At 47.8% G+C, this 57671-nt stretch carries 59 protein-coding genes and 5 tRNA genes (2 of these 64 cut by a window edge); 13 read left to right on the top strand and 51 right to left on the bottom strand.

The annotated features are described in order from the left end of the window. Together NI000_RS21235 and NI000_RS21230 are read right to left on the bottom strand one after the other, a co-directional pair. Positions 1 to 1577, bottom strand: the 5' portion of a protein-coding gene (locus NI000_RS21235) for a sensor domain-containing diguanylate cyclase (RefSeq protein WP_253413410.1). It extends 61 nt beyond the left edge of the window; 1577 of the gene's 1638 nt are visible here — the first part of the coding sequence; the start codon lies at positions 1575 to 1577; its stop codon lies beyond the left edge, outside the window. A gap of 79 nt (positions 1578 to 1656) precedes the next feature. Next, positions 1657 to 2409, bottom strand: a complete 753-nt coding sequence (locus NI000_RS21230; protein WP_253413409.1) for a hypothetical protein — start codon at positions 2407 to 2409, stop codon at positions 1657 to 1659. A gap of 404 nt (positions 2410 to 2813) precedes the next feature. On the opposite strand from NI000_RS21230, the gene NI000_RS21225 reads away from it, so the two are divergent. From NI000_RS21225 to cydS, 3 genes are read left to right on the top strand one after another with little or no spacing between them, the layout of a single operon-like run. Then, positions 2814 to 4160: a cytochrome ubiquinol oxidase subunit I gene (locus NI000_RS21225; protein WP_253413408.1), complete on the top strand. Its 1347-nt coding sequence runs from the start codon at positions 2814 to 2816 to the stop codon at positions 4158 to 4160. Further along, a complete protein-coding gene (locus NI000_RS21220; RefSeq protein WP_253413407.1) occupies positions 4157 to 5176 on the top strand; it encodes a cytochrome d ubiquinol oxidase subunit II in 1020 nt (339 codons plus the stop codon). Before NI000_RS21225 ends, NI000_RS21220 begins: the two co-directional genes overlap by 4 nt. A 6-nt stretch (positions 5177 to 5182) precedes the next feature. Then, a complete protein-coding gene (cydS, locus tag NI000_RS37170) occupies positions 5183 to 5287 on the top strand; it encodes a cytochrome bd oxidase small subunit CydS (RefSeq protein ID WP_010494598.1) in 105 nt (34 codons plus the stop codon). Between the two features lie 83 nt (positions 5288 to 5370). On the opposite strand, the gene NI000_RS21215 is transcribed toward cydS, so the two are convergent. Together NI000_RS21215 and NI000_RS21210 are read right to left on the bottom strand one after the other, a co-directional pair. After that, the gene (locus NI000_RS21215) at positions 5371 to 5664 is read right to left on the bottom strand and encodes a hypothetical protein (RefSeq protein ID WP_253413406.1); all 294 of its coding nucleotides are present in this window, start codon (positions 5662 to 5664) and stop codon (positions 5371 to 5373) included. 170 nt (positions 5665 to 5834) lie between these two features. Then, positions 5835 to 6059, bottom strand: a complete 225-nt coding sequence (locus NI000_RS21210; protein ID WP_025849503.1) for a DUF1128 domain-containing protein — start codon at positions 6057 to 6059, stop codon at positions 5835 to 5837. Positions 6060 to 6185: 126 nt separating this feature from the next. Between NI000_RS21210 and NI000_RS21205 the strand changes: the two genes are divergently transcribed. After that, positions 6186 to 6587: a secondary thiamine-phosphate synthase enzyme YjbQ gene (locus tag NI000_RS21205; protein WP_010494594.1), complete on the top strand. Its 402-nt coding sequence runs from the start codon at positions 6186 to 6188 to the stop codon at positions 6585 to 6587. A 78-nt stretch (positions 6588 to 6665) separates the two neighbouring features. On the opposite strand, the gene NI000_RS21200 is transcribed toward NI000_RS21205, so the two are convergent. The 3 genes from NI000_RS21200 to NI000_RS21190 all read right to left on the bottom strand — a co-directional run bounded on the left by NI000_RS21200 (position 6666) and on the right by NI000_RS21190 (position 9418). After that, positions 6666 to 7253: a TetR/AcrR family transcriptional regulator gene (locus NI000_RS21200; RefSeq protein ID WP_253413405.1), complete on the bottom strand. Its 588-nt coding sequence runs from the start codon at positions 7251 to 7253 to the stop codon at positions 6666 to 6668. Positions 7254 to 7306: 53 nt separating this feature from the next. Then, positions 7307 to 7945, bottom strand: coding sequence for a YigZ family protein (locus NI000_RS21195; RefSeq protein ID WP_054974136.1), 639 nt, complete (start codon positions 7943 to 7945; stop codon positions 7307 to 7309). 117 nt (positions 7946 to 8062) lie between these two features. Then, complete coding sequence (locus NI000_RS21190) at positions 8063 to 9418, bottom strand: glucose-6-phosphate isomerase (protein WP_253413404.1); 1356 nt, start codon at positions 9416 to 9418, stop codon at positions 8063 to 8065. A 203-nt stretch (positions 9419 to 9621) separates the two neighbouring features. Between NI000_RS21190 and NI000_RS21185 the strand changes: the two genes are divergently transcribed. After that, the gene (locus NI000_RS21185; RefSeq protein ID WP_253413403.1) at positions 9622 to 10899 is read left to right on the top strand and encodes an NAD(P)-binding domain-containing protein; all 1278 of its coding nucleotides are present in this window, start codon (positions 9622 to 9624) and stop codon (positions 10897 to 10899) included. Positions 10900 to 10972: 73 nt separating this feature from the next. On the opposite strand, the gene ppnP is transcribed toward NI000_RS21185, so the two are convergent. After that, positions 10973 to 11290: a pyrimidine/purine nucleoside phosphorylase gene (gene ppnP, locus NI000_RS21180; protein WP_025849509.1), complete on the bottom strand. Its 318-nt coding sequence runs from the start codon at positions 11288 to 11290 to the stop codon at positions 10973 to 10975. A gap of 99 nt (positions 11291 to 11389) precedes the next feature. Then, positions 11390 to 13393 carry a transketolase gene (gene tkt / locus NI000_RS21175; RefSeq protein ID WP_253413402.1) on the bottom strand — a complete coding sequence of 668 codons (2004 nt, stop codon included), beginning with the start codon at positions 13391 to 13393 and terminating at the stop codon, positions 11390 to 11392. Positions 13394 to 13752: 359 nt separating this feature from the next. Here tkt and NI000_RS21170 point away from each other — a divergent pair, with 359 nt between their 5' ends. The 3 genes from NI000_RS21170 to NI000_RS21160 all read left to right on the top strand — a co-directional run bounded on the left by NI000_RS21170 (position 13753) and on the right by NI000_RS21160 (position 15642). Beyond that, positions 13753 to 14862: a GGDEF domain-containing protein gene (locus tag NI000_RS21170; RefSeq protein ID WP_253413401.1), complete on the top strand. Its 1110-nt coding sequence runs from the start codon at positions 13753 to 13755 to the stop codon at positions 14860 to 14862. A gap of 156 nt (positions 14863 to 15018) precedes the next feature. Then, positions 15019 to 15234, top strand: coding sequence for a helix-turn-helix transcriptional regulator (locus NI000_RS21165; protein ID WP_253413400.1), 216 nt, complete (start codon positions 15019 to 15021; stop codon positions 15232 to 15234). A gap of 21 nt (positions 15235 to 15255) precedes the next feature. After that, entirely contained in the window at positions 15256 to 15642 is a 387-nt protein-coding gene (locus NI000_RS21160) for a hypothetical protein (protein ID WP_253413399.1), read from the top strand. A 106-nt stretch (positions 15643 to 15748) separates the two neighbouring features. Here NI000_RS21160 and NI000_RS21155 read toward each other — a convergent pair whose 3' ends face one another. From NI000_RS21155 to NI000_RS21145, 3 genes are all read right to left on the bottom strand, one after another. Beyond that, a complete protein-coding gene (locus tag NI000_RS21155; protein WP_253413398.1) occupies positions 15749 to 16144 on the bottom strand; it encodes a VOC family protein in 396 nt (131 codons plus the stop codon). 168 nt (positions 16145 to 16312) lie between these two features. Beyond that, on the bottom strand, positions 16313 to 17206 hold the full coding sequence (gene purU, locus NI000_RS21150; protein ID WP_253413397.1) for a formyltetrahydrofolate deformylase: 894 nt from the start codon (positions 17204 to 17206) through the stop codon (positions 16313 to 16315). Between the two features lie 44 nt (positions 17207 to 17250). Beyond that, positions 17251 to 18378, bottom strand: a complete 1128-nt coding sequence (locus NI000_RS21145) for a deoxyribonuclease IV (RefSeq protein ID WP_253413396.1) — start codon at positions 18376 to 18378, stop codon at positions 17251 to 17253. Positions 18379 to 18523: 145 nt separating this feature from the next. Between NI000_RS21145 and NI000_RS21140 the strand changes: the two genes are divergently transcribed. Next, positions 18524 to 18973, top strand: a complete 450-nt coding sequence (locus tag NI000_RS21140; RefSeq protein ID WP_082420497.1) for a DUF2621 domain-containing protein — start codon at positions 18524 to 18526, stop codon at positions 18971 to 18973. Positions 18974 to 19042: 69 nt separating this feature from the next. On the opposite strand, the gene NI000_RS21135 is transcribed toward NI000_RS21140, so the two are convergent. From NI000_RS21135 to NI000_RS21095, 10 genes are all read right to left on the bottom strand, one after another. Then, a complete protein-coding gene (locus tag NI000_RS21135) occupies positions 19043 to 19219 on the bottom strand; it encodes a hypothetical protein (RefSeq protein WP_193394438.1) in 177 nt (58 codons plus the stop codon). 104 nt (positions 19220 to 19323) lie between these two features. Next, on the bottom strand, positions 19324 to 20757 hold the full coding sequence (locus tag NI000_RS21130) for an S-layer homology domain-containing protein (RefSeq protein ID WP_253413395.1): 1434 nt from the start codon (positions 20755 to 20757) through the stop codon (positions 19324 to 19326). 139 nt (positions 20758 to 20896) lie between these two features. Then, positions 20897 to 21640 (bottom strand): glycerophosphodiester phosphodiesterase, encoded by a 744-nt coding sequence (locus NI000_RS21125; RefSeq protein WP_253413394.1) that lies wholly within the window; start codon positions 21638 to 21640, stop codon positions 20897 to 20899. Between the two features lie 122 nt (positions 21641 to 21762). Then, positions 21763 to 23979, bottom strand: coding sequence for a YhgE/Pip domain-containing protein (locus NI000_RS21120; protein WP_253413393.1), 2217 nt, complete (start codon positions 23977 to 23979; stop codon positions 21763 to 21765). A 195-nt stretch (positions 23980 to 24174) separates the two neighbouring features. Next, entirely contained in the window at positions 24175 to 24354 is a 180-nt protein-coding gene (locus tag NI000_RS21115) for a putative motility protein (RefSeq protein ID WP_253413392.1), read from the bottom strand. Between the two features lie 181 nt (positions 24355 to 24535). Then, entirely contained in the window at positions 24536 to 24664 is a 129-nt protein-coding gene (locus NI000_RS36780) for a hypothetical protein (protein WP_301292611.1), read from the bottom strand. 215 nt (positions 24665 to 24879) lie between these two features. Further along, positions 24880 to 25680, bottom strand: a complete 801-nt coding sequence (locus tag NI000_RS21110; RefSeq protein ID WP_253413391.1) for an anti-sigma factor — start codon at positions 25678 to 25680, stop codon at positions 24880 to 24882. A gap of 5 nt (positions 25681 to 25685) precedes the next feature. Then, positions 25686 to 26282 carry a sigma-70 family RNA polymerase sigma factor gene (locus tag NI000_RS21105; RefSeq protein ID WP_253413390.1) on the bottom strand — a complete coding sequence of 199 codons (597 nt, stop codon included), beginning with the start codon at positions 26280 to 26282 and terminating at the stop codon, positions 25686 to 25688. Between the two features lie 158 nt (positions 26283 to 26440). Beyond that, entirely contained in the window at positions 26441 to 27745 is a 1305-nt protein-coding gene (locus tag NI000_RS21100; RefSeq protein ID WP_253413389.1) for a plastocyanin/azurin family copper-binding protein, read from the bottom strand. A gap of 166 nt (positions 27746 to 27911) precedes the next feature. After that, positions 27912 to 27994: transfer RNA gene (locus NI000_RS21095), tRNA-Leu, on the bottom strand. 370 nt (positions 27995 to 28364) lie between these two features. On the opposite strand from NI000_RS21095, the gene NI000_RS21090 reads away from it, so the two are divergent. Further along, positions 28365 to 28574 (top strand): CsbD family protein, encoded by a 210-nt coding sequence (locus tag NI000_RS21090; protein WP_253413388.1) that lies wholly within the window; start codon positions 28365 to 28367, stop codon positions 28572 to 28574. A gap of 104 nt (positions 28575 to 28678) precedes the next feature. On the opposite strand, the gene NI000_RS21085 is transcribed toward NI000_RS21090, so the two are convergent. Both NI000_RS21085 and NI000_RS21080 read right to left on the bottom strand, forming a co-directional pair. Continuing rightward, a tRNA-Leu gene (locus tag NI000_RS21085) sits at positions 28679 to 28761 on the bottom strand. A gap of 145 nt (positions 28762 to 28906) precedes the next feature. Then, a tRNA-Glu gene (locus tag NI000_RS21080) sits at positions 28907 to 28978 on the bottom strand. A 169-nt stretch (positions 28979 to 29147) separates the two neighbouring features. On the opposite strand from NI000_RS21080, the gene corA reads away from it, so the two are divergent. After that, the gene (gene corA, locus NI000_RS21075; RefSeq protein WP_253413505.1) at positions 29148 to 30080 is read left to right on the top strand and encodes a magnesium/cobalt transporter CorA; all 933 of its coding nucleotides are present in this window, start codon (positions 29148 to 29150) and stop codon (positions 30078 to 30080) included. Positions 30081 to 30306: 226 nt separating this feature from the next. On the opposite strand, the gene NI000_RS21070 is transcribed toward corA, so the two are convergent. The 3 genes from NI000_RS21070 to NI000_RS21060 all read right to left on the bottom strand — a co-directional run bounded on the left by NI000_RS21070 (position 30307) and on the right by NI000_RS21060 (position 30978). Then, a tRNA-Ser gene (locus NI000_RS21070) sits at positions 30307 to 30397 on the bottom strand. A 10-nt stretch (positions 30398 to 30407) separates the two neighbouring features. Continuing rightward, positions 30408 to 30483: transfer RNA gene (locus tag NI000_RS21065), tRNA-Asn, on the bottom strand. Between the two features lie 18 nt (positions 30484 to 30501). Further along, positions 30502 to 30978 carry a SprT family protein gene (locus tag NI000_RS21060; RefSeq protein WP_253413387.1) on the bottom strand — a complete coding sequence of 159 codons (477 nt, stop codon included), beginning with the start codon at positions 30976 to 30978 and terminating at the stop codon, positions 30502 to 30504. A 140-nt stretch (positions 30979 to 31118) separates the two neighbouring features. Between NI000_RS21060 and NI000_RS21055 the strand changes: the two genes are divergently transcribed. Next, positions 31119 to 31481: a hydrolase/acyltransferase gene (locus tag NI000_RS21055; protein WP_253413386.1), complete on the top strand. Its 363-nt coding sequence runs from the start codon at positions 31119 to 31121 to the stop codon at positions 31479 to 31481. A gap of 72 nt (positions 31482 to 31553) precedes the next feature. Next, positions 31554 to 31700: a cortex morphogenetic protein CmpA gene (gene cmpA, locus NI000_RS21050; RefSeq protein WP_010494556.1), complete on the top strand. Its 147-nt coding sequence runs from the start codon at positions 31554 to 31556 to the stop codon at positions 31698 to 31700. 98 nt (positions 31701 to 31798) lie between these two features. Here the strand turns inward: cmpA and NI000_RS21045 are convergent, their stop codons facing one another. The 24 genes from NI000_RS21045 to NI000_RS20930 all read right to left on the bottom strand — a co-directional run. After that, positions 31799 to 33961, bottom strand: coding sequence for a Tex family protein (locus NI000_RS21045; protein WP_253413504.1), 2163 nt, complete (start codon positions 33959 to 33961; stop codon positions 31799 to 31801). A 126-nt stretch (positions 33962 to 34087) separates the two neighbouring features. After that, a complete protein-coding gene (locus NI000_RS21040; protein WP_010494553.1) occupies positions 34088 to 34438 on the bottom strand; it encodes a type II toxin-antitoxin system PemK/MazF family toxin in 351 nt (116 codons plus the stop codon). Positions 34439 to 34441: 3 nt separating this feature from the next. Beyond that, entirely contained in the window at positions 34442 to 34723 is a 282-nt protein-coding gene (locus tag NI000_RS21035) for a CopG family ribbon-helix-helix protein (RefSeq protein WP_010494551.1), read from the bottom strand. 383 nt (positions 34724 to 35106) lie between these two features. Further along, a complete protein-coding gene (gene alr / locus NI000_RS21030) occupies positions 35107 to 36294 on the bottom strand; it encodes an alanine racemase (protein ID WP_253413503.1) in 1188 nt (395 codons plus the stop codon). 227 nt (positions 36295 to 36521) lie between these two features. Beyond that, a complete protein-coding gene (locus NI000_RS21025) occupies positions 36522 to 37895 on the bottom strand; it encodes an outer membrane lipoprotein-sorting protein (protein ID WP_253413385.1) in 1374 nt (457 codons plus the stop codon). 140 nt (positions 37896 to 38035) lie between these two features. After that, a complete protein-coding gene (locus tag NI000_RS21020) occupies positions 38036 to 39115 on the bottom strand; it encodes an acyltransferase family protein (RefSeq protein WP_253413384.1) in 1080 nt (359 codons plus the stop codon). A gap of 176 nt (positions 39116 to 39291) precedes the next feature. Further along, positions 39292 to 40698, bottom strand: a complete 1407-nt coding sequence (locus NI000_RS21015; RefSeq protein WP_253413383.1) for an undecaprenyl-phosphate glucose phosphotransferase — start codon at positions 40696 to 40698, stop codon at positions 39292 to 39294. 4 nt (positions 40699 to 40702) lie between these two features. After that, positions 40703 to 41569, bottom strand: coding sequence for a glycosyltransferase family 2 protein (locus tag NI000_RS21010; protein ID WP_253413502.1), 867 nt, complete (start codon positions 41567 to 41569; stop codon positions 40703 to 40705). Between the two features lie 78 nt (positions 41570 to 41647). Further along, positions 41648 to 42028 carry a glycosyltransferase family 2 protein gene (locus NI000_RS21005; protein ID WP_253413382.1) on the bottom strand — a complete coding sequence of 127 codons (381 nt, stop codon included), beginning with the start codon at positions 42026 to 42028 and terminating at the stop codon, positions 41648 to 41650. Beyond that, a complete protein-coding gene (locus NI000_RS21000; protein ID WP_253413501.1) occupies positions 42004 to 42450 on the bottom strand; it encodes a glycosyltransferase in 447 nt (148 codons plus the stop codon). Before NI000_RS21000 ends, NI000_RS21005 begins: the two co-directional genes overlap by 25 nt. Before the next feature lie 16 nt (positions 42451 to 42466). Then, complete coding sequence (gene rfbD, locus NI000_RS20995; RefSeq protein WP_253413381.1) at positions 42467 to 43318, bottom strand: dTDP-4-dehydrorhamnose reductase; 852 nt, start codon at positions 43316 to 43318, stop codon at positions 42467 to 42469. 2 nt (positions 43319 to 43320) lie between these two features. Next, on the bottom strand, positions 43321 to 44337 hold the full coding sequence (gene rfbB / locus NI000_RS20990) for a dTDP-glucose 4,6-dehydratase (RefSeq protein ID WP_253413380.1): 1017 nt from the start codon (positions 44335 to 44337) through the stop codon (positions 43321 to 43323). Positions 44338 to 44349: 12 nt separating this feature from the next. After that, complete coding sequence (rfbC, locus tag NI000_RS20985; RefSeq protein ID WP_251603644.1) at positions 44350 to 44898, bottom strand: dTDP-4-dehydrorhamnose 3,5-epimerase; 549 nt, start codon at positions 44896 to 44898, stop codon at positions 44350 to 44352. Then, complete coding sequence (locus NI000_RS20980; RefSeq protein WP_253413379.1) at positions 44895 to 45863, bottom strand: glycosyltransferase family 2 protein; 969 nt, start codon at positions 45861 to 45863, stop codon at positions 44895 to 44897. The genes rfbC and NI000_RS20980 overlap by 4 nt, the downstream gene beginning before the upstream one ends. Next, entirely contained in the window at positions 45856 to 46410 is a 555-nt protein-coding gene (locus tag NI000_RS20975) for an acyltransferase (protein ID WP_253413378.1), read from the bottom strand. The genes NI000_RS20980 and NI000_RS20975 overlap by 8 nt, the downstream gene beginning before the upstream one ends. Then, the gene (locus NI000_RS20970) at positions 46403 to 47389 is read right to left on the bottom strand and encodes a dTDP-glucose 4,6-dehydratase (protein ID WP_253413377.1); all 987 of its coding nucleotides are present in this window, start codon (positions 47387 to 47389) and stop codon (positions 46403 to 46405) included. The genes NI000_RS20975 and NI000_RS20970 overlap by 8 nt, the downstream gene beginning before the upstream one ends. Before the next feature lie 14 nt (positions 47390 to 47403). Next, positions 47404 to 48627, bottom strand: coding sequence for a DegT/DnrJ/EryC1/StrS family aminotransferase (locus tag NI000_RS20965; protein ID WP_253413376.1), 1224 nt, complete (start codon positions 48625 to 48627; stop codon positions 47404 to 47406). Then, a complete protein-coding gene (locus tag NI000_RS20960) occupies positions 48624 to 49628 on the bottom strand; it encodes a Gfo/Idh/MocA family protein (protein ID WP_253413375.1) in 1005 nt (334 codons plus the stop codon). The genes NI000_RS20965 and NI000_RS20960 overlap by 4 nt, the downstream gene beginning before the upstream one ends. A 12-nt stretch (positions 49629 to 49640) precedes the next feature. Next, positions 49641 to 50573, bottom strand: coding sequence for a glycosyltransferase family 2 protein (locus NI000_RS20955; RefSeq protein ID WP_301292608.1), 933 nt, complete (start codon positions 50571 to 50573; stop codon positions 49641 to 49643). A 390-nt stretch (positions 50574 to 50963) separates the two neighbouring features. Next, a complete protein-coding gene (locus NI000_RS20950; RefSeq protein ID WP_253413373.1) occupies positions 50964 to 51497 on the bottom strand; it encodes an acyltransferase in 534 nt (177 codons plus the stop codon). A gap of 29 nt (positions 51498 to 51526) precedes the next feature. Further along, positions 51527 to 52612 carry a DegT/DnrJ/EryC1/StrS family aminotransferase gene (locus tag NI000_RS20945; RefSeq protein ID WP_253413372.1) on the bottom strand — a complete coding sequence of 362 codons (1086 nt, stop codon included), beginning with the start codon at positions 52610 to 52612 and terminating at the stop codon, positions 51527 to 51529. 34 nt (positions 52613 to 52646) lie between these two features. Continuing rightward, positions 52647 to 55415 (bottom strand): YfhO family protein, encoded by a 2769-nt coding sequence (locus NI000_RS20940; RefSeq protein ID WP_253413371.1) that lies wholly within the window; start codon positions 55413 to 55415, stop codon positions 52647 to 52649. Positions 55416 to 55458: 43 nt separating this feature from the next. Continuing rightward, positions 55459 to 56325: a glucose-1-phosphate thymidylyltransferase RfbA gene (gene rfbA, locus NI000_RS20935; RefSeq protein WP_253413370.1), complete on the bottom strand. Its 867-nt coding sequence runs from the start codon at positions 56323 to 56325 to the stop codon at positions 55459 to 55461. Positions 56326 to 56364: 39 nt separating this feature from the next. Continuing rightward, a protein-coding gene (locus tag NI000_RS20930; protein ID WP_253413500.1) for a glycosyltransferase crosses the window boundary here: on the bottom strand, positions 56365 to 57671 show its 3' portion. Its footprint extends 637 nt past the window's final position; only the last 1307 of its 1944 coding nucleotides appear in the window; the start codon falls outside the window, past its right edge; its stop codon occupies positions 56365 to 56367.

Raw genomic sequence — 57671 nt, 5'->3', positions numbered from 1 at the left:
GCTCGTTGAAACAGCATTGCGGCGGATTCGGCGTGGGATGGGTAATGAGCGATACCCAATGAAACCGTCAGCGGGATTCCAAGGGGATTCTCCCGTGTTTCAAAGGCTATGCGAACCCGTTCCGCCGTGATCCAGGCATCCGGCGCGGTGGTGAACGGAAGAAGCACGACGAACTCCTCTCCGCCATAACGGCAGCATACGTCATTGGAACGCACGGACGAAGTGAGGATGCGGGCCAGATGCTTCAAAACTTCGTCGCCCGCCTGATGACCGTAAGTATCGTTGATCGACTTGAACCGGTCGATATCCATTAGGATAAGGGCGAAAGGCTGCTGCTTTTCCGTCCATTGCGACATGATGGATTCGAACGTTCTTCGGTTCGTTAGCCCCGTTAAAGAATCGGTCATGGCGGCATGTGTCAATTGATCGGTCTGTTTCTGCAAATCGCTTAACGCAAGCGTAATCGTCTGGGTCAATAAGTCGGCTTCCCGGTTCCAGTGATGCTTGATATCCGGAAGAACGATTTTTTCGCCTCTCCCCAATTTACCTGCCAGATTAGCCAGAGATACGAACGGACGGGCCAAGCGCCGGGCAAGCCATATGGCGGTGATCATCAATACGACAAACGGAGCCAGAGTATAGACGAGGATCGTTCGGATATAATTGTCCAATTCCTCGTATACGACGCTGATGGGGGATTGTACGATGACGCCCCAGCCGTTTTCCGGAACGGGGGAATAACCGGCAAGAAAGGTGATGCCTTGGGAGTTGGTCACCTGGTCATACCCGCTTTCGCCCCGAAGCACCTTCTGGACGACCAGATTTGCGCTGTTATCGACACCGATCCGGGATTTGTCCGGATGGTACAATAAATGACCGCTTGAGCTCACGATATAAAAATACGATCCGTCGCCGTCGATGTTATGCTTGCCAAACATTGTATTCAATATATTATTTTCCTGCAAATAAAGACTGCCTCCGATAAAACCGCGATATACTCCGTCTTTGTCGAATAGCGGCTCGCTCATAAAGACGATACGACGCCCGGTTGACGAGGTGTAAGGCTTGGATATATAGGGCTTTCTTGATGCCAGCGCTTCTTTGGCGGCTTCCGCCGAGATATGCTGTCCCACCGTGCCGACGGAAGACGGAGCTATGCTGCGGACAAGACCCATTTCATCCACGACGGCGATAGAGTTGAAAAAATTGCCGCTGAGGCGCAGCATTTCAAGCTGCTTTTGCAGCTCCTGCTCGTTCGATAAATGGTTTAACGAAATATAGGTGCCGGTATATTTCAATCCGGCCCGCATCGATTTGAATAAGGAATCGATCGACTGGCTCATTTTGGTCGCGGCCGAGTGGTTCAAGGCGAATCTCGTTTTGAATAACGATTGCTTATTGGAATGATAGGACGCCAGAAGCAGAATCGTCAAAGTAAGCGCGACGGAAAGGGAAACCAGCCCTGTTAGAAGGGTAGCAAGACTGATCTTCTTCTTTTTCGTGACGTCAATCCCGCACAGCCCGGAAATGGCATTCGCCTCCTCAATTCCGAAGTAACTTTCCCCATAATTCGACATAATTCGTCATAATCCTTTTCGCCGGCCGGCTTGCATAAAAAAAGAATCCAAGCCATTACGGAGGCTTGGATGTTTTGAACTATCTAACGTATTTTTTAAAATCGATATCGTACTTGTAAGTCGTCTTTTCTTCTTTATTTTGCACGACAAGAACCGCTTTTTTGGTGAAATCAATACTTGCTACATCGAATTGGACGGTCTTTATCGAATAGTCCAAGCTAATTCTTTTATCATTCTTGGAAGAGGCCGCTTCGATTTGCTTATCCTGCTCCAAGTAGACAATAAACTGATTGGCTGCCGAATCCCCTTGAAATTCAACGAGGAATTCCAGCTTATTAAAATTCAAGAGTTCTTTTGCTTTTTCGAATGTAAGCTCCTTATCATTCTTATAATATTCATGGCCTGAGTAAGCAAGTACCTGTTCATAGGGAGTCGCGATCGTTGCTTCCAGCGGATAAAAAACAATCAAAGCCGTCTGCTCCGGGGAACTAATCAAAGGCAAGCTAAACTCGTCACTGCATTTTAAAACACATTGTTTGCCTTTGGATATGGCTTCTTTCGTTTTGTTGTCATCGATGTAATAAATATAAGATGATTTCTTAACTTCTTTAGGGCTCGTCGATACCGCTTGGCTTGGCGTAGGCGTCGATGGCTGCGTTGCTGCCGGTGCCGCATCGGGAGCGGCGGTTTGATTGGCGCTTGTCTTCACCGGCGAAGAGGCCAGCTCCTGCTGCTGTTTGCCTGCTGTAATTTTGTCATACAGAAAATACCCTAGGACGCCATTAACCAAAATAAGAAACAGTACAACTAATCCCATTGCCACTTTTTTCATGAGTATACATTCCCTTTTCGCTAGTAATTATGACCTATTTTATCCTATTGTTGTAGCTATCGGCAATCAATATTTGTTAGATATTGGTGATTTGTGTCAAAGGGTGGACCTCCAACTTGGCCTACCGTATTCCCTCTGCCCCCTTCATCAAGTTGCCATACTTTCTTCAACAGTTCACCATAATTGTGTGAAAAATATCACATGTATTGGGGTAAGATTGAACCAAGAACCATTTTGTTTAATTGCTTCTTGGGAGAGGTGATGATCCGTTGGAGCCTTACAAAAAGCATGAAAAGCGTCTGATGATCCTTATGTTCATCGTCGGGTTCGTCATGCTGCTTGCTTTTCTCAGGAGATTGTTCGCTTAAATCAATCCGGCTATAACTGAAGGAGATGAGCCTCTTATGCAATACGATCCGGTATTTTTCAGCCGAATGCTAACCGAACTGACGCTGTCGTTCCACATCATCTTCGCAACGATCGGCGTCGGCGTTCCGGTCATGATCGCACTTGCCGAATGGCGCGGCATCCGGACGAACGATCCGCACTACTTGCTGCTGGCCCGCCGCTGGACGCGCGGCTTCGTCATCACGGTCGCCGTAGGCGTCGTCACGGGGACCGCCATCGGGCTCCAGCTCAGTCTGCTGTGGCCGAGCTTTATGAAAATCGCCGGGCAGGCGATTGCGCTGCCACTGTTTCTGGAGACGTTCGCCTTTTTTATCGAGGCGATTTTCCTTGGTATCTACCTGTATACGTGGGACCGGTTCAAAAAAAAGACGACCCACCTGCTGCTGATGATCCCGATCGTGATCGGATCGTCCGCTTCCGCCTTCTTCATCACGACGCTGAACGCATTTATGAATACGCCGCGCGGATTTACTCTGGAGAATGGCGTCATCAAGAATCTACAGCCACTGGTTGCGATGTTCAACCCGGCGACGCCGACGAAAGTATCTCACGTGCTCGCTTCGTCTTACACAACGTGCGCCTTGATTCTGGCCGCTATTGCAGCCTGGCAGCTGCTGCGCGGCAAAGATCACGTCTATCATAAAAAAGCGCTGAAGCTGACGATGACCGCCGCGTTCGTCTTTGCGATCAGTACCGCAGCCATCGGCGACTTGTCCGGCAAGTTTCTGGCCAAGTATCAGCCGGAGAAGCTTGCGGCGGCCGAGTGGCATTTCGAGACGGAGACCCATGCGCCGCTTATTCTCGGCGGGGCTTTGGACGAAAATAATGAAGTCAAATACGGCATCTCCATTCCGTATATGCTCAGCGTGCTCGCACATAACGATCCGGCAGGCGAAGTCATCGGCTTAAACGATTTTCCGAAGGACGAATGGCCGCCGCTCGTGATTCATTACCTGTTCAATTTCAAAATCGCCAGCGGCATGTTTCTGGTGCTCGTCGGTCTTCTGTACTTGTTCCGGCGCCGACTCAGCCGAACCTTGGAAGCGCCGCGCTGGCTACTGCGCATGATTGTCGTCGCGGGCCCGCTTGCGATGCTGACGATCGAAGTCGGCTGGTTTTTCGCGGAGCTGGGCCGGCAGCCTTGGATCCTGCGCGGCTTCATGAAAGTATCCGATGCGGCCACCACGTCGGACCATGTCGATATGATGCTCGTCTTGTTCTGTTTCCTGTATCTGCTGCTCGGCTTCACGGTCGTACGCGTGCTCGGCAAGCTGTTCCGCAAGCATGACGTCTTCGAAGAAATGATCACGCTTGGCATCGAGAAAGGAGGCCACCGTCCATGAGCTACGAGCTGCTCGGCATTACCGTCCTGTGGACGTTTCTGTACGGCTATCTCATCGTCGCCTCCATCGATTTCGGCGCCGGATTTTTCAGCTACTACAGCGTCATCACCGGGCAACAAAATAAAATTCACAAGATTATCCAACGCTACCTGTCCCCGGTGTGGGAGGTCACGAACGTTTTCCTGATCTTCTTCGTCGTCGGAATTGTCGGCTTCTTCCCGCACACAGCCTATTACTACGGCACGGCACTGCTGATCCCGGGCAGCGTGGCGGTCATTCTGCTCGCCCTGCGCGGCTCGTATTATGCGTTCAGTACCTACGGCAGCAAAGAAAACCGCGGGTACATGCTGCTGTATGGAGCGACGGGGCTGCTGATCCCCGCTTCGCTCTCGACGGTGCTGACCATCTCGGAAGGCGGCTTCATCGAAGAGCACGGCGGCGAAGTGCTGTTTCTGTGGCCCAAGCTGCTCGCAAGTCCCTATTCGTGGAGCGTCGTGATGCTGGCCATCGTCAGCGTGCTGTACATCTCCGCGATGTTCCTGACGTATTACGCGGCCAAAGCCAGGGACGAGAATGCGCTGGAGGTCGTGCGCAGCTACGCTCTGCTCTGGAGCGGCCCGACCATCCTGTCGAGCTTTCTGGTATTCCTGGGCATTCGAACGCAAAACCCGCGGCATTTTGAGAACATGCTCGACCTGTACTGGATGTTTGCCGCTTCCTTCCTGTGTTTCCTGATTGCCGTCTATTTCATCTGGAAGCGCCGAAATTACGGATGGGCGTTCGTTCTGGTCATGCTGCAATTTGCTTTCGCTTTCTACGGGTACGGAGCGGCGCATCTGCCTTATGTGTTGTACCCGTACATTAACATCTACGGCGGCTTCACGAACGAAACGATGGCTCTTACGCTCGTCATCGCTTTTATCGCCGGCTTGCTCGTGCTGATCCCGTCCATGTGGCTGCTGCTGCGGCTGTTCCTGTTCGATGCCGGCTACGTTCAAGGCCAGAAGAAAGGATGAAGATCCATGGAACATTTCATGATCATGTACCTCCCGCCCCTTATTGTGGCGGCCTCGCTTGCGTTCATGTTCATTTGGAGCGGCAAAGCTCAAGACAAAGGGTTTAAGTAGCTCCCGGACCAAGCCAAAAATCCCGTCCTGCAGCGGAGAACCGCACAGAACGGGATTTTTCACATGGCGTATCTTCAGACGTCTTACCAGAAACCTCCGCCAAATCCAAACGGACCGAAGCCGCCGAAGCCAAACGGGCCGAAACCGCCAAATCCGCCGAAGGCGAATGGAGACGTTCCGATAGCGAGAAGATCGAACAGAACGAGCGGAAGAACCGCCGACGTTTTCACCTGCTTGCCATTGCGGGTGGATACCAGCAATTTGTTACCGCTAATCCGCACCAACTTGCCTTCTACAACCGTTCCGTCTTTCTTGACCGCATAAATCTGCTTGCCTACCAGCTTGGCGACATCCTGCTTGCTGACTGCTTTGGGCATATGCGCACACCTCCGAATAGTAGCGTCGGGCCGTGACCCTAATACCTAATAGATTGGGTATAACGCTATATAGTACGGGATGGACACCGGGGCTGCTTGTATAAATGCCCCGCCGTCCAACCAAGATGTGCCATCGTCCTGTCCTGCATTTGCAGGCGCCGCCGCTCCGGTCAGCCTCTGCGCAGACGGCCAAGCTCCGTTGTAATCGCTTCGATTTCGCTGATGCTGAATTGATTCTTCCCGGCAACCATCTCATAAATGTCGCGCAGCTCTTCGTACTGCTCGTCATTGAGCTGGGAAGCCTTCAGTGCGGCGCCGGAAGCCATCCGCAGCTTTTTCTTAATTTCTTCAATCATAAATTCCGTGTTCTCAAACGTGTTTGTCGTTAAATTCACCGGGGTCACCCTTTCGTGCGCCTTTCGTTCTCCCTCCCATTGTACCATGTTTTGTAGGGGCATGCCCGGTGTAATATAATGGTGACGGACCTGCATCTCCGAACAAAAGCCAAAGGAGGTTTTGTCATGATTCACACGCTCCATTTACATACGAAGCAGCGCGACGAAATGATCGAAATTACCCGTCTGATTCACGATCTGCTGAAGCAGGAACAACTGGAAGAGGGACTTGCCGTCATTTACTGTCCCCATACGACGGCAGGCATCACCATTCAAGAAAATGCGGATCCCGATGTCCGCCACGACGTGCTGATGCGGCTCGATGAAGTATACCCTTGGACGCATCCGAAATACCGTCATGCCGAGGGGAACACCGCCTCGCATCTGAAGGCGATAACGACGGGGTCCTCCCAAACCGTGCTTGTGGCCGGCTCGCGATTGGTGCTGGGCCGCTGGCAGGGCATTTATTTCTGCGAATTTGACGGGCCCCGCGAGCGCTCTTGCCTTGTAAAATTCATTCGGGGGTAAAGAATAAAGCGAGGAAGCGACAACGCATTAGTGTAATGAAGCATAAGGGTGAAAAAAATTTACCTATTCGGTAACGTGTTACCCCTGCAGTCCTTCGCACAAATATTTGACGTGCTGCTCTGCCAGCTTTCGAACATCCTGATACGCTTGGTTGTAATGAATGTTATACGAGATGAAGCCGTGTATGGACATAAACAAACTCCAGGGCAAGCTGTACATTTTCTTCTCGTTCCCCGGCTGGCGGGAGACAACGGCCCGGACAACCGCGGCGAACAGATCGAGGCATTGCGATTGCTCTTCCCGGGAGTACCGCAGCAGCTCCGGATCTTTGATCATGAACATAATCTCGTAATGATGCGGATTGTCCAGCCCGAAGCGAATGAACTCCAGCATCAGCTTCTCAAGCTGCCCAATATCGCCAAGCCGGGACCGGTTCAGCATGTCTTTTTGACGCTCCAGTAGCATTTTGAAATCTTCGTTGACCAGCGCGTAGAACAGCTCTGCTTTTTCGCTAAAGTGGTAATACAACGCTCCGTGGCTGTAACCCATCGACTTTGCGATGCTTCGCATGGTTAAAGCATGATAGCCGTGTTGGATAAAAAGCTGCCGCGCCTCTTCCAAAATGCGCATCCGGCTTAGTTCTTGTGCAACTGCTTTTCTTGCCAAGTGCCTCCCTCATTTCTATGCGTGATTTATACTAAAAGCCGCCGGCTTCCGCTTCACGGAAGCTCGGCATGCTCTACGTAACGTTCTTCTCCGTGGATGATCGTTCCTTGACCCTGGGTCAAATCCGTCATCCATGCGGCAAATGTATCCGCTTCCTCAACTAAAGGCAAGCAGCTCAACGTCACCTTATCGGTGAAAACGGTCTCGCCCATCATCATGCCGCGGTTCCGCAGCTCGTTCTCCAGCTTGCCGAGCCACGTATAATCGACCTCTACCAGCACTTCCCGGTGGAGCACCTTGTACACCTGCTCCGCCGCGGCAAGCCCGGCGACCGCCCCATCGGTATAGGCGCGAATCAAGCCGCCCGCTCCCAGCATGATGCCCCCGAAATAACGGGTCACGACAACGACGACGTTTTTCAGGCCTTGATTTTTGATCACTTCGAGGATCGGCTTCCCCGCCGTCCCGCTCGGCTCCCCGTCGTCGGACGCTTTCTGAATCTCGTCGCGTTCCCCGATCATGTAAGCCGAGCAGTTATGCGTGGCGGACCAATGCTCCTTCTTGATGCTTTCGATGAAAGCAACGGCTTCTTCCTCGGTCTCGACCGGCTTCGCAAACCCGATAAACCGGGACTTCTTAATGACGATCTCCGCCGAGCCGAATCGCTTAACCGTTCTGTACCGCGTTAACATGAACGTTTCCTGGCGCCTCCTTCTCAGGCCGTAGCCTCTGGAACATCCGGCGTCCGGGATGCCTGCAAAAAAAGCAGCCATCCCGGGGGATGAACCGCTTTTTCCGCGCGCTGCGAGTTACTTCGACAATCTGGCCTCGAGCGCAGCCTTTTCTTTCTCGTAGCCCGGTTTGCCGAGCAGTGCGAACATGTTTTTCTTATATGCCTCCACACCCGGTTGATCGAACGGGTTGACGCCCAGCAGGTAACCGCTGATGCCGCAGGCTTTTTCAAAGAAATAAACCATGTAACCGAATGTATATGGCGATAGATCGGGCAGCGTGACGATCAGGTTCGGCACTCCGCCGTCCGTATGCGCAAGCATGGTGCCCTCGAACGCCTTTTTATTGACGAAATCCATCGTTTGTCCGCTCAGGAAGTTCAAGCCGTCCAGATCTTGCGGATCGGTGCCGATCGTGATTTGCTCCGACACCTGCTCGACTTGAATGACGGTCTCGAACAAGTTGCGCGAGCCTTCCTGAATGAATTGACCCATGGAATGTAAATCCGTGGAAAAATCGACCGAAGACGGGTAAATGCCTTTGTTGTCCTTGCCTTCGCTCTCGCCGTACAGCTGCTTCCACCATTCGGAGACGTAATGCAGCGACGGCTCGTAGTTTACGAGAATTTCCGTCGTTTTGCCCTTGCGGTACAGCGCATTGCGAACCGCAGCGTATTGGTACGCTTCGTTCTCCTTCAGGTTCGGGTTCGAATAAACCTCGCGCGCGTCCGCCGCGCCCTGCATCATCGCTTCGATGTCCACGCCCGCGGTAGCGATCGGCAGAAGGCCGACGGCTGTCAGCACGGAATAGCGGCCGCCCACATCGTCCGGGATGACGAACGTTTCGTAGCGTTCCTCGGTCGCGAGCTTTTTCAGCGCGCCCTTCGCTTGGTCCGTCGTCGCATAGATGCGTTCGCGCGCCCCTTCTTTGCCGTACTTGCGCTCAAGCAGCTCGCGGAAAATCCGGAAAGCGATGGCTGGCTCCGTCGTCGTGCCGGATTTGGAGATGACGTTGACGGAAATGTCCTTGCCTTCGAGCAGCTGCAGCAGGTGCGTCACGTAGGTGGAGCTGATGTTCTGACCGACGAAATAAATTTCCGGCGTCTTGCGCTTATCCTTCGGCAGCAGATTGTAGAAGCTGTGGGACAGCATCTCGATCGCCGCTCTAGCCCCCAGGTAGGAGCCCCCGATGCCGATGACGACAAGCGCGTCGGAATTCGATTGAATGCGCTTGGCCGCCTGCTGGATGCGGGCGAATTCTTCTTTATCGTAATTGACCGGGAGATCGATCCAACCGAGATAATCGTTCCCGGCGCCGGTTTTGTCGTGCAATTGATTGTGCGCGGCGGCTACGGCACCCGCCAAATAATCCACCTCGTGCTGTTGAATGAAACCAAGAGCCTTGCTGTAATCAAAACGAAGTTTAGCTCCCATTCCAAATACATCCTCCCGTCCGAATCGTTTTTTTCTCTGTGACATGCGGGTAAGACTTGTCCTTGCTTCGAATCAAAACCTTGGTCGTACGGTAACACATTAAATCCCTATAGTGTATAGAATACTTTACTTTCTAGCCGAAACGCAAGAGAACAATTCACAGCTCTCTGGCAAAATGTTAAAATACAGGCAAGAGGTGATGGATGATCATGAAAACTGTCGGATTTATCGGTCTGGGCACTATGGGCAAACCTATGGCTGCCAATTTGATCCAAAAAGGTTTTCGCGTGAACGTTTACAACCGCACGGCGGACAAAGCCCAGGAGCTTGTCGCCCTCGGCGCCGCACAGGCAGCGAGCCCCGCTGAAGTCGCGAAAGAAGCGGACGTCATCGTCACGATGCTGAGCAACGACCAGGTCGTTCTGGACAGCTTGTTCGGCGAGAACGGACTGGCTCACAGCCTGCGTCCCGGACAAACCGTGATCGATTGCAGCACGGTCTCCCCTGCGACGAGCCGCAAAATTTACGACGAGCTGGCCTTGCATCTGGTCGATTTTCTGGACGCGCCGGTCACCGGCAGCAAGCCTGCGGCCGAAAACGGCACGCTCGTCTTCATGGTCGGCGGGCAGGAAGAGACGCTGGACGCGCAGCGCGACGTCTTCGAAGCGATGGGCAGCAAAATCGTCTACATGGGGCCAAGCGGCTCCGGCTCCTATGCGAAGCTTGCGCATAATACGATGGTCGGCATCAATGCGCTCGGGCTGATGGAGGGCTTATCCATGGTAACCAAAGCCGGTCTCGACCCCGAAAGCTTCCTGAGCATCGTCCTTGCCGGCGGCGCGAACAGCAGACAAGCCGAGCTGAAAGGCTCCAAGATCGTAAGCCGCGACTTCAGCAACCAATTCTCGACCAAGCTGATGCTGAAAGACTTGCTGCTCGCCGGCGACGTGGCCGACGGGTTCCAGATGCCTTCGCCGATGCTTCGCACCGCTACGGGCCTATTCCAGATGGGCCTTGCCAAAGGCCTCGGAGAAGACGATCTATGCTCGGTCATCCAATGCTATGAGGATTGGATGCACATGCAGGTCAGCAGCCGGGACAAGTCTGCCGAAGTCACGACCGAACGCCGCCGCAACGCGCGGATTCAGCTCGACATCAAGCTGCATTTATCCGTCTACCAATGGGAACAGGAAGGCTCCTTCTCCGGGCAACTGATCGAAGGCTCGCTGGTCGACCTGTCGGAGAGCGGCATCCGCATCGTCTCGTCGTTCCCGCTCGCCCGCGATATGTTCATCGTGCTTCATTTTCCGAAGGCAGCGGACCTGCCGCCGATCACGGCGCGCATCATCCGCATCGATCCGGACAACGGGCTGTTCCGCTACGGCTGCATGCTGTCGGGACTGCCGCCGTACGTGCGGCTCAAGCTCGAGGAATACATCCGCGTCCAATCGGAAGAGCAAGAGAAAGCTTCCCAAGCCTGATTCATTTTGCAAAAACCCCGCATCGGCCTATCTGGTTCGTATACCGGATCGGGTGTGCGGGGTTTGCTTTTCGTTATTCGCTAATGTAAGAGCAGCAGTAGTCCGTCACCGTGCGGACGTCCAGCTTGAACTTGGCGCCTGCGGGCACCGTAAATTCGCCTGTTCCGTTAATTTCCAGCCACTCGCTGGCGCCGGGCAGCAGCACCTTCAGCTCCCCCGCTTGAATCTCCATAATTTCCTTCGTATCCGTACCGAACTCATACTCGCCGGGCAGCATGATGCCGAGCGTTTTTTTCGTTCCGTCCGCAAAAATCACCGTGCGGCTGGTCACTTTGCCGTCGAAATAGATGTTCGCTTTCTTCACTGCGGTTACGTTCTCAAATTGCGACATGGACCGATTTCCCTCTTTCTCGTCTGAACCAGCCGCGGACGGTGCGTTCATCCGCCACCGCCCGCTGCCGTTCGTCGTCTATTGTTCGACGCCCAATTCTTATTTCAACAAAGCTTTCACGCGGGCTACCACATTGTCCACCGTGAAGCCGTACTCGCGGATCACAACCGGACCCGGAGCAGATGCGCCGAACTTGTTGATGCCGAGCACGTCGCCCTGCTCGCCGACGTAGCGCTCCCAGCCGAACGGATGACCCATTTCGACCGCCAGACGCGCTTTCACCTCCGGCAAAATGACGGAATCCTTGTACTCCTGCGGCTGCTTGTCGAACAGCTCCCAGCTCGGCATGCTGATCACGCGAACCGCGATGCCTTCTTCGGCAAGCTGCTTTTGCGCGCCCATCGCAAGCTGCACTTCCGTCCCCGTTGCGATAATTTGCGCCTGCGGCTTGCCATTAGCTGCATCGGACAAGACGTACGCGCCGCGGTCGACCGCGCCGTTCGCCGTACCTTCCAGCGTCGGAGCCGCTTGACGGGAGAAGATCAAGGCGACAGGGCCTTTTTTGTTCTCAACGGCATAGCGCCAAGCGGCTGCCGTTTCCGGACCGTCCGCCGGACGAAGAACCGTCACGCCCGGAATGACGCGCAGCGCGGCAAGCTGCTCGATTGGCTCGTGGGTCGGGCCGTCTTCGCCGACGCCGATGCTGTCGTGCGTGAACACGTAGATCGCCGGCACGTTCATGATCGACGCCAGACGGATCGCCGGACGCAAGTAGTCGGAGAAGACGAAGAACGTTCCGCAGAACACTCTCACGCCGCCGTGCAGCAGCATGCCGTTCGTAGCCGCGCCCATGCCGAACTCGCGCACGCCGAAGTAGATATTGCGGCCGCTGTAGTCTTTAGATGTCAGCACGCCGAGATCCTTCATGTGCGTCATGGTCGAAGACTCCAGGTCGGCAGAGCCGCCGACGAGCCACGGCACGTTTTTGGCAATTGCATTCAGCACCGTGCCGGAAGCCGTACGGGTACCCTTGTCCGCCGAAACGTCGGACGGAATGTCCTTGTCCCAGCCTTCCGGCAGATCGTCGCTTGAGGCCGCCTCGAACTGCTTTGCCAGCTCCGGATGCGCCTTGGCATAGTCGGCAACCAGTTGCTTCCAAGCCTCGTACGATTGAATTCCCTTGCTTTTCACGTCGGCGAAATGCTGGCGCACTTCGTCCGGCACGTGGAAGTGCTGCGCTTCGTCCCAGCCGTACACCTTCTTGGTGAGCGCGACTTCGTCCACGCCGAGCGGGGAACCGTGCGGACCTGCATGGCCGCCTTTGCCCGCTTTGTTCGGGCTGCCGTAGCCGATGACCGTCTTCACTTCGATCAGCGTCGGACGGTAATCCGCCTGCGCTTCCAGCACCGCCTTGTGGATCGCCCCCAGATCGTTGCCGTCCTCGACGCGCAGCACCTGCCAGCCGTAGCCTTCAAAGCGCTGGGCGACATTCTCGGAGAACGACAGATTCAGCTCGCCGTCCAGCGAAATATCGTTCGAATCGTACAGCACGATCAGCTTGCCGAGCTTCAAGTGGCCCGCCAGCGAAGCGGACTCCGACGAGATGCCTTCCATCAGGTCGCCGTCGCCGCAAATAGCATATGTATAGTGATCGATGACACGGTATTGTTCACGATTGTAAACGGCTGCGAGATGCGCTTCCGCCATCGCCATCCCCACCGCCATGCCAAGACCTTGGCCGAGCGGCCCCGTCGTCGCGTCGACGCCCGCAGTGTGGCCCACTTCCGGATGTCCCGGCGTCAGGCTGCCCCATTGGCGGAACTGCTTCAGCTCTTCCATCGGCAGATCGTAGCCGGAGAGGTGGAGCAGGCTGTACAGCAGCATCGAACCGTGTCCCGCAGACAGCACGAAACGGTCGCGGTTGATCCACGTCGGCTGATCCGGGTTGTGCTTCATCAGCTTCGCGTAGAGCTCATAGCCCATCGGCGCCGCTCCCATCGGCATCCCGGGATGTCCGGATTTGGCTTTTTCAATCGCGTCGATAGAAAGCGTGCGGATCGTGTCCACGGAAAGTTGTTCGATCGTTTTGTTAGATACCGTCATTGTGATCCTCCTATTGTCGATCTTCTTTTGATCAGCAGTGTGGTAAAGCCCTGGTCCGCCTTCGCGCGAAAGCGCCTGGCTTCACATGAGCCTAGTAAACAAAAGGGTTGTTCACGTGTGCATTATTACCTGTTCGCTTGGAGTGCTTGCCTTATTGTACCACTCTCCGTTTCAGTTTGCCATATCCAACCGGTGAACATGCTTTGAAATCTCATTTCGCACAAAAAAATTAGTTCTGCCGAAGGATTTACAAAAGTTACGTCGAAACAGTATGGTATCACACATTTTTTGGAGCGTTTCACTCTTGTTGGATGAACTAAGGTAAGCGTGGATGTATTATGTGACACGGGAGCAGATGTATGAACCATCTTTTGCTGGAACTGGCCAATACCCGACAAACGTACAGAAAAATGCTCAATCTGTACTGGATCACCATCGTGCTGACAGCCATTCTCGAATATGCCATATTCCTTTTGGAAGCGGATACTTCGCCCTCCGCCTTCTTTCAAGCCCTGCTGTTTCAAGCGATCTGTTTAACCGCCGTCACCGGAGTCGTAGAAACCCTCTACCGCTACCGTAAACTACAAAGCGATTGGTTGCTCATCTTAACCGGCATTTTCTACGCAACCTCCATTATCCTGATGAACCCGTCAATCGGCATCGTACCCGCCATTTACATTTTTCCGATCCTAACGTCCGTTCTGTCTTTTAACAAAAAACGCATTATCGCCGCCTTCGCCCTCGTGCTGCTGTCCTTCGCCGCCCTCTACCTCATCAGCCCCGAGCTTCGGCTCACCATGCAGCCCGTGCATACGATCGGCATCCTATTCCTGTACACCGGTACGGCCGTTATCGCGCTATCCATTACCAGCAGCGGAATCGAGCTGCTCAACAACCTGAATCATGCAACCGAAGCCAAGCAAGAGCTGCTGGTCAAAAACATTATTATGGACAAGCTGTCCAAGCTGGATGCGCTTACGAGTCTGTACAACCATAAGACGTTCCACGAATATCTCGAAAAGCTGATCGACCAGCACGAGCGCAACGAGCTGCCGCTGCAGCTGGCGATCGTCGATATCGACAATTTCAAAAAAATCAACGATACGTTCGGCCACTGGGTCGGCGATATTATTTTGATGCGCGTGGCAAACACAATTAAAGAAACGGTATCTCCCAACGATTTTGTGGCCCGCTACGGCGGCGAAGAATTTGCCGTCATCTTTACCGACAAGACGCCGGAGGAAGCCTACGATTTGGCCGAGCAGATCCGCCACAAGCTGTCGGTCACCCTGCACCCCGAATTGGATTCGCAGGCGGCGACCATCAGTATCGGACTGCAGACCTATACAAAGGGCCACGGTAAGGAAGGCCTGTTCAAAGGAGCAGACGCTTCCCTCTATGCCGCCAAACGGACGGGCAAAAACAAAACGGTCGTGCAGTCAGCGGTCGCCGACCCGGTGGTCGTGTGATGGCTATAATAGACGGAACCGGTTTAACCATAACCGGCGCCGTCTTTTTTATTGTCCTTCAAACAAAAATGTAAAAAGTATTTAACATATCTATCGAGGATTGGTACATTGTTTTTGTAAAACATGTTTTACATTTCGGTGCTAAAAGGTGTGGCCATGGAAAACCGTATCCGAGAAATGAGGAAAGCCAGAGGGCTGTCTCAGGAAGATTTGGCCTCCGGCTGCGACGTCTCCAGACAAACGATCAACGCGATTGAAAACAACAAGTATGATCCAAGCTTGCTCTTGGCTTTCCGTCTGGCGGAGCAGCTTCATTGCAGAGTAGATGAGCTGTTTATATACCGGGACAACTCAGAAAAACAACAAGATTAACATATCGGAGGAATTACTACAATGAAAGTACGTTTAGGAATGTCTATCTTTTTAGCGGCGCTGCTTGTATTACTTGCAGCGATGGCCATTAAGGATTATAAAAACGGAACGATCGGCACGTCGAGCGTAACGTCGGTTGTCATAGCTCTGGCCGTCTGTCTCCAATTTTTGACCTGGGGTACGGACCGCAAAGCGCAGCAGGATGAGATGGGGAAAATTATCGCGGCGAAAAGCGCCAAAATCAGCTATCACATTTTAACGCTGGCTTTGTTCGTATTTTGGATCGCCGACCGGATCGTATTTGTCCGCAAGGACGATTTCGGCAACCTTTCGCTGTTCCTCGCTCTATGCTTTTGCCTGGTGCTGTATCCGGTCGTTCAGCTGTTTTACGTGCGCCGGTTCAAATAACTCGGCTAAACCCGCCGCGGGCGGATCTACACACAAAAAACCGGAAATGCGCTATCCGCATTCCGGTTTTTTCGCGCTTCCGCAGTCCCAGGATTGTTTTGCCGCCTCAATGTTCAGTACGGTCGGTTTCATTGGAGACTTCGATCAAATTGCCGTCGGGGTCCCGAAAATAGACCGACAAGATCGGTCCTTCGGCACCGGTTCGAGCGACCGGTCCCTCCGTGACCGCAACACCGCACGCTTCTAGATGGCTTAGCACCTCGTCCACCGGCACCTTCGTCAGAAAACAAAGATCCGCAGAGCCCGGCACCGGCTTGTCCGCCTTTGGCTCCCACTCCCGGCCGTGGGGGTGAAGATTGATCTTCTGACGGCCGAATCGCAGCGCCTTCCGGCCTTCGCCGAAAGTTACGACTTCCATTCCCAGCACGCGGGAATAGAAAGCGCACGTCGCTTCCACGTCCGCTACCGTCAATACCAAGTGATCCAATCGTTCGACGTTCATCCTCATCGCTCCTCTGCACCGTATTATGCTCCCAGTTCCAATCTACTCTTTTTTGCCGTGGAAATCGACTTTCCGCATCAACTCTCCATCAGTCCATGTAAAAAAGCGAAGACCTCCGCCCTCCCTATTCCGGAAGGCGCGGCTCTTCGCTTCGCATACGATATAAGATTAACTGAACACAACCGTTTTGTTCTGATGCACGATGACCCGGTCCTCGACGTGCCAGTTGACGGCGCGCGCCAGTACGGTACGCTCGATATGGCGGCCGATCCGCTTCAAATCCTCCACGTTGTCGCGGTGGCTTACCCGCTGGACGTCCTGCTCGATAATCGGTCCACCGTCCAGCTCCTCCGTCACGTAGTGCGCGGTAGCGCCGATAATTTTCACGCCGCGGTTGTACGCCTGTGCATACGGCTTGCCGCCCACGAAGGCCGGAAGGAACGAATGATGGATATTGATGATTTTGTTCGGGAAGTGCTCGATAAATTTCGGCGAAATAATCTGCATATAACGGGCCAAAATAACAGCGTCCACCTGGCCGTCGACCAGCTCGAGCTGCCGCTTCTCCGCCTCCGCCTTCGTATCGGACGTGACCGGAATATGGTGGTACGGAATGCCGAGCGGCTCCACCAGCCCGCGCATATCGTCGTGGTTGCTGATGACCATCGCGATATCGGCATCCAGGTCGCCCGACTGCCAGTGCCACAGCAGCTCCAGCAGACAATGGTCCTCTTTCGAGACGAAGATCGCGAGCCTCTTCTTGCGGCTTGCCCGGGTAATGCTCCACTTCATGTTGAATTCGGCGGCGACCGTCGCGAAGTCGGCTTTCAACTGCTCGCGGCGCGCATCCAGATTATCCAAATCGAACTCGATTCGAATGAAGAATAACCCGCCCTCCGGGTCCATCGTATATTGATCGGACTGCACGATGTTGGCGCCGTGCTCGTACAGGAAACGCGATACCGCTGCCACGATACCGGGGCGGTCCGGGCAGGACACGAGCATCCGTGCGCGATTCGTCAAATTCGTACTTTTCGATTTGGAAGTAACGTTCGAAACCATGCGTTGTTGATCTCCTTCGTAGTCAAAACATAGAATGTCTTTGCTTATACCGTGGCGAACAAATGCTCGCCCGCAAACCACGCGGTCAGGCGGTGGTTGATTTGTTCCTCGCTCAGTTCAGGGAACAGGTTATCTGCGACGATCAGGTCGTACAAGCGCTCCATCGGCTCGCGGCCGTCCGCCTTTTTCGCTTTGGCGTCCGTCTTGAGCACTTCCCAGGTTTGCAGCACGTATGCTCTCGGATCAATATCCTGCTTCGTGAAGAAATGGGCCAGACGCTCGACATCCGACAGGAATCCGTCGCCGAAACGCGTTTTGACCGTACCGCCGAGCAGTGCGATTTCCGCTTCGTACATCGGCCGCTGCGAGCTGTCTTCCTTGCCGATCCACGGCGTCTCCAGAATGAACGGCAGATGCTTCAGCTTCTCATGGTGAACGACGTTATGCATCGCTTGGAAGCCGATCCAACCGGCACCGACAGGGGCATGGCGGTCTTTGGACGCGCCTTTCGGGTTTTTGCTATCGTTCAGATGCACGACTGCAATACGGTCCAAACCAACCGTGCGGTCAAACTGCTCCAGCACGCCGTCCAAATCGTTCACGATATCGTAGCCCGCATCGCTCACGTGGCACGTATCGAGGCAGACGGTCAGCTTGCCGTTGTCTTCCACCTTTTCGATGATGGTGGCCAGCTCCTCGAAGCTGCGGCCCATCTCCGTGCCTTTGCCTGCCATCGTCTCCAGCGCGATGTTGACGTTCGTATCCTTCACGCCGCTCAGCACTTCGTTCAATCCCTGCGCGATGCGCGCCAGCCCGTACTCGGCATCCTTGTCCGTATAAGCCCCGGGATGAAGCACGATCTGCTTCACGCCAAGATAATCCGTACGTCGGATTTCGTCCTGCAGGAAGCGGACCGCCAGCTCGTACGTGTCATCCTTGTAGGAGCCCAGATTGATAATATACGGAGCATGGACGATAATCTCACCGATGCCATATTTCTCCATCACGGCTTTGCCTTCTTCGATATATTGATTTTCGATCGGTTTGCGGCGCGTATTCTGCGGCGCCCCCGTATAAATCATAAACGTTCCGGAGCCGTAAGAGACGGCTTCGTTGGCCGCATTCAGCAGCCCTTTATCCGAAAACGAAACGTGCGATCCGATTCTGACCATGACCGGGAATCACTCCTTTGTTCATCTCACTTTCATCTATTTTACTAGGATCGGGACAAGAAATCTAGAATAGGAAATATTCTCTTGTAGGTTCCGTTTTCCTCCAGCGGAAAGTGAGGTATAATGGAAGGGAGGTGAACGTTTCATGTGGTATGCGATGAACGATGCCCCGGCCGAGGGGTTTATGTGGTTTATCATTTTTTGGGTATTCGTGCTGCTGTTCATGATGTCGGTGGGCGGTTACTTTATGTTCCGCAAGTTTTTCAAGGTACTCCCCCGGGAGGACGGCAAATCGAAGCTGGACTGGCAAAATCATTACGTCGAATCGTCCCGCCACCTGTGGACGGAAGACTCCAAAGCGTTCCTCGACATGCTGGTCGAGCCCGTGCCTACTCCGTTCCGCGACATCGCGAAGCATTCCATCGCCGCCCGGATCGGTCAAGTAGCGCTGGAGGCGAAGGCCGACGCGGTCACGCGGGAGCACTGCATCGAGGGATATATCTTGGCAACGCCCAAGCGCGATTACCGCAGTCTGACCTCGTATTTGGACAAAAAGCAGATCGACTACAGCCCGTTCAAGCATCTGCTTCAATAAATTGCATTTTCGAACAAACATAACGAAGCCCGGACCTGTTCGTCCGGGCTTCGTTGTCATACATCAGGATCAGGGTTCGTCGAGAACCTTCTCCTCCTCGTTCTGATATTGGCGCGCAGCTTCGAGCACGTCTAGATCCGTCTCGCTCTGCCCTTGGATGGCGGCCGCTGCGTCCGCCTGGTTGGCGAGCTGCTCCTCCGCTTGTCCTATGCCGTGCGCGCCTTGATGTCCTCTGCTGGATGCCATGGAAAACCTCCGGTTGTCCGTTTTGTCGGGAAGACACCGTTTAGTATGATCCTTGTGGCGATCCTTTATCCCATTATCCCAGCTCAGGAAGCATCCGGCTTAACCTAAGGCTTCGTAGTAGTCGATTTGGTCTTCTCCTTCTTCTTGCTCGGCTCTACGTCCGACAATTGCACCGACAGCGTCGTCAGATCGTCGGTCCGCTTGTTCTTGTCCGGATTGCGCAGCTGTGAGCGGAGGCCGACCGTCGTCACGCCGCTAACTTGTAGCGTTAGCGGAAACTCCTCCTGCTTGACGAAGCCGACGCGGCCGTCAACGATCACATACATATCGACCTTCTCATCAGACTTCAACGTAATGGTCAAATATCTGGCCCCTTTTGGCTGCACGGCGGCCTCGATTTCGCCCTTCTGTTGCAGATTTTTCACAATAACGCCCTTGTCGTCAAAATAGTCGCTGACTCTAACGATCGATTTATCCGACCAATTGATCGAGCCATCCTGCGAGTAGCCGCCGTTCGGAGGCGTAATCGTATTGCTGTTCGAGTTGTTATTGAAGCTGCTGCTGCCGGAAGATCCGTTCAAACCGCCGGTGCCGCTTGTGCTGCCCGAATCCGTCCCTGTTCCGGCAGGATTGAAAGGAAGCGCTAAATCAACCGTCGTGTAATCCCAGAGCCAGCCGTTCTTTTTCAGATACGTGTACACACGGTCCAAAATCGTTACCGCTTCGGCACGGGTCACGTAGTCTTTCGGACGGAAATAGCCCTGATCGTTCGGCGTCATAATGCCGCTTGCTTTGAGGCTGGCCAGCGCTTTGGCCTGCACGTTGGACAGCTCGTCCCCGCCCAGTTTGCAATCTCCGGTGTTTTTGCCGAGAATGAGCGTGACAAACACATCGTTACTTTCTACGTCCATCAAGCCGTCCTCGACGTACCGTCCGTCCGCTTGGGCGACTTGGTACTCCGCTTCCGTTTTGAACATTTTGACCGGAACGTCTTTCAATTCCGAAACGACCGAGCATACGTCATTGTCGCTATAACGCTTTTCCATCAAACGATTGTCGAAATACGCGTACAACAGCTGGGCAAGCTGCAAGCGGGTCAGCTGCATATCGGGGCGAAAAGCCAAATTTCCGTCCCGGCTCAGCCCATACCCTCCGATTTTGAACGAGCCGTCGTAAATCTCCGATATGGGCTTATGCGCCCAATGCAATTCGGGTACGTCGGTAAAATAAGTAATTTTTTGCATCCCGGTGGCCAGTGCGTTCGGACGATACTTATCGAACAATCGATACACCATAGCCGTCCATTCCGCCTTGCTGATCGTCTTGTTCGGACGGAAGTTGCCGTCGGGATACCCCGTCAGCACCTGCTTATTCGCCATGAGTCGGATCGACTCGACAGCCCAAGCATACTGCTTCGCATCGACATCCGGAAACACATTAACTTCCGCCGCTGCGGGTCTGGGCCACAACGACAACAGCACGGACAACGACATCAGAACTGCAAGCTTGCGGTACCATGAAGAATACATCTTGTTCATTGCGAAACCTCCTATCTCTTTCCTTATTATCGGACGAACGGACGCAGAATGTTACCTTTTGGCAAAATTGCCCACAAAAAAAGCGCACAAGCCGCTACCGAACGCTTATCGTCCGTCATGTGCCTACGCGCAATCTTCTTTATGCCTTTTCTTCGTTTAACAGATTTCTAAGACGACCCGGAAAATCCGTAATGATCCCCGAAGCGCCCGCATCGACGACCCGGCGAAGGTCTTGCGGTTCGTTGACGGTCCAAGGGTAGACCCTCAGGCCATAGCCTGTCGCTTCGGCCACGTCCCCGGCATCGATCGTATGATGCTGCGGATGAATCGAATAGACGTCCAGCCCCTCGGCTGCCGCAGCCATCTGACGATGCGATACGAAATTGGCCACATAAAGCAGCCCCGCCCGCAGATTGGGAATCGCCTCATGCAGCTGCTTCAGCACCTTATGGTTAAACGACGAGACGACCACGCTGTCGAGCCGATTGTACTGTGCAAGCAGCTCTGCCAGTCGTTCCGCCAGCCGCGGAGTGTAGGAGCATTTGACCTCGACGTTGATCATGATTTCCGAAGGAACGAGCTGGAATACTTCTTCCAGCAGGGGCAGCCGCTCCCCGGCGAACCGCTCGTCGAACCAGCGTCCGGCGTCCAGCCGCTTCAGCTCCGCCACCGTCATCTCCGCGATTGCGCCAGTGCCGTCCGTCGTACGTCCGACCGTATGGTCATGGCAGACGATCAATTCCCCGTCAGCCGACAGGTGCACGTCCAGCTCAATCGCGTCCGCACCTTGCCGAAGGGCAAGCTCGAACGAGGCCAGCGTATTTTCCGGCGCCTCGCCTGCAGCGCCGCGGTGGCCGATTACGATAGGTTGTTGTATGGTCATATCCGTTTCCTCCCCTAGTTCAACCGCTTGGGTCTATTATCCAACGGAAGGAACGGGGAGGCAAGCCCTGTTAGGTAATTCCGATGTAAAGAAACTGTAAAATCCGGCACGGGAGCCGCGTCCTAGGATTGCACGGACTCCTCCTGAAGCTGATGCATGATTGTCTTCCGCTTGACGAGGTAGAGCAGGACAAGCGCACCGACGCCGTAAGCTGCCAATATCAGCGCATCGTTCGCGATCGTTGCGGCGTCGCCAATCGAAATCAGGTGCCTGAACCCTTCCACCGCGTAAGTCATCGGCAGCGCCGGATGGATGAAATTGAAAAACCTAGCTTCCATCTCGACCGGATACGAGCCGCTGCTGGACGTCAGCTGGAGCATGAGGATGACGATGGCGACGAAACGTCCCACATCGCTGCCGAGGATCGAGATCAGCATGAACAGAATCGCCGCGAACGTCAATCCGAGCAGCAGCGCGAACCCGTATAAATTAATCGCCGGCAGCACCGTCGGAATTCCGAGCCCCGTATGGAGAATGAAGACCGAAAGCACCGATTGAAACACGCTGACGGAAGCCAGCGCAAGATATTTGTTGATCAGGTATGAGATCGGCCGCTTCGGCATCGAGACGACCTTGTTCAGATCGATAACGAAAAAGAGCACCAACGACCCTACCCACAAGGACAACGCAATAAAATAAGGCGCAAACCCCGTGCCGTTGTTCGGCACCGGATGAAGATTATTCTCCGTCACCTTCACCGGGGAGACGATCGTATTGATCCGCTGCTCCGCCTGCCCATCCATCGCCGCCATGCCTGCCGCCTCGCTAAGCTTCGCGGCAAGCTCCTGCTGCCCGGCGTTAATGTCCTTCAGGCCGGTCGAAAGCTGCGTACTGCCGTCGTACAGCCTCGTCACGCCGTCCTGCAGCTGATGAAATCCGCTGCCGAAGGCATTGAGGCCTTCGACCAGCGCCGTGCTGCCCTGCTGCAGCTGATGGACGCCATTGGCAAGTTGGCCGAGGCGTCCGGACAAATCGTCCACCAGCTGCTTACTGCCGATCAGTTGGTCCACGGTGCTACGCACGGTAGTCTGCATCGCCTGCAGCCCGGCCTGCAGCTCGTTCATATGCGCAGAGAGCTGGTCGCGGGCAACATTAATCTGTTCGATCGACTTGGCGGTGGAACTGCGCACCTGATCAAGCGATGCCTTCGTATCGCGCAAGGCCTGCTCTAATTCGAGCCGCTGTGCATTTGCCGTCTTCAGTTTGTCGACCGCACCCTTGAACCGCTCGCTGCCGGTGATTTCGGCGAACTGCTCGCCAAGCGCCAGCAGATCCGCGATGGCGCCGTCAAGCTGATCCTTTTGCTTTTGCAATCGGCCGCCTATGCCCGAATCCCAGACGCGCTGCAGTTCGTCAACCCGGCGATTCGTATCCTGCAGGGAAGCGCCGATCACATCCAACGCGTTAAGCCCGAACTTCAGCGACTGATTGGAAGCGTCGATCACCTTGCTGAGCCGCTCCGCCTCAGCCGTCAGCTGATTGATCGGCTCCCGTATTTTCGATAGCTGCGCATTCAGCTTGTCGATGCCTCCTGCGCCTAATCCGACGGCCGTATCCAGCCTGATGATGCCGTTCTCCAGTTGGTTCGCGCCGTCCAGCAGCTTCGTCAGCCCTTCCGAGAGCGGCTTCATGCCGTCCTGGGCTTGCTTCAGACCATCCTGCAAGGAAGTCGCGCCATCCTGCGCCTTCTTCGTTCCCTCCGCCAGCTTGGCCGCCCCGTCGGCCGCCTTCTTCAGCCCTTCGCCGCCGTTGAGAATCTGGTCGAAGATGGTGCGCACATATTTCTCCGTCATTTGCTGCTCCAGCTCGTGCCCGACCTTATCTATCACGCTGCGCACCACTTTGACTCCGAGCATGTTGGCCCCTTCGTTGACGGCGTACGAAAGCTGACTCGCTCTGGGCTTCGGAGTGCCGGGGCTATAGGCCGTTTCGGTGAAGTCCGGCGGGATCGTCAGCACCATAAAATAGCGCAGCTTCTCGATCCCCTCCGCTCCTTGCTCCGGGCTGACTTCCGTCCAGGACGTCTGTTTGTCGGCAAGCAGCTTGTCCGTAAGCTCCCGGCCCAGATTAACCGGGTTGCCGTTCTGTGACATTCCGCGATCCAGGTTAACAACCGCCAGCGGCAAATGGGGCAAAAAGTCGGTCGGATTCCAAAACGCCCACAAATAAATGAAACTATACATAAGCGGCAGGACCATCAAGCCGAGCACCGAGCGGCGCGCCATGTTGGAGCTCCACATTTGTCGGATATCGTGCCATGCCATTTGAAAACCGTTCATCGATCGATCCACTCGCTTTTGTCCATAGTTTCTCCAGCTTGCATACGATTTCCTTAGGCCGTGTTTTTAGTATTCTTCGATCTGCAAAACCTATCCTAATCGGTAACGCAAAAAACCTGCCCAGGCTTCGGATTACCGAAAGCGCAGGCAGGTTCATGCATACTTCATTATTTAAATATGTAAGGCTGGGGGAGATCAGATGCGAATATCCAAGTTTTTGCCCAGGTTAGGATGCTGTGCCGCTGCAAAATCTTGAAGCAGCGTAGCCGCTTGGGCAGTCTGAGAATCCTTCATCTGACTTAGCAGAGCAATGCCGACCGCCTGTTTCAATGCGTTTCCGCCGCTAACGGCGTTCAATGCTGCGTTAATTTGCACAAGCTCGCCTCATTTCTTCGGAAGATGGAGCAAACGCTGGAAGTCCGTTCGCTAAGGCCAGTATAATCGAAACAAACAAGCCCTTCAATACAAATAAAGGAAATTGTCGTTTTCTGCCGAACCCTATTCGTATCAACACAATCCTGAAGTAACGCGAGGTGGTCCCCCTGGCTATCCTGCCTTACGTCATCGTAATCGCCGGTATCCTGCTTTTGATCTGTCTGGCTGTCGTTTTTCCAAAATTTTTCAGGCGAAACCGATTCGGCCGGCCCGGCTCCAAATCCCGACCTACCGATAAAAGCCAAGCCAAGCAAAGCTGCTCCTTTTGCCGACGGAAGGTTCCTTCGAAGGAGCTGGCCTTTTACGCCACGGCCGGGAAAGTCGTCGGTGTCTGCCGGGCCTGCCGGCCGAAAGCGGAGCGTCAAGACTTCATGCGCTTATGACTGCCCGCTCCTTATGGCGCTTGGGAACGAATTGACTTCCTTTGAAGCAAGCCATCGGCCGGACGAATCTCTTGTTCTGCTCTCAGGTGCCCAGCACTTTTTTTCCGCGCGGCTCCGACCCACGGGAATCGGGCTCCAGCGTAATACCGATGCCGTCGAAGGAAGTATCCTCAAGCCTCATGTCCCAGGTCAGCACTCCTGCTCCTTGAGAGTCGACCTGGAACGTTCCGCAGTTGGAACGCTTGCCGTCACGCAGCAGCCACACTTGATACGCCTGAGCTCCGTCCGTCGGCCGCAAACCGTGAATCTGCAGCACCAGCTGCGCTTTATTGCCTTGGCGCGTCAACCATCCCTGCCCGCCTGCCGACGGAAGCGCTTGATCAAAAGCTTTCAGCCTGTATTGTCCGATCACTTCCACAGGAATGGCCAGCCGGGCTTCCGGCCGCTCGACAGAGGATTTGAACGGGAGGCCAAGGTCCCCGACGATGGCGGTTCCCGCCCCGCCTACGAAGAAGAACAGCGCAGCCGCTGTATACCCGAGCCCTTTCGTCCACCGCTTGCGGCGCCGGGCCGCCCCATCATTAAGACGCCACTCCACGATCGGCCGCTTATCCGTGGGACGTTCTTCGAGGAGCGTCTCCCCGCCAGCAGACGCAGGCTCTCCAAGCACCTTTCCTAGCACCTGCTCTTTTAAGTCTTCGGGCAATTCCACCAGCTCAGCTTCAGCGGGCAGTGCTTGCCACGTCTGCCAAAGCTCCGCAAGCTCTTGAGTACAAGTCCGGCACGTGGACAAATGACGTTCGAACGCCCGTTTCCGTTCCTCCGAAAGCTCATCTAGAAAATAAGAAAAGCATAGCTCGCATACCGATTCTTCTCGAAACATGTCGTTCACTCCTCTCTCCAAGACGTCATGTGCTTGCGCAGCAATTTCAAGCTTTGGTGGAGCCGGCTTTTCACTGTTCCAAGCGGCTCTTCCGACATCTCGGCAATTTCGCTTAAGGTGTAGCCCTCCCAATAAAACAGCCGGATTAGCTTGATCTGTTGCTCTGACATATATCGGTATGCCTCTTCCAGCTGCTGCTTGAACAACTTCCGGGAGACAGGATCTGCAAAAGGATGGACCTCCGCTGAGCCTAATTCCGCTTCAATCCTATGCTCTAGCGGCACCAAGGCGGATTGTTTTCTTAATTTCCGCAGCTGATCAATCGTCAAGTTACGGGTAACGGTTAGCAGCCAATTGACGAATAACCCCCTTGCCGGATCGTATCCGCTCTCCGTCGTCCAAATTCGGGTATACACTAACTGCACAACGTCCCGGGCAAACTCCGGGTCCTTCCTCGCTTTCATAGCGAACGAATAGACCAGCTTGGCATACCGGTCGTACAGTACATGAAGCGCATCGCTTTGTTTGGCTTTGATTAATTCCATCAATTGCTCGTCCGAATAATGCTGCACGTATCGGAACACCCCCGTCTCTGACGCCACGCTCCTTGTATCGGTTAAAAACGAGTAACAGGAAGCGAATTGACTCCATATTCCGACATTTCTTTTCGTTTGGCAACAAGCAATTTTTAGCCGTTCCACATCAAACAACCCGAGGCCCTCCTTGCGGCGGGTACCCCGGGTTAACGTTCAGTAACATTTTACTTGACGATAATCGTCGCTTTCATCTCTGCTTTATGCGGAGCGCAGTAATACGTATACGTACCCGGCTTGGTCAGCGTGATCGTTTCGGATTCTCCTTCTCCCAGCAGCTTCGTTTCGAATACCGGCTTGCCGTCGCCGCCGAGCGTATCCGATACGGCATTATGCTTGACTTTATCTTTATTCGTAAACGTTACTTTCGAACCCGCTTCGACCGTCAATTCTTTGGCGGAGAAAGCGAATCCGGCCATCTGTACCTGATATTCCTTGGAAGCAGCCGGCTGCTTGTCTTCCTGCTTCAGGCCGGCGCCTTCCGGTTTCGCGGCGAACCACACGTTGTTCACGCCTTGTCCGTTTACTTCTCCAGCCTTCGTGTCTTTCAGGAAATAATAGAGCGGGCTTCCCTTGTATGTCGTTTGCTTCGTGCCGTCCTCCCGCGTAATAACGCCAAAATCTTCTATTTTCAAAGATGGCGGGAGCTGCAGCGATTCCGCTTTGAATACCGGCCAGTTGACTGCGCATTGATCCTTGCAAGCGCTCTGGAACGGCGTATCCTTCGTAAACGTGTAGAGCGTTTTGCCGGAACCGTCCGTCAAATAAGTGCCGACCTTATCGTTCGTCGCGAGACGAACGGACGACGCGGCTGCAGCCGCCGCAGCTTCGGCGGTAACAACCTTTTGGCCGACGAGAGTATCCAGCAACGTCTTGTCTCCGGCCTTCAGCTTCGCCCCAAGCGCCTCCACCGTTGCCGTAGCGATCTGCCCGTTATTCAGATTGCCTGCTTCGGCAATTTTTTTCAAGCCCTTGCCTTCCGCGAAGCGAATCGTATCTGCAAAAGCAAAATCGGTATCCTGCTTATAGCCAAGCGATTCCAAAATCACTTTGTAATACTGCTGCGCCGTGATCGAACCCATCGGTTCGAACCGTCCCGAACCGGTCCCCGTCCACCCAAGCTGCGGATTCGCCTTCAAGTACCCCAATATCGCTTGGTTGCTTTCATTGACCGTGCCGGCATCGTCAAAGTTCACGCCCCCTTTGAAGCTCAGAGCCTCGCTCTCCAAGCCCTGCAGCCGCAGGAACAAAATCGCCGCCTGCAAACGGGTCGTCGATTGGGACAAGTAGCTCGCGGTTACACCGCTGCCGTCGCCCTGCAATACTCCCAGCTCTGCAGCGATTTGCGCATCTGTTTTGATAGCGACCGCCGTGGCCTTGGAATTGTCCGCAGCAGTTGCAGCATTTACAGCCGTTGAGAGCATCAGGGCACTTCCCAGCAGCAGGGCTGCACGTTTCCAACGTTTGTTCATCATCAGATTCCTCCCGAATTTTAAAGGTTTTTAGGCCAATCAATAGAGGAAACGCTGCCAAAGCGAAAACGGTTTGCCGCTGACGCAAAAAATTTTTTTATTGTCCGGAAAAAGCAAAAAGCCCTGAAAATTCAGGGCTTTGCACGATCGGCAAGCTATTTAGATATGCGGTTGAGAGGACTCGAACCTCCACGGGCGTACGCCCACTACCCCCTCAAGATAGCGTGTCTGCCATTCCACCACAACCGCGGATGTATTACTCATTGTATAGGTTTCGCAGGAAAAAGTAAAGTGGCATCCTTTAGCAGAGCATTTCCGCCGGAAACGCCGGCAACAGACACAAGAAGCGAATCTGTTCCGAGGGAAACGGAAGCTGCTCATACAACGGCGAACGCGCAGACGTCATTCGCATCCAGCACCTTCTTGATCTGTTCTTCCAGTTGCTCCATCCTTCAACATGGGAACATCTCCTTTCGGTTATGGAAGTCTGACTTCCTTTCTTGATTACCCGAATGGTAATAAGGCCAAACAATGCTTCGGTTCTCTATGGAACTTGTTTCAATAAGCGGACAACCGGGTTAAATGCATAGTACATTTCTTCCAAAAGGAGCTGATTCGAGTGGATACCAACGTTTTAAAAGGAAAGTGGAGGCAATTGAAGGGTGAAGCGCAAAAGCAATGGGGCAAATTAACCGATGACGACCTTGATGTCATTAATGGGGAAAAGCAAAAGCTCCTCGGGAAGCTTCAGGAGAAATACGGGCATACCAAAGAAGCCGCGCAGGAGGAATACAACCGCTGGGAAAGCGGCTGGCGCGACCGGCTTTAATAACCGCAGGATTAACCGCGTTAAAAGTTTGCATCGCAGATGGATTAGGCCAAAAAAAAGAAAGAGCTCGCATCCGCTTAGATGCGAGCTCTTTCTTTTTGTGATGCGGTTGAGAGGACTCGAACCTCCACGAGCGTACGCCCACTACCCCCTCAAGATAGCGTGTCTGCCATTCCACCACAACCGCAGGTTACCGTAGGGATGCACCCGACGGGTTCTCTCCCTACTACTATGACCCGTAGGGGATACTCTCCGTTTCACTCCGAGACTGCGAAGCGGTTCCTGCCGAAGCTTATGCTCCGACGAACCCGAGGGTTCTCTCCCTACTACTATGACCCGTAGGGGATTCGAACCCCTGTTACCTCCGTGAAAGGGAGGTGTCTTAACCCCTTGACCAACGGGCCATGCTTTGTATGATCGCCGCCTTTTTGAGCGACAAGTGTTATTATAGCGGAATGGGATGAGCTTGACAAGCCTTTTTGCAAAAAAAATTTTCGTCTTTTTTGGAGGTAATCCCTCCCTATGTTACAATCAACTGCAAAAGGACCCCATTCCCCTACAGAGGTGTATTCGATGCTGGTATTCAACCATGCTACCGGTCAGGTTACGGAACAGGAGGCCCGAATTCCGGGCGACAATGAGAACGTCTGGCTCCATATGACAGCCCCCGAAGCGAAGCAGGTAGAACACGTGCTTAAACATCAGTTTCACTGCCACCCGCTTGTGGTCGAGGACTGCATCAAGCTGAATCAGCGTCCTAAAGTGGACCGATACAAAGACCATGTCTTCATGACGTTTTTTGCAGTGGTGGACAAGCAGCTTACTACGGCCGAAATCGCTATCGTGGTCGGTGCGAATTTTGTCATTACCATTTGTAAAGAGCCCCTTCCTTTTATCACCGAGCTCCAAAAGCATTTCTTGCAGGTCGAAGGCAGCATGGAACACAGCGGGCGCATCTTATATTTACTATTAGACCGCTGTGTCGACGACTATACCGACATCATTGATCAGATTGAGGACCGCGTCGACCGCTTGGAGCAAATGATTTACCGTAATCCTTACGTCCATGTATCCCGAGAAATATTTAAATCCAAACGAAAGATGCACCACCTCCGCCGCATTATCACGGAAGAGAAGACGTTACTGGGCACGATAACGCATCAGAGCTTCCCGTATATTCGCCAGGAAGCGGATGTTTATTTTATCGATATCTACGATCACATTTCTCGCGTTGTCGATTCCTTGGACGTATTTCGGGAATCGCTCACCGGCTTGCTTGAGCTGCAAATGAGTATTAAATCCGATCGTATGAACGTGATCATGAAGACATTGACCATTATCAGCTCGATTTTTCTTCCGCTGACCTTTATCGTCGGATTGTATGGTATGAATTTCAAGAATATCCCTGAACTCAACTGGAGCTTCGGGTACGCATACGTTTGGATCGTCATGATTGTTGTCACGATCTCGATGTGGGCTATTTTCAAATGGAAAAATTGGATTTAGCCCGGGCGCACAAACACCGCCGACGCCCCCTCTTAACCTCTCCGTAGATAATAAAAAAACCGCCTTTCGGCGGTTTCGTTTATTATCTACGGAGAGAGAGGGATACTCGCGCTGCGCCCGCGAGACTTCGCGGCGCATGGCTGCCGCTCCGACGAACCTCCGGTTCTCATCCCTCCACGCCATACATAAAAAGGCTACCTTTTCAGGTAGCCGGTCTTTTTATGTATGGCGGAGAGAGAGGGATTCGAACCCTCGCACCACTTACGCAGTCTAACCCCTTAGCAGAGGGTCCCCTTGAGCCACTTGGGTATCTCTCCAAGAAAGAAATGGCTCCCCGAACAGGACTCGAACCTGTGACAACTCGATTAACAGTCGAGTGCTCTACCAACTGAGCTATCAGGGAAAGACAATTTTTAATTTATCATGAATGCGGCTGTAAGTCAAGGGCAAGCAGCTTTAATTTGCCTTTGCAGAAACCGCAGACGTATTTCTTCGGATCGGTCTTGCGTTTACGCATATACTCCGCACTGCAGCTTGTACAAACGAGCTTGTACCGGTAAGGCTCGGTGCGCTTCAACTCCTGCGGGAGCGACCGGCAATAGCGCGTCCCTCCGACCTTGGCCAGCAGCCGCTTGAAATCGTCATCCCGGTGCCGGTACCCTCCGCCCAGCAAATGCAGGTGGTAATGGCACAATTCATGCTTAATAATTTTCTCCACGTCGGCGGCTCCGAACTGTTCATACTGCAGCCAGCTGATCTCGATATCGTGCGTCCGGGTGAAATATCGCCCTCCCGTCGATGTTAATCTCCGGTTGAACCTCGCCCGATGCAAAAAAGGACACCCGAACGACGACAGCGATATTTGCTCTACCCACAGCTGCAGCTGTCGGTCATCCATCGTTTTCCCACCCTTACTCTCTGGTTTCTCTTCGTTTCTCTCTTGAATTGTAACCGCAGGTTAGGCTAAACTGTCAAGTAGGAATCTGGAATTGCTTCGGACAAATCATCCCTTTGACCCATAGAGAGGAGTTTAACCCGATGTTCAAAAAGAAATGCGCCCTGCTTAAGCTGGAGGACCAGATCGAATTCGTGGAAATGCCCGCTACCCATATGTACCAACTGGCCGCACTTAATCAACGTCTGCATAAGGAGCTGGACAAGCTGACCGCGCCTAACGTCCCTGGACTGCCGGTATTTATCGCAGAATTCGACGGGCTTGAGCTTGTGCACCCGGGCTATACGCTCCAGCACGGCCTGGAATACATCAATCGACTGGAACAGACCTTCAGCGCAATCCAAGCGCAAGAAAAAGAGTATCCGCTCATCTCCCTCTTGACCGAGATTCGCGCGCTTCAAGCACAGCTTGAGCAGTGGTACGAAGACGAAGAAGACTTCGCGTAAAAAGGACCTGCACCCGAAACGGCTCCCGCCCATATGCTGTATAGTGTACGGCAGCTAGACGGGAAGGGACTGATGGTGTTGCCACAATGGCTTTGCAACCAGCTGATGCGGGCATTTTACAACAAAAACCGACGGCAAATCCGTTTGCTGAACGATTGCTGGTTTTTTTACCGCACCCGCAAAAGCGAGACGGACCCCACGACATCCCAGCTTCAATAAAGATGAGCTCACGCTCAAAAACAAATAGAGCATACGCCAGAGCGAAGGACGCGGCTTCCGCTACATCCCTTTTCTCCGGCTTATGCTCTATTTTATGCTTAAGAAGGCTTTTTCATCGTCAGACCGACGCGGCCCTTTTTCAGGTCGACGTTGAGCACCCATACCGTCACGACATCCCCTACGGACACGACGTCCATCGGATGCTTCACGTAGGAATTGCTTAACTGCGAAATATGAACGAGCCCGTCGTTTTTGATGCCGATATCAACAAAAGCACCGAAATCAATCACGTTGCGTACGGTTCCCTGCAGCTCCATGCCCGGCTTCAAATCTTCGATCTGCAGCACGTCCGTGCGGAAAATCGGCGCCGGCAGCTCCTCCCGCGGATCGCGTCCCGGCCGCTGCAGCGAATCGAGAATATCGCGCAGCGTCGGCACCCCGACGCCAAGCTTCGTAGCGAGCTCTTCCGGCTCTAAGCTTTGCAGCATCGCTTTCAGCTCGGCACTGCCAAGCTGCGACAGCTCCAGCTTCAGCTCACGGAACAGCTTGTCCACCACGTCATACGACTCCGGATGAATCGGCGTGTTATCCAGCGGATTGCCGCCTCCTGCGATCCGCAAAAAGCCGACGCACTGCTCGAACGCCTTCGCTCCGAGCCGCGGAACCTTTTGCAGCTGCGCTCGGCTCGTAAATTTCCCATTGTCGTCTCGGTATTTTACAATATTTTTGGCAAGCGTGCTGTTGACGCCCGACACATAGGACAGCAGCGACGGAGACGCCGTGTTCACGTCCACGCCCACATGGTTCACCGCCGACTCGACGACGAACTTCAGGCTCTCTTCGAGCCTTTTTTGCGTGACGTCATGCTGGTATTGGCCGACGCCGATCGCTTTCGGCTCGATTTTGACCAGCTCCGCCAGCGGGTCCTGCAGCCGCCGCGCGATGGAGATCGCGCTCCGCTCCGCCACGTCCAAGTCCGGGAACTCCGTCTGTGCCAGCTTGGAAGCCGAATAGACGCTCGCCCCCGCTTCGTTGACGATCAGATACTGGAGCTTTCGTGCCTTTATCTCACCGATCAGCTCGGCCACGAACTGCTCCGTCTCGCGGGACGCCGTCCCGTTGCCGACGACGATCAATTCGACGCGGTAAGCGTCGATCAGACGCTTGAACGTCGCTTTCGCTTCCGCTATTTTGTTATTCGGCGGCGTCGGGTACGTGACGGCGATCTCCAGCATTTTGCCCGTATCGTCGACGACGGCAAGCTTGCAGCCTGTCCGGTACGCGGGATCGACGCCAAGCACCACCTTGCCCTTGACCGGCGGCTGGAGCAGCAGATTGCGCAGATTTTCAGCGAATACCTCAATCGCTTTTTTCTCGGCCTTCTCCGTCATTTCATTGCGCACTTCCCGCTCAATGGACGAGGCGATCAGCCGTTTGTACGCATCTTCAATGACAGCCGTCAACGTGTCGCGCACGATGGAAGGCCCCTTGATCACTTGCTTCGCGATATACTCGTGAATCCGTTCGACCGGAACGTCCAGCGCCACCTTCAGCACTTCTTCCCGCTCTCCGCGGTTAATCGCAAGAATCCTGTGCGGCGGCAGCTTGCGGACCGGCTCCTGGTAGCTGTAATACATTTCGTAGACTGATTCCTGCTCGGCGTCCCTGGCTTCGGTCCGCAGGATGCCCTGCTCGAACGTGTGACGGCGCACCCACGCCCTGATTTTCGCATCGTCGGCGATTTGCTCCGCAATGATATCCATCGCGCCTTGTACGGCTTCCTCGGCCGTCTGGACGCCTTTCTCCTCGTTTATATACTTACCCGCTTCGGCAAGCAGATCGCCCTGCTTGGGCTGCGTCAGAATCCAGAGCGCCAAAGGCTCAAGACCCTTCTCCTTCGCCACGCTCGCGCGCGTCTTGCGCTTCTGCCGGTACGGGCGGTACAAGTCCTCGACTTCCTGCAGCTTAACCGACTGCTCGATTGCCGTACGCAGCTCGGCCGTCAGCTTGCCCTGCTCGTCGATCAGACGGATGACCTCCAGCTTCCGGTCCTCCAAATTGCGCAGATACGTCAGCCGCTCTTCAATGTCCCGCAGCTGATTTTCGTCGAGCTCTCCGGTCATTTCCTTCCGGTACCGGGCGATAAAAGGAATCGTATTCCCCTCATCCAGCAGGCCGACCGTCGTCTTTACACGCCCCGCCGCGATTTGCAGCTCGGACGCGATCTGCTTCAGAATGCACTCCTGAATCGCCGTTTTCATCTCTTCCGTCAGTTCCACAACCGCCCGAACTTCTTCTGTCAGTCCCGTTTGCTCTTTTGCCATCCGACTTTTCTCCTCCCAGACATAAAAAAGCGAGGGTACCCGCACCCCCGCCTCGTCAGCATGTTAAAACTCAATCAGACCTACGCTTATTTGCAAAGCTTCATCGACCTTGCGCATGGTTTCCTCATCCAAGTGCGTGATTTTGTCCGTCAGGCGCTGCTTATCGATGGTCCGAATCTGCTCCAGCAGGATGACCGAATCCCTGTCAAAACCGTGCGCTTCCGCGTCAATCTCCACATGCGTCGGCAGCTTGGCTTTTTGAATCTGCGCCGTAATCGCCGCTACGATCACCGTAGGACTGAAGCGATTGCCGATATCATTCTGAATGATCAGTACGGGCCGAATGCCGCCCTGCTCCGAACCGACGACCGGTGAAAGATCCGCGAAAAAAACATCGCCACGTTTGACAATCAAGCGTCACACCCCGCTTACCAGGCGGTCCAGCGTGTTGTCCGCTTCTTCCTCCGCCTGAAACGCTTCCGAGGCCATGTTCAGGTTGATCTTAGCCATTTCCATATAGCCACGCTGCATCGATTCGCGCAAATGCCGTTTCTTACGCTCCAACAAGTAAAGCTTCATCGCCTGACGGATAAACTCGCTGCGGTTGGAATTTTCCTTCTCCACCAGATGATCGACCTCCTGCAGCAAATAATCCGGCAAGCTGATCATGATTCGCTTCGTGTTATGCGCACCCGCCACCTATACATGCACCCCCAAAAACATACAAGAACCTATTTCCATTATGGCAAACTTCCAGATAAAATATACAAAATCAATATATGCCGAAGGTATAGCAATTATGTTATACCTTGACGCGCTCCGCAGCATTTTGCCTCTATACTTATTCGCGGCAAACCAAGAAAATCCTCTCATGTTAGGAGAAAAAATTCAATGGCAAATGCGCCCAGTTCTTTTTTTGGACAAAAAGTATGGCTTCCCGCGAAGAGATTGCACAGGCGGCGGAGCCTTGGGACGGGCATTTGGCTCTGCTATAGTCGGCTTCTTCCGCCCGACGCTTGTCGGTAAGCACAACGCCGGGACTGTCGGACGCCGGAGGACTGTTTTGAATGCAGGAGCCTTTGTTATGCCTCCGGCTCCCATACGTGCCGCAGCAGCGGATTCACTGACCGGGCTGCGCAGCCTTCCTTCATATACACGCGAGGTACCCGGTGCGAAATCATGCAGACGACCTCATAATTGATCGTTCCGAGCCATGCTGCGTGCTCTTCCGCCGTAATCCGGTCTTCGCCCTGGCTTCCCAGAATTACCACTTCTTCGCCCATTTGGATATCTGGCATTTCGGATACATTCAGCATGCATTGGTCCATACAAATTCTTCCTACCACAGGGACGCGCCGCCCCCGAATCAACACTTGCGCCTTGCCGGTCAGCATCCGGGAAAAGCCGTCCGCATACCCGATCGGCAGCGTCGCAATCGTCTCCTCGCCCTGCGTCCGGTAGACGATGCCATAGCTGATCCCTGAACCCTTGGGCACTTGCTTCACCATGACGACGCTGGATTTGATGCTCAAGACCGGCTGCAGATCAATCTGCTGCTTATTCACTTCTTCAGACGGATACAGTCCGTACATCCCGATCCCAAGCCGTACCATATTAAAAGATAAATTCGGCGTATCAATCCCCGCAGCGCTGTTCCCGGCGTGAACGTACGGAAATTGAATTCCTTTTTGCGTAAAATAATCGACGACCCGCTCGAATCGGCCGTACTGCTCAAGCGTATAGCTCTTGTCGGTTTCGTCCGCGCAAGCGAAATGGGTAAACAACCCTTCCACTCGAATCCCCGGCGTCCGCATCGCCCGTTCAATCAGCGCGATCGCTTCTTCCGCATCCGTTAAGCCGAGCCGGTTCATCCCGGAGTCGATCTTAATATGAATATTCAACGGGCGCTGTTTAGCCCCTAAACGTTCCCACGCATCCAGCAGCTCATGGGTATATATATTGAGCGTAATCCCATTGGCCCATGCAGTTTCCAGCCCTTCCGGGGGCGTATAGCCCAATACGAGGATCGGAGCTGTAATACCTGCTTGCCGAAGCTCCAAACCCTCATCCAAAAAAGCGACCGCAATATATTCCACGCCGCATTGCAGCGCCTCCCGACATACCTCCACCGCTCCGTGTCCGTAGGCGTCCGCCTTGACGACTGCCATCATGCTTACATGTTCCGGAAGCACCCGCCGAAACTCGCCCAAATTATGGCGCAATGCATCCAATGAAATTTCCACCCGGGTCGGCCGGTAAAACGAATCCACCTGATCCACCTTCTTCGGTCTCATAAAATCAAGGGAAGCCGCTTACGAGGCCACAGCTTGCACCTGTAAAGAAGCTTCCCGTTAAAAAATTCATATGATCATGGTAATGCGTACCGCCGACCCTGTCAACGAACAAAATAGTAATATCGCGCCCGTCAGTTTTTGATGATTAGGCGTTCGTTGCGTGTTACGGAACCGAATCACAGTCATCGGATTGCTGCTTTCAACTATTTACCGATTTCCCCCTGCACCGCTTGCGCTACCTTAATCATCTCCGTCGCCGGCAAGTCCCCTGTAGATAAGCGGAATTCTATGCCGTCGTAGGTCCAGGTCAATGTTTTCTTCGCATCTCCGGTTACAACGCCGAGCGTAAAGCCCAGATCTAAGATATCCCCTGGTAAGATCGATACCGTCTGTACCTGCGGACGCGATTCCACTAACGTATAGTTATATTTTCCGGAGTAGCGGAGCATGACCGCTTGTTCTTCGCCCAGCTTAAGCTCCGTCACGTCTTGTTTCTTCACGCCGCTCGGCATGTAGCGCGGTTCGATGATGCCGAACGACTGCTGCTTGGAAGTGTCTTTTTTGGCGCCTGCAGCTGTCGCTTGCGCTCCGTTGGCCGCTGCCCCCTTGTCGCTTCCGGCTTCTGCCGCCGTGCCTTGGTTGCCGCTGGCACTGCTCGTCTTCGAGCTGTCGCTGGTTCCGGGTGTGGCAGCACCCTTGCTGTCACCTGTAGCTGTGCCTGCGCCTGCTGCATTGCCTTTGTTCGTGCCCGCTGCTTCGCCTTTTGCATCAGATCCCGCCCCTTGTCCTGTAGCGGTTCCGTTTGTTCCTGTCCCTGTACCGTTACCAACCGCCGTTCCTTTGCCGCTAGCCGCCCCCGTACCGGCCTTAGAATCGGTCGTTCCCGATTTCTCACCGGCTTTCGAATCCCCTTGCATCATCGTCGGCAGTGTCTTTAGGTTCCAGCCCGTCATATTGCGCTGCATGTCAAATTGATCCTTCTCAAACTTCGTACCAAACTCAAATTGATCGAATTTTACAATGACCATCACATTGGAGTTGGCATCTGACACTTCCACATGCTGTGGAGCGTAGTTTCTCTTGTCCAGCCACACCTTCTGCCGCGCCAAAGAACCGTTCTGGTAATTCGCCACTACATCGAATACATAGGCCTTCTCGTCCGACGTAAAATGCCGTTCATTGTCCATCAGAATGCTTTGGACGAGCGACTGGTATAAGTAAACTTGGCCTTGATTCTCAGGCCAATCGCTTTGGAAGCGGAAGCTTTTGTTCAAATGCGGTGTCAGCACGAATACCCCGTCATCGTTGCGCAGCACAATTTGCGTAATATCCTTCTTCGCATTCGTCAGCGAGATCCGATAGAACGAAGGGGCCTGAAAACTAACCTCCACGTCGTATTCCTGAGGATCCTGCCCCGTACGCAGCGTCATCTGCCCTTTCCCGTGATAGCTCTGCAGCTTGCTCATCACACCGTCCAATTCCTTTACTACCGATCCTGCATCCTTTTTGCCGCACCCGGATACCACCAGGCTTAAACAAACCATCACAAGGGCCACCACCCACGTGAACCGCCGCATCGTCTCATCCCCTCCACCACATAATCAATCCAGATTGATATCATGTCTATGTAGGGACTTGGCCAATTATGCAGACAAGGTTTGGCGAGGAAATAAAAACTCCTATAACGGGTTGGTTATAGGAGTTATCCAAATTAATTTTATGATGAAACCGAAGATATCACTTTGTCTCCCCTCTTCTTCATCAATAACTTTTTAACATAGCCGGTTGCTTTTATTTCAATGAATTTATAAGACAAGTCTGAAATAATTATTGATAAAACAATAGATAGAAAAGCGTAGATCATAAATGAAAAAGATGAGGAAACCTTAAAGAAGAAACTTATTTTAGGTACAAGGATTTTTAAAGGGAACATAACGAAAGTGTGCCACATATATAAACTATAACTTATTTTCCCAAAATATCTTAATAGTTTTGTATTAAGAAATTTAGAAAATAAGCCATGCTCGAAAATAACTGTCTGAAAAAAAAGAAAACTTAACAGTACGGGTACAATAATTTTGAAGTTTTCAGTATGATAAGAAAAAAACATTAATCCTAAAAAAATAATACCATTAAAGTAAAATACTTTACGAGATTCGTACCATTTTTTCAACTTGTTCTCACACAAAAACAAAGCAACACCTACAATGAAAAATAACATGTTGGGATGAAATGAGGTTATAATTATACAAGTAAGAACCAGAAGTATGTAACAAATATATTTTAAAACATTATGTATCAGGTTTTTTCTAATGATAAAAACAACAATTCCCGAGATTATGTAAAATAAAAATTCATAGCTTAAGGACCATGCTACAATTTGAGCTATAGGAAGTGGAAAGATGCCTGGTAATAGAAATAAATTCGAAAAGAAGTGTACGATATACTTTACAAGATCGATATCTTTCATCCATTTATATCCTATTATGGGTCCAATTGAAAAAATGAATAAATGTAATGTTAGAAAAACTGGATAAATTCGTAATATTCTGTTGAGAAAAAAATGTCCGATCGTCTTACTGTTTATTAAGCTGCCAATAATCAAGTATCCGCTGATAATGAAAAAAATATTTACTGATATTGGACCTGCATAATTAATAAGGTAAAACAAATTTTCTTTAGGTATTTCCACTATATATTTTTCCAATACTGCAGATCCATAAATATGAAATAACAACACTGAGACAGCAAGGAATCCTCGCAGTCCCTCCATAGTCCCATTAATCTTTTTACTCATTATTAAAACCTCCTCAACTCCCCCCTCCTGCTAGTTTAACATCGGCTGTTTAAGGGTAAGCCACTAAATTCATATCTTTAAAACACGAATGAAGCACCAGCTCAAAGGATGCCAGTGCCTCAAACAGTAAACTCCAAAATACAAGATACAATTTTTTGAAGATGTTGCTCTATAAATTAATATGCATTTTTATTAACAAAGCCATTGATGATCGTCTTCCAAATAATCTTGATATCGAACAAAAAGCTCCAGTTCTCAATGTAGAAAATATCGTACTTGATCCGATCCTCTATGGACGTATCGCCGCGCAGCCCGTTGGACTGAGCCCAGCCGGTAATCCCGGGGCGAATATGATGCTTCACCATGTACTTCGGAATTTCTTCCTTAAATTGTTCTACGAAATACGGCCGTTCCGGCCGGGGGCCAACAACACTCATATGTCCGAACAATACGTTGAAAAACTGGGGAAGTTCATCCAAGCTTGTTTTTCTCAAGAACGTGCCGAACTTTGTTTTGCGCGGATCATTTTCTGTCGTCCATTGGGTATCGGAAGATTGTTCTGTTTGTATTCGCATCGAGCGAAATTTATACATCATGAAATTCCGTCTGTTCAATCCGACGCGCTCTTGCTTAAAGATAATAGGTCCCGGCGAGGTGATTTTCACGCCGATGGCAATAAGGATTAATAATGGCAGCGTAATAAGGATTGCAGCTAACGAAAATGCAATATCAAAGGCTCGTTTGAAGAAGCGATTTCTAAATTCATCCAACGGAATATCTCTAACATTAATTAACGGAATACCTGCAAAATTATCAAAATACGGCTTGGACGGAAGATAATCGAAATAATCAGGAATAATTAACGTTTTAACTCCGGCTTTCTCACAAGTATTGATAATTTTTCCGAACTTATGATGGGCGTCCAATGGCAAAGCAATGATTACTTCGTCAATTAGTGTCTTTTCCAGAATGGCCTCAAGTTCATCGACCCGTCCAAGGATAGGTTTGTAGTTTTCAAAACCGACTTCATGACAATCATGAAAATCATCTAGGAAACCCACTACTTCATAACCCAACTCGGGATGCTTCAATAAATTCCGGTAGAATCTCTTACCGATCGAACCGGCTCCCAAAATTAAGACGAATTGTTTGTTGTATCCCTTCTGTCTCAAACGCTTCAAAGAGGTCTTAAGGATATACCGATAAAAGCTAATAGCAAGTATATTATTTACCAAAAATAACAGCAGAAAAGAACGCGAAATGTCAAGCTCTTTAAAAATAAACAGGAAGCTTAATAGAATTAACAAGCTTATCGTATAAACCTGAATGATCGTAAATAGCTCATAAGAAAACTTTTTCCTGCGCTTCGGCGTGTAAAAGTTGAAAGAATAGCTTAAGAAAATCGCTATGCCGCCGTATATTAAGCTCCACAATGCATAGCTATGAAGTGGGAGCGGATTATCAAAGGGAATCCAACCGCTTTTAAACTTTAGCCACCATGAAAATAAGAAAATGAGCTGCACGCAAATAAAGTCAGTAAAAGCATAAATTTGTGATAAAAACCCCTGACTTTGCCGTACCATTTTCTCACCTCACCGATCCGAAACGATTTAATAATAAAGAACTCAAAAATTTTACAGTAATTCCTGCATATACGAGACCATTCACCAAAAATGAGTACTTTTTTCGATAATGCTTCTGATGAAACAAATACATGGCGCGGTGGAACTCGTAGATGATTTTAAAAGGCTTACGACGACTGCTGGCGCCTTTATAATGAATAATCTGAGTGTACGGATAATAATGAATATCCCATCCACCTTGTTTTATTCTATAGCACCAATCGATATCTTCGCCATACATAAAAAACTGTTCATCCAGCATCCCCACTTGATCGATAGCTTCTTTACGAACGATCATAAATGCACCGACCAAGCAATCCACCGGATAATCTTGATTCGGGTCCAGATGGCTTAGCTGATACTGGTTATATTTCGGGTTACCTGGGAATAACTTCGAAAATCCAAAAGCATAATAAAAAGAGGCTGAAGGGGTTGGGAATCCCCTCCGGCATGCTTTGTCCAGCGATCCGTCAGGCAGTACTACTTTGCAGCCTGCTGCTCCGATGCTCGCATGTTCATCCATGAATTGGGTCATCGTATGCAACGTATCCGGTTGAACAACCGTGTCCGAGTTTAGCAAAAGAACGTACCGCCCTTTAGCTAGGCTCATCCCTTGATTGTTCCCTTTGGAATATCCTAAATTGACATCGTTGCATACTAAATGAACCATCGGAAAGTTTGCCCGGATAGCCTCCACGGAGTCATCCACGGAATGATTGTCGACGAGGATCACTTCATAGGTAAATGAGGTTTCCGACAAATAAATCGATTTTAAACAATTCAAGGTGAGTTCGCGCGTATTGTAGTTAAGAATAATAATACTTAAGTCCATAAACTGACTCCATAAACTAGACATGTATTTCTAATTATATCATGAAATACTTTTCAAAAGTATGACTGATCCGAAGCATTAATTAAAATAACAGTAAATATTTTCGAATTGAGCTTTTCGTTTTCCTTGGATTACATGCCTTTTATGAATAGTGCTTTTAAATATAACAAAAAAATTGCCCCAGCTCCCAAGAACTCCAAGCTCCCAGATGATGAAATAGGCAATTTTCGTCCTCGCTCCTTTTTTCCAGCCTCGGTTATGAAAGGCTTGAGCATCAGGACAATACAGGGCCTTCCATCCTAAAAGACGGCTCCGCCATGCAACATCCACATCTTCTTTGTAAGCAAAGAAATCCTCGTCGAAAAACTCATCGTCGATACTGACATCCCGAACCATGCTGCTGGAATACAGCGCAGCGGCGCCAGGGACCCCAATTACATCTCCCTCTTCATCCCACATGGAAGAGTCCTGCCCGGCCCCGCGATCGAAGGCTCTTCTGACTTGGTGAATAGCAGACCTGTGCTGTCGATTTCATGAGGTGAATGCTTGAACAAAAGCTTGCCGGTTGCGCTTCCTAACGAGGCATCCTGCTCCATCCGCTGGACCAGATAATAAACATAATCCGGATGCAACGTGACATCCGGATTAAGCACTAAATAATAGTCGCTAGCCGCCATCGCTTGATTATGGCCTCCGGCAAAACCCGTATTCACCGTATTCGATACGATAGTTAAACGATCCGATTCAAACTCGCGCACCACATTCAGCGTGCCATCTTGCGAATTGTTATCTATAACTATAATACGATCGATCGGGTAATTTTGTTGCAGTACCGCCTGAAGGCATTCTCGAAAGTAAGGCTCGCTGTTAAAGGTAACGATATGAGCGCTAACCTTTTCATATTGAAGAACGCTCCAATTTAGCCAGGAAATCTCTCAGCGCTTCCCGCCAAGGACGCAAATCTTCAAACCTATTCGTACGAATGGACAAATGATCCATCACCGAATATTTAGGCCGTGGGGCCGGTCTTGGAAATTCTTCCGTTGTACAAGGCTCCACTGTAACATTTACGCCGCTCTCTTCAAATATGGCTTTGGCAAAATCAAACCACGAACAAACGCCGGTATTCGAAGCATGGTAAATACCATATTTCTCTGTTGCAACTAATGCCAATAAAAACTCAGCCAAATCTTCTGTAAACGTAGGCGAACCAATCTGATCGCTGACTACCTTGAGGCGATCCCGGTCTTTTGCCAACTTCAGCATGGTTTTCACAAAGTTGTTCCCATGAAGCCCATAAACCCAGGAGGTACGAACGATAAAATACCGGGAGCTCAAAGATTGAACCAATGCTTCTCCGGCACGTTTTGATTTACCGTAAACCCCGGTTGGGTTCGTATTATCGTATTCCTTATAGGGAGCAGTCGCTTGTCCGTCAAACACATAGTCCGTACTGATATAACAAAGCTTGCTCCCGATCTTCTCCGCAGCTGCTGCCAGATTGCGAGTACCCACTGCATTGACCAAGTAAGCTTGATCTTCGTCGCTTTCCGCTTGATCCACCGCTGTATAGGCAGCACAATGGATGATTACATCCGGCTGAACTAGCTCTACTTGCTGCAGGCACTGCTCCAAGTTCGTAATATCAAGTTCATGACGCCCTAAGCCCGTCACTTGATGCTGCTTTTGAAACAAAGCGACAACATCTTGTCCCAATTGACCGTTTGCGCCGGTTACCAGTACTTTCATTCTTAAACACCCAGCCTAGAAGCATATTGCTTATTGTAATATTCTTGATACGCCCCCGATTGGATTCGCTGCCACCATTCTTTATTGTCCAAATACCAGGAAATGGTCTCTTTAATTCCCGATTCAAAGTGGTATTTCGGCTTCCATCCGAGTTCATTCGTAATTTTGGTCGCATCAATCCCGTATCTGCGGTCATGCCCAAGACGGTCTTGAACGTAAGTGATTAAAGACTCCGGTTTGCCAAGCTGCTCCAAAATTGTTTTTACAATTTGGATGTTCGTTCTTTCATTATTGCCGCCAACGTTGTACACTTCACCGCTAACTCCGTTGTGCATGACCAAATCAATAGCACTGCAATGATCCTCGACATACAACCAGTCTCTAATATTCAAACCGTCTCCGTATACAGGGAGCTGCTTGTCATTTAGTGCATTAGAGATCATTAATGGAATCAGCTTCTCCGGGAACTGATACGGCCCATAGTTGTTGGAGCAACGGGTAATATTTACGTTCATCCCAAATGTCTCATGATAAGCCCTAACGATCAAGTCACCGCCGGCTTTGCTAGCAGAATAAGGGCTATTTGGAGACAACGATGTCGATTCCATAAAGAGACCTGTTTCTCCCAAAGAACCATATACTTCGTCAGTCGATACTTGAACGAACTTGGTAACGCCATATTTCTTGGCAGCATCAAGCAGTACTTGCGTGCCCAATACGTTGGTTTTAATAAAGATTTGCGGATCCAGAATACTGCGGTCCACATGGGATTCCGCGGCAAAACTGACGACGATATCGACTCCCTTCTGGAACAACTCATCCACAAGCTGGGCATCCGCAATATCGCCTTTCACAAAGGTATAATTCGGATTATTTTGTATGCTCGACAGATTCTCTAAATTCCCTGCATAGGTCAGCGCGTCCATATTAATAATTTGGTAATCCGGATATTTATTAAGCATGTAAATAACAAAGTTGCTGCCAATAAAACCGGCGCCGCCGGTAACCAATACTTTCATGATTAGCCTCCGTTATTCGAAATTAATCTCCGCATCTTTCAGGACAGGATGCTTGCCGTCCTTATCGGATAAAATCGGATTAGCCGTCGGCCAATCGATACCTAACGCCGGATCGTTCCACGCAATGCCCCGGTCATGCTCCGGCGAGTAGAACTCATCTACTTTATATAACACTTCCGTATTCGGAACTAAAGTACAAAAACCATGAGCAAAACCTTTTGGAACCAACAGCTGCCTTTTATTTGCCGCGCTTAAGATGACTCCAACCCATTGTCCGAAGGTAGGGGAGCCTTTTCGAATATCTACGGCTACATCGTAAATAGCCCCTGCAGCTACACGCACCAGCTTTGTCTGGGCTTTCGGATTCAATTGATAATGAAGTCCTCTGAGAACTCCCGTTTCTACAGATAATGAATGATTGTCTTGAATAAAATCATAGTCAATGCCGAGCTTTTTGAATTTCTCGCTATTGTAGCTTTCCATGAAAAAGCCGCGGTTGTCTCCAAACACAGCCGGTTCAACAATGACTACGCCTTCGAGTTTTGTTGGAATAATGTTCATAGGTCACCTGCCTGAGCTTTAACTTTATCTTTCCTGACGAGAAGAATTAACCCAATGTTGCGAACTATTCCATGTTTAAAAAAACCATATTTAAATATGATATACGTTCTTTTCAAAAATCCTGCATTGGCTAATTCTAAGAAAGCAGACATAATTTCCTTTTGCTTTTCTGTTAAAACTTCAAAAAAAGTTTGATAAAAAGCAGTGGCTTGTTTGATATGTTTTTCCAGCGAGAACGACGAAAACGCACGATTTAAAATAAACAATAACCCGTATTTTTGGGCACCGATACTATTCTGGCCATGCTGTCTGTACATAACCGTTGGAGTATTCACATAAGAAATAACTCCAAATGCATTAGCTGCAATCCCTAGCCACCAATCGTGCATAATCGACATGCTAGATATAGGGACAGACAATCTTGCAAGTTGTTCATTGACCATTACAGTACAACCTGTTACTACATTTTGCAATAATAATTGATTTAATTTAGTCCTGCGTGGGTTTATCTTCTGATATTTCCAATACGATTGTGAAATAACATTTAGATCCTTATCTGCTACGTATAAATCCGTATAAACAAGAACAGGCTTGCCAGGGTGTTGGCCTTCAAGCTTTTGCATTTCTTCTAAAGTCAACTGGATCTTATTTGGAATCCAAATGTCATCTTGATCGGCAAACATAAAATAATTAAAACTTTCTAATGCTAGAACATATTCAAGTAATAAGCTGAAGCTTGCCGCTGGACCAAAATTGCCTTTAAATTGATTAATAACGAATATGTTGTCGTATTGCTCCGAGTACTTTTTAATAAAGAGTTTTGTATCATCACTTGAACCATCATCCCGTATAAAGAGTGTGAAGTTCTGATAAGTTTGATTTAACAATGACTGAAAAAAAGTCTCTAGAAAAGCACTGCCATTATACGTAGACAACAATATTGCAATTTTATTATGTTCAATCATATATGAATTCAATGTTATTTTCAGTTAATTTTACTTTCCCTACTATTCTAACGGGTGTCCCGTAAGCGATACTGTAATCAGGTACATCTTTGTTCACAAAACTATTTGCACCAATAATACAGTGTTTGCCTATTTTCACTCCACTACTTACAATACTCATAGTACCTATAACCGTATTGTCGCCTATGCTAACATCCCCTTTGTCAAAAGGAATTTTGCCACCGGAAACATAGTACTTAGTAGAGTCATGCGTATAGATTGCTACTCCTGCATTAATGCTTACAAAATTGCCGATCTTTAATTTTCCGTTAATTCCTTCAAGAATTGTATAAGGGCCTATCCAAACATTGTCACCAATTTCAACATCACCCATAACAACACTTGTATCGTAAACAGAACTGCTAATACCACAATTCAAATATTTTGCCTTTTCAAATCGATTAAAAAGAAGTTCATTTGTAGGCAGTACCCTGTTGAAATTTTGTTTCATTTCGTTTCTTTTGTTTTCCAGATACTTCAACAAATTCTCTTCGAAGTTATTATCCATTGCTCTCAATGTCCTTACCCGCATGTTCATTGTACCAATCCAGAGTTAACTTTAGCCCGTCCTTCAAGCCAACACGAGGTTCAAAACCTAGAATTTCATTTGCCAGTAAGGCACTTGCACACAGTCTGTTTACATCTGCCTTTCTTTCAGGCCTAAATTCGATTTCACCTTTATAGTCGTAATATTCACTTATATTTTGAATCAATTCATGAATTGTTGTTTCAATACCCGAACCTAAATTAATAACTTTTCCTCTGGAGTTTTCATTTTCATATGCCATTACAAAAGCTCTTGCGGTATCTTCCACATAAATGAAATCTCTCGTCTGCTTCCCTGTACCTTCTATAACTGGCCGTTCGCCATTTTGAATTCTGCGGGCAGTTAAAGGAATGATGGCTGCAAGCTGCTTATCATTTTGGCGGGGACCATAGTTATTAAAAGGTCTGATAATAGCAATATCTAAATTTAAGACGTTGTAGAACGATTGAATCATCAAATCCGCGGCTGCTTTTCCCGCTGCATATGGTGTAGTAGGATTCAGTGGATGATTTTCATCCATTGGGGAATATAAGGCTGTTCCATAGGCCTCAGAAGATGAAGAATGTATAAGTGTTTTATACTGGCCTAATTTTTGCAATTCCAGCAAAGTATTTGCAATTTCCACATTCACCATATAAGCATCGAAAGGATTGAAAAAAGAATAGTTTAGTGCTATAGTTGCTAAATTAAATACTACCTCTATTTCCTCATTTTGGATTATTGCCTGCATGACTCCAAAATTCCGGGCATCATCTCTATATATCTTTATATTTTCGTAATTGGTCAAAGCATCCTTCAAATTACTCATTTTCCCAAGAAAAAAATTATCGACTATGACAACTTTGCCGACTCCTGACTTCAAAAGCATGTCAGTTAAATGACTCCCTATAAATCCTGCTCCACCAGTAATTAGTACATTTTTATTTTTAATGCTTGGCACAAATAAGCCCTCCTCTATATATTTTTAATAATTCTATCAATTGTCTCAATAACATAAATCTGATCATCGTTTGTCATCTGTACATATAATGGTAAGGTTAAAGACATCCTGTCGCATTCATAGGCTCCTGCCAAGTCGAAAGGCTTATAACCGTACTTCTCTCTATAGTATCCTAAGCTGTGTACAGCATGAGTACCTTGTCTCGTCGCTACACCTATTTCTTCCAAGGCGTTCATTAACTTGTTTCGTATTTCATTACCTTTTTCAACATCATTCAGACCCAACGCTTTATAATCAATCATACAAACATAAGATTGATAAGTATGCAAATATCCTTGTGGGACATGCGGTGGCTTCAGATAGCTTATCCGATCCTTGATAAGGCTATCATAGAACTTGGCTTTATTTTGTCTTTCCGTTAAAATATAATCGTATTTACGAATTTGAGCAACTCCAACGGCTGCCTGTATATCGGTCATACGATAATTAAACCCTAGTTCATTAAATTCAGGCAATAAGTATCCCTTACTGCTATGACGATTAACTTCCGAAATTGAAGCCCCATGGCTTCTCATTTGTCTAAGAGATGCTGCAAGTTCAGCATCATCTGTTAAAATCATTCCTCCTTCTCCCGTTGTAATAGATTTTCGGGGATGGAAGCTAAGGCACGATGGATTCCCGAATCCTCCTTCATGCACTCCATTGATAGAAGCGCCTAATGCACAAGCACTATCTTCAATAATTTTTATCCCATGATGATTTGCTAAATCATTCAATTTCGGTATATCCGCACACAGTCCAAAAAGATTAACTGCAATAATCCCAAATAATATTTTTCCATTCTTTTTGTTAATTAGAATGCCATCCTTATTGTCATAGTTATTATCGATTAATTCTTGAACCCATTCAACATTAATGTTATAAGTATCCGTATATACCTCAGCTAAAACTGGAGTTGCACCAGTGTATTCCACTGCGTTTGCCGTAGCAACAAAAGTGAATGACGGCACAATTACTTCATGCTTATCACATAATCCCATACATACCAGGAGTAAATGAAGAGCGGTGGTACATGATGTAGTTGCAACCGCATATTGAACTTTTTCATAGTCGGCAATTGCCTTTTCGAACTCGGCAACCTTAGGTCCTTGTGCTACCCACCCCGATTGTAATACCTCTTGTATTTGCTCTATTTCCTCTTTCGTAAAAAAAGGAGTCATGATTGGGATATTTTTCACAATGCCACCTCACTAGTTTGGTTAAGCTTCGAAATTGCTTTATCAAGTATTTTTATCACTCTAATTGCCTGATCCGGTCCAGCCAAAGAAGGCTGCATTTCTCTTATACAATTCGCAAAATGTTCGATGCTGTTTTTCAAAGCATCTTCGAATTGTATATTAGGAATAAAAATATCTCCTGTTCTCGTTTTAAATTCATATGCCCCATACTCTTCAGATGGTTCAATTTGGATGATACCATGATCGTATATAGTTAATTTATCAACTGTTTTCATATCGTCAAATACAACCATTTTTTTTGTTCCAGCTATTATCATTCTTCGTTCTTTTAATGGAGAGATCCAACTTGACTTAATATGACTTATAAAACCGTCATATTTCAAAGTCAAATAAGTTAACGTTTCTTGACTTCCATACCTTTTTTCTCCTATTGCTTCTATGTGATACGGTTCTTTCCCTTTGGAAATATAATCAATAACCGCCAGGTCATGAACTGCCAAATCCAGCATCGAATTGACATCCATTCTGATGGGGCCAAGATTCATTCTACTGATATCAAAATAAATAAGGTCTCCTAAATCGCCTTTATCATATAAGTTTTTAATGTAACGTATGATGGGATGAAATATCATAATATGATCACAGTGGATGATCAAATTGTTTCTCTCCGCCAATTCCTTTAAAGCTTGAGCCCTTTTGCTATTAATAGCCATGGGTTTCTCAATGAACAAATGTTTGCCTGCATTCAGTATTTCTTTTGCAACTTCAAAGCTTGGATCTGTTTGAATTACAAGAGCAAACGCGTCTACTGTAGGATCATTCAAATACCTTTTATAATCTTGAGAATATTCGATAAGATCAAAATAGACCGATTTTGCTTTTTCGAGTCTGTCCAAACTATTATCACAAATCGCAACTAGGTTTACATTCTTTGATGCCACTATATTTTTTGCCACGTTATTTCCCCAGTAGCCGTAACCTATTTGTACAATATTTAACATGGCCCAGCCTCCCTAGTTAATCGTTATCTCATCATTTATTATGAATACAGCCCTGCCCCTAGCACTATCATAAGCACGCCACAAATACTCAGCAATGACTCCAAGAGAAATATTGGTAACCCCAAACCCAAACAATATTACAGTTATTAGTGTCGGATATCCCAATTCCAATGGTAAGAGATTAAATAACTTGATAATCAAAATACCAAAAGCAAATAGCAAGCCCAATAACGACATTATAATTCCCAAGATACTAACCAATCTGATAGGGAAAAACGAAAACGCAACAAAGGAATCGATCAGCATTTTTATTTTCTTATCGAGGGTCCACTTTGTTTCCCCTTTATTTCTGGCGTTATAGTCCATATCCACAATACTCATGCGAAAACCCATATTCATGATTTGCAAAAATATGGACGAATTTGATTCTATATATCTGTTCAATACATCCTTTACCTTTTTATTGAACATAATGTTGTTTACGCCGCCAAGAGGAAAGTTTTTAACCGCATATTTCCGGACAAGTTTAGCATACCCTCTAGAAAATAGCTTTTCACTGAAGCTTACTTGTACTTCTCTTTTTTGAATACAAACTACATCGTATCCTTCTTGAAGCTTATTATATACTGTTCCAATTAAAGATACCGGTTCTTGTAAATCTGCTGAGAAAAAAACGCAGATATCACTTGATGCTTTCAAGACACCTGCTCGAATTGCAGCATGGGAACCAAAATTTCTGGAAAGAGTCACAATTTTCGCTTTTGTATATTTAAAGTTATACTGTTTCAATAAAATAACAGATCGATCGGTTGAACCGTCATCTACAAAAACGATCTCCAATTTATATTCTTTATCTTTTGCATATTCATCCAATACCTTACACAAATCATTTATATTATCTTCTTCGTTCAAAAATGGAACTATTACCGATATATCCGTAGTCATTTTGCATACTCTCACTTTCCGGAACTCATGAAGATAATGCCCACAAGTATGAATATCATTCCTATCCATTCGGCTGTTGAGATTTTTTCTCCTAATAGGAATACAGCAAAAATTGCAATAACTATATAAAGAGCGCCTGCGGCCACTGGATATATGTAACTCAAATCAAACTTAGGCATTATGACCATAAATAGAAAAAAACTAACAATATAGCACATCATACCCAAGATGAGTTTTATATCCAATTTAAAATTGAATATCCCAGATAGGAGTTGGAAAGAAACATTTGAACTACCCATTTTAATTAATGTTAACCCTAGAGCTGAAAGAAATATATAAACTACGAATATAAACCAGATCATACTTCTTTTTCCCTTATCATTATTAAATTTAGAAATCACTTAACTCAGAGTCACACTCCAAACATTTATTGTTTGATAGCTTATTGCCACATTTACAAACAAAACCAACAATTCGTGCAGGATTGCCTATGACAAGAGCATGTCTTGGAACATTTTTGGTTACTACACTACCTGCTCCTACCATACAATATTCACCTAATTCAGTTCCACATACAATTGTTGCATTAGCGCCTATGGAGACACCTCTTTTAATAGTTGTTTTAGTTATAGCCCAATTCTCATTAAATGCTCGCGGGTAAAAATCGTTAGTGAACACAGCGTTGGGTCCAATAAAAACATCGTCTTCCACCGTAACTCCATTATAAATGGAAACACCGTTCTGAATCTTTACACGATGCCCTATCTTGACACCCTGATCTATGTAGGTGTCTTTGCTAATTATGCAATTTTCCCCAATTTCCGTACCTTCTCTAATTTGACTATTTACCCATATTTTAGTTCCAGGGCCAATAACCGCTTCACTTGATACATTCGCAGTTGGATGTATGAATATATTTTTCATGAACAACCTTCTTTCATAAAAATGCAATACTAACGGAAATCATTAATAACTTCTACTACTTTCTTCACTTCGGTATCAGTAAGCAATGGATGAACTGGGATCGACAAGACTTGATTTTTAACTTGATCGGTAAATTTCCACTTACTATCAAATCCCATATCTTCATAACATTTTTGCTCAGGGATCGATATTGGATAAAATATACCGAAACCTACTTCATTTTTTTCGAGATGCTTAATTAAATCTGCTCTTCTATTATTTTTTATGCGAAGTGTATATTGATGATATACATGATATACAGATTCATGCTTAAGTGGTCCTAATACATATTCATTTTTTATATTTTCATTGTAATATTGAGCATTTTTATTTCTAGCCAAATTGAAATTGTCAAGCTTTGACAACTGGCAAATGCCTATAGCTGCGGAGATATTGGTCATTCGATGATTATATCCAACAACATCATGGTAATATCTAATTTCCATGCCGTGATTGATAAGCAGTCTTGCCTTCTTTTCTACTTCAGGGCTATTGGTTATTACCATTCCCCCTTCAGATGTTGTCATATTTTTGGTAGGATAGAAACTGAATGCCGAAGCATCTCCAAATGAACCTACTTTTTGATCTTTCCAAAGAGCACCATGGGCTTGAGCGCAATCCTCGATTAATAGCAAGTTGTGTTTCTTGACTATATCCATGATTCTATCCATATGACAAGGCTGTCCAAAAAGATGAACTATCAGCAACGCTTTTATATCGGGATGTTCATTTAATTTATCTTCTATGCAGTCTGGGTCAATATTAAAGGTATTGCTATCTATGTCAGCAAAAACCGGGGTAGCTCCTGTATAAACGATAGCGTTCGTTGAAGCAATGAAAGAAAATGGCGTTGTTAAAATTTTATCTCCCTTTCCAAGACCTAAAGATCTAATAGCCACTTCTAAAGCAGTAGTTCCAGAATTTGTGGCAATTCCATATTTTGCTCCGATATAATCAGCAAATTTTCTTTCGAACTCTGTTACAACTGCTCCGTTCGCTATCATTCCAGAATCCAACACTTTTTGTACAGCTTGTTTTTCTTCATCACCTATAGACGGCTTGGCTATGTTGATCATATTTGATAACCTCACTTTGCTTATTGTTATAAATTCATTTAATATTATTTTTTTTAATTATTTTTTTTAATATTACACAATAAAGCAATAATAATGCCAAAGATATTATAGATACGATTCCCCCTACGATTAATCCAGGTTGAGTATATTTTAAAGTAACTTCATGAGTTCCTTTGGTTAAATATACTCCCGACATTCCGGCACTAACGAGATGAATTGGTTCGGAAACCCCATCAATATATGCATGCCAACCTTTATCAAATGGAATGGATAAAAACAAGAGTTTATTGTCTGATAAAGATATATTTCCTTCAATATGATCATCATTAAAACTGGTTATTGAAAGAGTTTCTTTTTTTAATTTTGCTACATCAGAAATATAGTTATCCGGCGACTGAGTTAACAAGCCAATATTTTCAATTTTATATTCTCCGGGTATATCTCCTATATCTAATCTTATAGAATCTGCATTAATAAAACCTAAATCAACTTCATATTTTGATGTATTCGAATTAATAGAAAACTTTTTTGAATTATTTTCATTAAATTGATCAGACTCTGTTTTCCAGAAAATTTGACCATTTGTTGGATTTTGGCTAGTTATATCAAAAGTCAATTTCATATTTGAATTATAGTATTTTTTATCCAAAGGTATTATTATTCTAGGATCTTCATTAACAGCCTTGAATTTTATAGATGATTGAGAAGTAAAATCAGTATTATTAATGTTTTCGAAGATAGCTTTTTTTAAATCCAAATTAATAGGAACAGATTTACTATCGTTAGGCTTGGAATTCTTCACCAAATTTTTATGTGTATTAGGAATCTTTTCTTGATTTTCAATCATATAGGATTCAAGTAGAACTTTTTCCTTATCATTTATTGATAGCTTTGAAAAGTCATTTTCTGTTATGAAAGAATCATAAGTAAATCCCAAAGGTAAGAAGTGTTTGTTTTCGAATAGAAATAACTCTCCAAATTGTTTAACAAATTCGTATCCAAACGGTTTATCACTTTGATTTTTACTTATATAATATCTTACTCCCATAAGAGTTTGGAGGAAAGGCCTGTCCTTAAATCCATTTGAAATGTTATTTGTTATTTTGTTGTTTGCTTCCAGCGTGTTTAGAAATTTCGAATAAGAAGGGTTGGTTAAAGAATTATAAGCACTGGTGCCATAAAAATTTTGAAACAAAGCTTCGCTCCAAGAAGCCGAAAAAAACGATTTTTCAATTCTATAAAAATCTGTATCTTTATTCTTTAGAAAATCAACAATGCTATTAGTATTATCAAAATATCCCTGTTTTTTCGTAACATAATCCGTACCAACCATCTGTCTGTTATTTACTGTTATATTATTTAAAACTATTAATTCAAAACTAAGAACTAAGATAACAGAAACATAAAATGTTTTACGATTAAGTTTATTAACAGAGTACAAATAACTTATACCATAATATAGTAGCAAAATAATACCAATAATAATAAATATTTTGATTGAATCTTTAACCATTACTTCAAAAGAAAATATAGAATTAGCAACATTTTTATCTTTAAATATATTATATACTATCTTGCAAACAAATATCGCTATAAGCATGCTGCATAGACTGAAAAAAGTCTTATTTAGTATTTTTTTATCAATTACATTCTTAGTTAAAACATATTCTATAGCATGGGCAAGCATAATCAGTTCGAATATAATGATTATAAAAGTCCACCTATAATTTGCTGTACTAAATGCGTTGAATATCACTGATCCGTATGGGAATAAAATAAATACTCCTAAGACTATGGCAAATATTCCGTATATTAATTTCCCCTTACGGTTTAATGCATTGATGATTTGTGGAATAAGTAATAATGTTAGAAGACCACAGTACAACTGAGGTGCTTCATAATAATTTACCCAACCAACAAATTTATCATTTGTACCCAATATATCATTTGAAAAGGGCCGCGCTAACATGCTGATATATTCAGATATACTTGCCAGCTGAAATACAGAGGATATAAGATCCATGCCAAGTCTAGGATTCGAAAGAGCTGTATATGCAGAAGGAAACAAAATAACTGCACTTAGACCTATTCCCAGCAAATAACATAAACTTAATTTAATAAAGAACCCGAAAAAACTCTTTAAAGTGAACTTATATAACAAAAGATATCTTGCAACGGCATATATTGCTAGAAAGATAGTTATCATATACAGAAAATAATAACTATTAGCTGCAATAACTGACACCATAATTGAGAAAAAAATCCACTTGCGTTGTTTAAGCAATAATTCAAATGAATACAATAATAATGGAGCATAAACAATTATATTAACAAACCAATAATGCTGGCCCCAGAGAATAACATATCCGTTAAATGCATACAACAAAGCAACTAATAGTGAGGTGTTTTTCGTGAATCCAAACTTATTCAAATAAAGATAAAAGAAAACGCCAGAAAAAATGATTTTGATTACAAACACTATTGGAAATAGATATGCAATACTTTCCTTATCCGAAACCATGTAAATTAAGTTAAATGGGTCAAACAGAAGATTCGCTCCAGAAAATATACTTGTTCCTATACCTATTCTAAAATTCCACGAGGGGAAACCGTTTTTGGCCCAATCAGAAAGATATGCATACCAGGGCCAATAAGAACCAAAAGTATCTCCTCCAATATCCGTGTAAATATACAATCTAGAAAATGATAAAAAATGTCTAAAAATAACTAGACTAATAATAGTAATTAAAGATATTAATATAAACAAATGATTCTTGCTTAAAGACTTAAAAATTTTATTCAACTTATACACTCCAAATTTTCGTATTTTGTGAAATGGAGGAAATTTAATTTTTTAATAAATTTTCAAGATAAATTCCATAAGAACTCTTTGATAAAGGCTTGATTTGTTCTAATAACATCTCTTTACTAATATAACCTTTTTTAAATGCTATTTCTTCAATACATGCTACTTTAAAACTTTGCAATCTTTCAATGGTCTCAATAAATTGTGAAGCTTCTAATAAAGATTCATGAGTTCCAGTATCGAGCCAAGTAAATCCTCTACCTAACAATTCAACTTCTAACTCACGTTTTTCAAGGTACACTTTATTTATATCGGTAATTTCTAATTCTCCTCGCTTGGAAGGCTTAATATGCTTAGCAATATCAAGTACTTGATTATCATAAAAATATAAGCCTGTTACCGCATAGTTTGATTTTGGCAATGATGGTTTTTCTTCAATGGATATTACTTTACCAGACTCGTCAAATTCGACTACGCCAAACCTCTGCGGATCCTTAACTGCGTGTCCAAAAATTGTTGCACCTTTATTTTTTTGCGCAGCCTTTTCAACCATACTGGTTAGCCCATGTCCAAAAAATATATTATCTCCTAAAATCAAAGCAACCCCATCATTTCCAATAAAATCTTCGCCTATTAGAAAAGCCTGGGCAATGCCTTCAGGATTAGCCTGGACTTTATAATTTAATCTCAAGCCAATATTCGAGCCATCACCCAGCAATTTGCTAAATCTCGGAGTATCTTCTGGGGTAGAGATAATTAAAATATCTTGAATTCCAGCCAGCATCAAAATAGATAACGGATAATAAATCATTGGTTTATCATATATCGGAATTAATTGCTTCGATATTACCTTTGTTAGTGGATATAATCTGGTCCCACTTCCTCCTGCCAGTATGATCCCTTTCATATACGACTCTCCTTCCAAATTTGCAAATCAGTTACTACTTTAATTCAGAAGCAAATATTCCTTTAAGAACTTCCTGTAGTCATTTATTTTGATTTTTCTTTCAGGTGTTATTCCAAATTGCTCTATGATATAGTCCTGCATTTTTACTACTTCGTCATAGTGTCTTTGCTGGTTTTCACTTTTGGTTACACTTGCTGTATGCCGTCGATGATCATTTAAAGATTGATGATTAAAATACATCTTGCCTTTCTTAAGCAGCCAAATGTAAAAAAGCCAATCGCCAGCTATTTTAAATGATTGTAAATCTTCCAATATTTCATTAATAGGATATTTTTTAAATACTACCGCCGATACATTAGGAATTGTATTCTTAACATACAACCTATACTTTATTTCATTTTCCCCAGTATCCAAATAATCGCCGGCCCACTTCTCGGCATCAATTTCTTTAGTGTAATCAAGATAGTTCTCAGCCAAAGTATTTCCATTCTCATCTATTTGCCTAGATTGAGTGTAACTCAACACCACGGAAGGATCCAAATGAAAGCCTTTCATCGCTCCGTCTAAAAATTGGTTTGAGCAGAGATCATCCGCTTCAGCAATCCATATATAATCACCTTGCGCCATATTAATTCCCTTTGCCCATTGTTTAAAGACAGAACCAGAATTTGTTTCATTAACTACGAAACTTATCTTCATTTTTGAATCTAACACATTTGTTTCCAAGTACTTTTTAATAACATTTACACTTTGATCAGTAGAGCAATCGTCCAAGATAATCAACTCATAGATCGGATACCTCTGTGAACATATACTATCCAATCTTTCCTTCAAATATTTTGAATAATTATAGTTAGGCAAAACCACACTGACTTTTTTATACTCATGACCTAATAGCTCTAATAACTTATAGACGTATTTCGAAAAGTCAAAATTTTGCTCAACCAAACATCTGGCTTCTCTTCCAAGTTCTAATCTTAATGGGTCATCTTTTAACAAGTCATTCAAAACACGAACTAATTCTTGAACGTTAGAATGCTCGACTAGTTGCCCCGTTTTCTCCGAAACAATATCTACAAACCCTCCAGCATCTTTAAATCCTATGACCGGAATGGAAACATCGAAAGCTTCCAGTACTACGGATGGGAAAGGATCTTCACGTGAAGTAAGCAAGTAAATATCAGCTGCAGCATAATACTTACCGATCTCAGAAGTTTGATCGACAAAAACAACATTATTTAAATGTTCTTCTTTGAGCTCTGACAAGTAATGAATATCTCGATTTCCAACCCAAACAAAAACAATTTTCTGGTTCATGCTCCTTGTGATAGCCGCGGCTTCTGCAA

The organism is Paenibacillus tyrphae, from assembly GCF_024158745.1.
Taxonomy (GTDB): Bacteria; Bacillota; Bacilli; order Paenibacillales; family NBRC-103111; genus Paenibacillus_G; species Paenibacillus_G tyrfis_A.
The sequence above is the reverse complement of the archived record's forward strand: the minus strand, read 5'-3'. Positions and strand labels throughout refer to the sequence as shown.

What these genes read in the sequence shown, in the direction of transcription:
- NI000_RS21230 (WP_253413409.1), bottom strand. Translation starts at nt 2,409, where the DNA reads ATGAAAAAAGTGGCAATGGGATTAGTTGTACTGTTTCTTATTTTGGTT.
- NI000_RS21225 (WP_253413408.1), top strand. Translation starts at nt 2,814, where the DNA reads ATGCAATACGATCCGGTATTTTTCAGCCGAATGCTAACCGAACTGACG.
- NI000_RS21220 (WP_253413407.1), top strand. Translation starts at nt 4,157, where the DNA reads ATGAGCTACGAGCTGCTCGGCATTACCGTCCTGTGGACGTTTCTGTAC.
- cydS (WP_010494598.1), top strand. Translation starts at nt 5,183, where the DNA reads ATGGAACATTTCATGATCATGTACCTCCCGCCCCTTATTGTGGCGGCC.
- NI000_RS21215 (WP_253413406.1), bottom strand. Translation starts at nt 5,664, where the DNA reads ATGCCCAAAGCAGTCAGCAAGCAGGATGTCGCCAAGCTGGTAGGCAAG.
- NI000_RS21205 (WP_010494594.1), top strand. Translation starts at nt 6,186, where the DNA reads ATGATTCACACGCTCCATTTACATACGAAGCAGCGCGACGAAATGATC.
- NI000_RS21195 (WP_054974136.1), bottom strand. Translation starts at nt 7,945, where the DNA reads ATGTTAACGCGGTACAGAACGGTTAAGCGATTCGGCTCGGCGGAGATC.
- NI000_RS21190 (WP_253413404.1), bottom strand. Translation starts at nt 9,418, where the DNA reads ATGGGAGCTAAACTTCGTTTTGATTACAGCAAGGCTCTTGGTTTCATT.
- NI000_RS21185 (WP_253413403.1), top strand. Translation starts at nt 9,622, where the DNA reads ATGATCATGAAAACTGTCGGATTTATCGGTCTGGGCACTATGGGCAAA.
- ppnP (WP_025849509.1), bottom strand. Translation starts at nt 11,290, where the DNA reads ATGTCGCAATTTGAGAACGTAACCGCAGTGAAGAAAGCGAACATCTAT.
- tkt (WP_253413402.1), bottom strand. Translation starts at nt 13,393, where the DNA reads ATGACGGTATCTAACAAAACGATCGAACAACTTTCCGTGGACACGATC.
- NI000_RS21170 (WP_253413401.1), top strand. Translation starts at nt 13,753, where the DNA reads ATGAACCATCTTTTGCTGGAACTGGCCAATACCCGACAAACGTACAGA.
- NI000_RS21165 (WP_253413400.1), top strand. Translation starts at nt 15,019, where the DNA reads ATGGAAAACCGTATCCGAGAAATGAGGAAAGCCAGAGGGCTGTCTCAG.
- NI000_RS21160 (WP_253413399.1), top strand. Translation starts at nt 15,256, where the DNA reads ATGAAAGTACGTTTAGGAATGTCTATCTTTTTAGCGGCGCTGCTTGTA.
- NI000_RS21155 (WP_253413398.1), bottom strand. Translation starts at nt 16,144, where the DNA reads ATGAACGTCGAACGATTGGATCACTTGGTATTGACGGTAGCGGACGTG.
- purU (WP_253413397.1), bottom strand. Translation starts at nt 17,206, where the DNA reads ATGGTTTCGAACGTTACTTCCAAATCGAAAAGTACGAATTTGACGAAT.
- NI000_RS21145 (WP_253413396.1), bottom strand. Translation starts at nt 18,378, where the DNA reads ATGGTCAGAATCGGATCGCACGTTTCGTTTTCGGATAAAGGGCTGCTG.
- NI000_RS21140 (WP_082420497.1), top strand. Translation starts at nt 18,524, where the DNA reads ATGTGGTATGCGATGAACGATGCCCCGGCCGAGGGGTTTATGTGGTTT.
- NI000_RS21135 (WP_193394438.1), bottom strand. Translation starts at nt 19,219, where the DNA reads ATGGCATCCAGCAGAGGACATCAAGGCGCGCACGGCATAGGACAAGCG.
- NI000_RS21130 (WP_253413395.1), bottom strand. Translation starts at nt 20,757, where the DNA reads ATGAACAAGATGTATTCTTCATGGTACCGCAAGCTTGCAGTTCTGATG.
- NI000_RS21125 (WP_253413394.1), bottom strand. Translation starts at nt 21,640, where the DNA reads ATGACCATACAACAACCTATCGTAATCGGCCACCGCGGCGCTGCAGGC.
- NI000_RS21120 (WP_253413393.1), bottom strand. Translation starts at nt 23,979, where the DNA reads ATGAACGGTTTTCAAATGGCATGGCACGATATCCGACAAATGTGGAGC.
- NI000_RS21110 (WP_253413391.1), bottom strand. Translation starts at nt 25,680, where the DNA reads ATGTTTCGAGAAGAATCGGTATGCGAGCTATGCTTTTCTTATTTTCTA.
- NI000_RS21100 (WP_253413389.1), bottom strand. Translation starts at nt 27,745, where the DNA reads ATGAACAAACGTTGGAAACGTGCAGCCCTGCTGCTGGGAAGTGCCCTG.
- corA (WP_253413505.1), top strand. Translation starts at nt 29,148, where the DNA reads ATGCTGGTATTCAACCATGCTACCGGTCAGGTTACGGAACAGGAGGCC.
- NI000_RS21060 (WP_253413387.1), bottom strand. Translation starts at nt 30,978, where the DNA reads ATGGATGACCGACAGCTGCAGCTGTGGGTAGAGCAAATATCGCTGTCG.
- NI000_RS21055 (WP_253413386.1), top strand. Translation starts at nt 31,119, where the DNA reads ATGTTCAAAAAGAAATGCGCCCTGCTTAAGCTGGAGGACCAGATCGAA.
- cmpA (WP_010494556.1), top strand. Translation starts at nt 31,554, where the DNA reads ATGGTGTTGCCACAATGGCTTTGCAACCAGCTGATGCGGGCATTTTAC.
- NI000_RS21045 (WP_253413504.1), bottom strand. Translation starts at nt 33,961, where the DNA reads ATGAAAACGGCGATTCAGGAGTGCATTCTGAAGCAGATCGCGTCCGAG.
- NI000_RS21025 (WP_253413385.1), bottom strand. Translation starts at nt 37,895, where the DNA reads ATGCGGCGGTTCACGTGGGTGGTGGCCCTTGTGATGGTTTGTTTAAGC.
- NI000_RS21020 (WP_253413384.1), bottom strand. Translation starts at nt 39,115, where the DNA reads ATGAGTAAAAAGATTAATGGGACTATGGAGGGACTGCGAGGATTCCTT.
- NI000_RS21015 (WP_253413383.1), bottom strand. Translation starts at nt 40,698, where the DNA reads ATGGTACGGCAAAGTCAGGGGTTTTTATCACAAATTTATGCTTTTACT.
- NI000_RS21010 (WP_253413502.1), bottom strand. Translation starts at nt 41,569, where the DNA reads ATGGACTTAAGTATTATTATTCTTAACTACAATACGCGCGAACTCACC.
- NI000_RS21005 (WP_253413382.1), bottom strand. Translation starts at nt 42,028, where the DNA reads ATGTGGGATGAAGAGGGAGATGTAATTGGGGTCCCTGGCGCCGCTGCG.
- rfbD (WP_253413381.1), bottom strand. Translation starts at nt 43,318, where the DNA reads ATGAAAGTACTGGTAACCGGCGCAAACGGTCAATTGGGACAAGATGTT.
- rfbB (WP_253413380.1), bottom strand. Translation starts at nt 44,337, where the DNA reads ATGAAAGTATTGGTTACCGGCGGCGCCGGTTTTATTGGCAGCAACTTT.
- rfbC (WP_251603644.1), bottom strand. Translation starts at nt 44,898, where the DNA reads ATGAACATTATTCCAACAAAACTCGAAGGCGTAGTCATTGTTGAACCG.
- NI000_RS20980 (WP_253413379.1), bottom strand. Translation starts at nt 45,863, where the DNA reads ATGATTGAACATAATAAAATTGCAATATTGTTGTCTACGTATAATGGC.
- NI000_RS20975 (WP_253413378.1), bottom strand. Translation starts at nt 46,410, where the DNA reads ATGGATAATAACTTCGAAGAGAATTTGTTGAAGTATCTGGAAAACAAA.
- NI000_RS20960 (WP_253413375.1), bottom strand. Translation starts at nt 49,628, where the DNA reads ATGTTAAATATTGTACAAATAGGTTACGGCTACTGGGGAAATAACGTG.
- NI000_RS20955 (WP_301292608.1), bottom strand. Translation starts at nt 50,573, where the DNA reads ATGACTACGGATATATCGGTAATAGTTCCATTTTTGAACGAAGAAGAT.
- NI000_RS20950 (WP_253413373.1), bottom strand. Translation starts at nt 51,497, where the DNA reads ATGAAAAATATATTCATACATCCAACTGCGAATGTATCAAGTGAAGCG.
- NI000_RS20945 (WP_253413372.1), bottom strand. Translation starts at nt 52,612, where the DNA reads ATGATCAACATAGCCAAGCCGTCTATAGGTGATGAAGAAAAACAAGCT.
- rfbA (WP_253413370.1), bottom strand. Translation starts at nt 56,325, where the DNA reads ATGAAAGGGATCATACTGGCAGGAGGAAGTGGGACCAGATTATATCCA.